Here is a 57,380-nt window from a genome sequence, read left to right as displayed (position 1 = left end):
CGACATGCTGGAGGCCGCGCACATGGGGCTGCACGTGGCGCAGATGACGGGCCAGGACGCGATGCGGCAGTGCTTCGACGCCGTGACCGGCAACCCCGCCCGCCTGCTGGGACTGGAGGGCTATGGGCTCGCTCCGGGCTGCCACGCGGATTTCGTGCTGCTGCATGCGCGCACGCCGGCGGAGGCCATCCGCCTGCGCGCCACGCGGCTGGGCGTCTGGCGGCGCGGACGCCGGCTGGCGGGCAGCCCCGTGCCCACGGCCACGCTGTCGCTGCCGGGCCGGCCTGCACAGGTGGACTTCCTGCACGGCCGCTGACCGGAGGCTCACCCGGCCCCCAGGGGGCCGGCTATCCGGCTATCCCCGCCATCCGGCCTGCCGCAGGCAGTCCGTGTAGTGCGCCAGCACGGCCCCGTCAACGAACGGATGGCCGGCCCTCAGCGCCTCTGCCGGATAGGGACCGAAGCGGCGGGCCTGCTCCAGGGTGCGGCGCCCGTCGGCCCCATGGCCGGCCGCGGCCTGGCATGCCGCCAGCAGGTAGTGGTTCAGCAGCCAGTCCGGCCGCTGCGCGAGCGCCTGCAGGGCGAAGGCCTCGGCCCCGCGGTAATCGCCCTCCACGAACCGGGCCAGCGCCCGCGTGCGCATCCACAGACTCATCTGCGGGTCCAGCGGGCTGGCCTCGCAGGCCTGCCGGGCACGGTCGTCCGCCTCGCGGGCGCGCCCGCTGAAGGCCAGCAGGCGCCCGAGTTCGCCGGTGGCGGCCGCGAACTGCGGGCAGATGGACAGGGCCAGTTCCTGCTCCGACATCGCCTGCGCGAAATGGCCGGAGAACGACAGTGCGGTACCGAGCGTGAAGTGGGCGAAGGCATCGGTATCGTCGCTGCCCACCGCGCGCAGCGCCAGGCGGCGGGCCTCGGAGGCGTCCACGCGCACGCATTCCGAGCGTCCCGCCCACACGCGGGCCATGTGCACGAAGGCCAGCAGGGCCAGGCTGGGGGCATCGTCGGGCCGCGCCTGCAACGCCCGGCGGGCGTAGTGCTCGGCCTGCCGCAGATGGTCGCGGCCGGAGCGCCAGAAATGCCATCGCGCCCGCATGAGCAGCGGCCAGTGCTCGCCATCCTGCGGTGGCCTGGCACTGTGCAGGCATTCCTCCCGCCTCAGGTGCACGGGCTCCACCGCGCTCGCGATGGCCGCGGAAATCCCGCTCTGCGCCGCAGCCAGGTCATCGGCCGGGCGCTCGTAGCTCTCGGTCCAGATGGTCTCGTTGCGGGTTGCATCGATCAGGTCGGCCGTCACGCGCACCCGCCCTGCATGGAAGCGGGCCTGGCCGGCCACGAGGTAGCGCACGCCCAGTTCGCGGGCGATCACCGCGTTGGGCGGCAGGGGGTGGCCATAGCGCTGTGTCGCATTGCGGGCGATCACGCTCGTCCAGCGCGACCGGGACATCCGCTGGATGACGTCCTCCGCCAGGCCGTCGGCGAAGTGGCGCTGGGCGGCATCGGGACCCGCACCGAAAGGCAGCACCGCTATCGACCGGCCCGTGGACGCATCGGGCAACGGCGCCTGGGGAACCTGGGGGGCCTCCTGCCCCGGCTCCGGAGGCCGGGCCACGCGCGCCACGAACCGGTAGCCCTGGCCGGGGATGGTGACGATGCGGTCCGCGCCCACGAGCTTGCGCAGGGCGGACACGTGGACCTGCAGGTTGTTCTCCTCCACGACCATGCCGGGCCACACCTGCCGGAACAGCTCGGACTTGGTCACGAGCATGCCGGCGCGGTGCACCAGCGTGCACAGCACGTCGAAGGCACGGGTGCCCAGGGCGACCGGGCACCCGTGCGAGAGCAATTGACGCTCCCGCACCTTCAGCACGAAATGGTCAAACGCGAATTCTGGGGCCATCGTTTTCTTTCTTGGACAGGCTCTGCGGTTTCCTCCCCCGCGTCCTGCACTCTACCCCCGGCCCTCGCAGCGGACCGCATTGATGTAATTGGATGCAATCGAAGCGCGTCACCGATCCCCGACGTTTCTGCGATGACCCATAAATAAAAAATTATCCACCCATAAAAACTAGAAATAACCAAGAAACGATCGATTCGGACGATTGGCTGCATTCCAGTGAATTAAGGATTCTTCAGAAGAATAAAGACGCAGTTAAAGGCTGAAGACGCCGCCGGCTCACAGAATCCGCCTGCCTTTCAACCAGTTGTCGATACCGGCCCCACGGTATCGCGACCGAAGCGAAGGCACCCCCCTACGGCCGGAAGCAGACAAGTTGCATGGCCCCGGCCGACTTCAACAGCAACGCATCGAGAGAGGAAAAACCATGTCCGACTGCAATTGCAATTCCCAGAAGAGCAACGGCGCGCAAGATGAAGACCACGTGCCCAACTACGCACTGACCGGCTTCGCTGCCGCACCGCAAAGCCTGGCTTCTGCAGCGCCCAGCGTGAACCTCGAAGGCGTACACGCACTGAAGCTCTCCGTGTGCGTGGGCGGCAGCTACAACCAGTCCACCAACCAGATCTGCTTCTCCATCCCGATCTACGGCAACCTCTGCTTCACGTCGCCGATCCACATTCCCATCAGCGCGCAGATCAAGGTGTGCGCGCAAACCTGCGGCAGCTTCATCCCCACGGGCCTGAAGGCTACGGTGTACCTGAACGGCAGCAGCCAGCCCGCCTTCACCGTGAAGGTGTTCGGCGTCTGCTGAACCCGCGCACCGAACCACCCGCGAGAGGAAACACCACCATGGCATCCTGCCCACCCTTCAGCGTCGATTTCACCGGCAGCGCCCAGGAGCTGTTCGTCAAGATCGCCACCATGATCCATGACCACGGCGGCACGATCACCGGTGGCCCCAGCGGTGGCGCCTTCACCGTGGGCACCCCGCTCGGCACCGTGGCAGGCACCTTCATGGTGAGCGGCCAGACCTGCACGATCACGATCACGCAGCGGCCCTTCCTGCTGCCATGCAGCGTGATCCAGAACTTCATCAAGAGCCACCTGCCCGCGGTCGCGCAAGCGCAGTTCGGCGACCTCTGATGCCATCGCGGCCCGTGGGCCGATGACAAGCCGCCCTGGCACCGCCGGGGCGGCTTTTTCATTTTCATCCCGCGCGCGCGAGCATTGCGAGCACGAGGCAGCCGGCCAGGACGAGGACGGCGCCCGACACCCGCTCCAGCCAGGGCAGCGCCCGCGCGAAGCGGCGCAGCACGGCCCGGTTGCCGATCGCGACGGCGACCGCCAAGTCCCACAGCAGCACGGCGCAGAACATCCACGCGCCGTAGAACACCTTCCATCCCGGCGTGGCCTGCGGTCCGGCCAGCATGGCCGCGAGGCTTGCATAGAACAGCGCGTTCTTCGGATTGAGCGCGGCCGAGACAAACCCCATGCCTGCAGCCCGCCACCAGGCCCCGTGCCCCCGCGCGACGGCCCCAGCCGCCCCGGCAGCGGAGACGTCCAGCCGGCTGCGGCCCGCATGGCGCATGAACAGAACGCCCAGGTAGAGCAGATAGGCAGCCCCGGCCAGCTGGATGCCGGTGAACCACGGGCTGCCGGCGCGCAGAACGGAGAGCCCTGCGAAAGCGGCCACGATGAACACGCCGTTGGCGAGCGCGATGCCCACGCAGGCCCCGCCGGCCATCCGCCATCCGGCCGACAGCGAGGTCCGGGCGATCAGGAAAAAATCCGGCCCCGGCGACAGCAGGGCGAGGAAATGCGCGGCGGCGATCAGGAGGAACTGTTCCATTCGGGTGGCAGGCAGGCTGAGGAAGGCCGCCACTGTGCCGGCCGCCGGCCACGCCGTATTGAATGAAATTGCGCGCACGGGCCCGCGGCTGGAGGCTTCCTAGGCGCGGAACCGCCCCGGCGTCACGCCCGCGTGCGCCTTGAACATCCGCTGGAAGTGGGCCTGGTCGGCGAAACCCAGTCCATGGGCCACGTCCGCGAGGCTGTCCCCGCTCTGCAGGCGCACCCGGGCGCAATTGATCCGCAGGTTCATCTGCCAGGCATGGGGCGTCATGCCGGTGGCGGCCTTGAACGCCCGGATCAGCTGGTAGCGGCCCATGCCGGCCAGCCGGGCCAGTTCATCGAGCGGCGCGCTGTCGGCGGGCGCGTCGCGCAGGCGCTCCATCGCCGGGCGCAGCCGCTCCTGCAGGCCGGGGCCGGCAGCGGGCGCCGGGATGCGCAGGCCGTGCATTGCGTCGCTGTCGCCGACGAATTCGATCAGCGCGGCCTCCTTGTCCTGCGGCGCGGCCTGGGAAAACAGCAGTGCGTTCAGGCGTGCGAAGCGCGCATGGCAGGCCGGATCGTCCACGATGCGCACCGGGCCGCCGCCTTCCGGCACGGCTGCGGCGACTTCGCTGCGCACCCCCTGGATCCATGCCGCATCGACGTGCAGCATCTGGTAGCTCCACGCGGAGCCCGGCTCCGGGTTGCAGGCATGCACGCGCCCGGCCGGCACGAACACCAGCATGCCCGCACGCAACGGGACGGGGCCGCCGTCCGCACCCGTGAAGGTGCTGCGGCCACCGTCCACCGCGCCGATCGAGAACGTGGGGTGCAGGTGGGGCCGGTAGCAGGCGCGGCTGCGGCAGGCACGGCGGCTCTCGGCGAAGGGCATCGCCGGGTCGCGCCAGAAGGCCTCTGCCGGCCCGGCGTCCGGTGCCGGCCCCGCGTTCACGCCGCGCCGTCCGCCACGTGGCACTCGCGGCGCAGCAGCGCGCGCGCCTCTTCCTGGCGCTCGTCCCGGTGGTTGAGCAGCGTGGTGGCCGACTCGTCCACGAAGGACTTCCAGAGCGCCAGGTAGCTTGCCTGGCGCATGCTGGCCGCATGCGCGCGGATGAATTCCTCGGCAAGCTCCGGCTGCCAGCCGTGTTTGCGCACGCGGCGCACCAGGCTCGCGGCGGCCTTCTCGGTCAGCACGGTCTTGCGCGGCACGCCGGCCGCCAGGCACAGCAAGAGCGTGAGCAGCGAATGCTCGTCCTCATGGCCCTGCGTGAGCCGCTCCCAGGTCCGGCTGGCCGGCGCGGGCGCTGCGTCTGCGTCGTCCCCGGCTTCCAGCAGGGCGTCCAGCCCCTGGTGGTAGTCGTCCACCTCGGCGAGCGGATCGTCCTCCAGGAAGTAGCGCGCGCGGAAGCTGCCCATGGGCCGCAGCAACGCGCGGGGCACCGTGGCCGCGTCGAGGATGCGCGCGGCATCCGCCAGCACGGCCGTGACGTGCGCGTCCGCGACGGCCGCCACCCCGTCCGGCATGCCGGCGGGCAGCGGCAGGCGCGACGGTGCGGGAATGCCCTTGCGCCGCATCGCGGACAGGCGCTTCTCGAACGACACGGCATGCGGCCAGGCCTCGGCCGCCGGATGCATCCAGTGCCACAGCAGGCCCATGCGCACCACGGCCTCGGCCTCGGCGCCGCCCGCCTCCAGCGCGCCTTCGTCCAGGTCCAGGCGCTCCGCGAACCAGCGGGCGGCCTCGATCGCGGCGGCGATGCCGGTGCGGCGCTCCAGTTCGGCGCGGTAGTCGGCATGGCTGCGCAGCGACCAGACCGACAGCTGCTGCACGTCCGGCTCGCCGGTGGTCGAAAGGAACCCGAAATTGCTGCTCTGCGGCAGCGCGATCAGGCGGCGCAGCCGGTCCGATCCCGCCTTGGAGCGCGACAGGAAGCTGTGCTCGCGCAGGCTCTGCGCGGCGCGGCCGAGGTCGCCGCCGCTGTCCTCGATCAGGTCGAGGCTGACGAGGTTCACCATGCGCTCGCGCGCGCGTTCCAGGTCGGGCCGCAGGAACTCCGTGCCGAAGTAGCGGGCGATCTGCACCATGCCCTTGGGTGCGTCGGCCGCGATGGCCTCCACCCGCTCGGCCGGCACGATGCCGTGGCGGATGCCATGCACCAGGGCCTTCTCGAAGAACGGGCGGCTGTCGTGCAGCGACAGCGCCGTCGCGCCCCCTGCGGCCGGGCTGGAATCGGAAACGCTCATCGCGGCGGCCTCCGGCTCAGATCGCCGACTCTTCGTCGGATGCCCGCGCGGCCGGCGTGGCCTTGCCGCGGTCGGTCTCGCTGGTCTCGAACTTGCCGTCGTCGTCCTCGTCCGAGCCGGTCTCGTCGTCGCCCAGCCCTTCGTCGTAGGCCTGGGCCTTGGCGCGCAGCACCAGCAGGGTCTCGATGAACAGGTCCGGGCACTGGTAGCGCAGCAGCCAGGCCAGTTGCATCCAGTCGCGGTCGGCCACCTCGTCCTGGTCCACCTTGGGCGGGGCGTAGGCCACGTTGAAGAGCTGGTCTTCGGTCAGCGCCGGGCCGTAGTCTTCGGTGGCGTCGAACAGCCCCGAGCGGGCGAAGGCCTCCAGGCGGCTCCATTTCTCCGCGAAATAGTGGGCCAGGGCCTCGCTGCCGCCTTCCAGGTCGCCGATGGCGGTGAGGAACTCCACCGGATCCACGTCGCCGCGGAACACGACGGCGTTCACCATGCTGCGCAGGTAGGTGTGCGTGGCGTCCTTGTACTGCTTCTCCAGCACCAGCGCGCGCGCGAACTGCTGGGGCGTCACCAGCATGTTGACCACCGAGGCACGGGATTCGTCGTATTCGCGCATGACGGCCAGCACGTCCTTGGGCGCGAGCTCGTCCAGCACCTCGACCAGGGCGCGGTCGCCCTCGTCGTCGGCGAGTTGGGACAGGGCGGACTCGGCGCCCACGATGTCGCCAGCGGCGATCAGGGCCTGGGTCTGGGTGATGAGGGCGAGATGTCGTGACATGGGCGGTTACTCCTTGCGGTCGAATCCGAGGTCGGCCATCCAGTCGGCGGCGGCCTCCTCGCGGTCGGCATGGCTGCGGGGCTGGCCCGCTTCGTCGGCGCTCCAGCGGGCCTCGTCGTCATCGCTCTGATCCGCCTCCTCCGCGCCCTCTTCCCGGTCGTCCTCCCCGGCCTCGGCGCTGCCGGCGCCCTGGCCGGCGAAGCGCGCGTGCTGGCGCTGGTATTCGAGCAGCGCAGCCAGCGACAGGAAGCGCGCGCCCGACGGTTCGGCCAGCACCACGTCCGCCAGCGGCTGGGCCCAGGGCTCGAGCGCCACCGCCCCGGCCAGTTCCGGCCACTCCGGCAGGTCGCTCACCCCGCCCCGCGCCAGCAGCGGATCGAGCGTGGCCGGCCGGTGGAAGCGGAAGCCCTGGTGGAAGGCCACAGCCACCATCTCGGGGCTGAAATCGATCATCCTGGCCAGGAAGGCGATCTCGCCGCGCTTCTGGGCGAGGCGCTTGCGCAGCACGTCCTTGCCTTCGGAATCCTGGGCGAGGTCATCGAGCTCGGCCTGGTAGGCCGAACGCAGGTCATGGAAGAAAGGAGAGGGTTTCACGAGGAAAGCACGTTCTTGAAATAGGACTGCCAGATCTCCCGCGCCGTCTGGAGCGGATCGTCGAGCAGGTTGCGGCGGCGGTTGTCGTCGTAGGCCTGGCGCGCGGCATCGTCCGACAGCACCTCGTAGGCCTTCTGGGCCGCGCGGAAGCGCTCGGCCGCATCCGGCGAGGGATTGCGGTCGGGGTGATAGAAGGCCGCCTTCTGGCGGAACGCCTTCTTGATGTCGGCCAGGCTCGCGGTCGCGCTCAGACCGAGGGCGGCGTAGTGGTCAGTCATGCTCGGGGGGTGGATCGGTGGGGCCGGCAGGCGCGGGCGCGGGCGCGGCGCCGCGGGTCTCCGGGGAGGCGCGGTTATACACCAAGAGCGGCGCCAGTGCCCGGGCACCGCGGGCAGCCCCTTCCGGGCGAGCGGGCGGGCCGGACAGCGGGCTTGCACTCCCCGGTCTGGCCTGCGCCGCCCGCCAGGGGCACCGCTCCGCCGTGCAACACCCCTGCGCAGCCACTGTTCCATAACAGAACACATGGAGCACCCAGCGGGCGCAACCGGTGCATGGAACACGGGGCGCATGCGCTGGCATGCGGATTGCGCAATGTCCTGCACCGGAGAGCGCACGGTGCGCCGCCCGGACATTCCACCACCACAGGAGACAAGCACCATGGACATGGCAGAAATCGCCAACCTCGGCATCGCCAACCCCTACAAGAAGCAGTACGGCAACTACATCGGCGGCCAGTGGGTTCCCCCGGTGGACGGCCAGTACTTCGAGAACAGCTCGCCCATCAACGGCCAGGTGTTCACCTCGGTGCCGCGTTCCAACGACAAGGACGTGAACGCCGCGCTGGACGCCGCGCACAAGGCCAAGGCGGCCTGGGGCAAGACCTCCACCACCGACCGCGCCAACATCCTGCTGAAGATCGCCGACCGCATGGAAGCCAACCTGCTGACCATCGCGGTGGCCGAAACCATCGACAACGGCAAGCCGCTGCGCGAGACCATGGCGGCCGACATCCCCCTGGCCATCGACCACTTCCGCTACTTCGCGGGCGCCGTGCGGGCGCAGGAAGGCGGCATCAGCGAGATCGACCATGACACCATGGCCTACCACTTCCACGAGCCGCTTGGTGTAGTGGGCCAGATCATTCCCTGGAACTTCCCCATCCTGATGGCCGTCTGGAAGCTGGCGCCCGCCCTGGCCGCCGGCAACTGCGTGGTGCTCAAGCCCGCGGAGCAGACGCCGGCCTCCATCCTGGTCCTGCTCGAGATGATCGGCGACCTGCTGCCCCCGGGCGTGGTCAACGTGGTCAACGGCTTCGGCCTGGAAGCCGGCAAGCCGCTGGCCTCCAGCAACCGCATCGCGAAGATCGCCTTCACGGGCGAGACCACTACCGGCCGGCTCATCATGCAGTACGCCAGCCAGAACATCATCCCGGTCACGCTGGAGCTGGGCGGCAAGAGCCCCAACATCTTCTTCGAGGACGTGCTGGCCGCCGACGACGCCTTCTTCGACAAGGCGCTGGAAGGCTTCGCCATGTTCGCGCTGAACCAGGGCGAGGTCTGCACCTGCCCCAGCCGCGTGCTGATCCAGGAATCGATCTACGACCGCTTCATGGAACGTGCCCTGAAGCGCGTGGCCGCCATCACGCAGGGCCATCCGCTCGACAAGGGCACCATGATCGGCGCGCAGGCCTCGCAGGAGCAGCTGGAGAAGATCCTCTCGTACCTGGACCTGGGCAAGAAGGAAGGCGCCGAATGCCTGATCGGCGGCGAGCGCAACATGCTCGGAGGCGACCTGGCCGGCGGCTACTACGTCAAGCCCACGGTGTTCAAGGGCCACAACAAGATGCGCATCTTCCAGGAGGAAATCTTCGGCCCGGTGGTGTCCGTCACCACCTTCAAGACCGAGGAGGAAGCGCTGGAGATCGCCAACGACACGCTCTACGGCCTGGGCGCCGGCGTGTGGAGCCGCGACGGTGCGCGCGCCTTCCGCATGGGCCGCGGCATCCAGGCCGGCCGCGTGTGGACCAACTGCTACCACGCCTACCCCGCGCATGCGGCCTTCGGCGGCTACAAGCAGTCCGGCATCGGCCGCGAGAACCACAAGATGATGCTCGACCACTACCAGCAGACCAAGAACCTGCTCGTGAGCTACAGCCCGAACAAGCTGGGCTTCTTCTGACGGCTTGACCTGCATCAGCAGCGACCGAGGGAGGGCGGCATATGGTGGAAGCCAGCCCTCCCCGTTCAACCCTTCGAGTAAAAGAAAGGATTCCCGTTCCATGCTTCCCAAGACCATGAAAGCCGCCGTCGTGCGCGAATTCGGCAAGCCCCTCACCATCGAGGAAGCCCCGGTCCCGACGCCCGCCGATGACCAGATCCTCGTGAAGATCGAGGCCTCCGGCGTCTGCCACACCGACCTGCACGCCGCCGAGGGCGACTGGCCCGTCAAGCCGAACCCGCCCTTCATCCCCGGCCACGAGGGCGTGGGCTTCGTCGCCGCCATCGGCAGGAACGTGAAGCATGTGAAGGAAGGCGACCGCGTGGGCGTGCCGTGGCTGCACTCGGCCTGCGGCTGCTGCACCCACTGCCTGGGCGGCTGGGAAACGCTGTGCGAATCGCAGAGCAACACCGGCTATTCGGTCAACGGCGGCTTCGCCGACTACGCGCTGGCCGACCCGAATTTCGTGGGCCACCTGCCCAGGGACGTCGGCTTCGTGGACATCGCTCCCGTGCTGTGCGCGGGCGTGACGGTGTACAAGGGCTTGAAGGTGACGGACACCAAGCCGGGCGACTGGGTGGTCATCTCCGGAATCGGCGGCCTGGGCCACATGGCCGTGCAGTACGCCCGCGCCATGGGCCTGAACGTGGCGGCCGTGGACGTGGAGGACGACAAGCTGGAACTGGCGAAGAAGCTCGGTGCCAGCGTGACGGTGAACGCGAAGACCGCCGACCCGGCCGCCTACCTGCAAAAGGAGATCGGCGGCGCCCACGGCGCGCTGGTCACGGCCGTCTCGCCCAAGGCCTTCGAGCAGGCGCTGGGCATGGTGCGCCGCGGCGGCACGGTGTCGCTCAACGGCCTGCCGCCCGGCAACTTCCCGCTGCCCATCTTCGACATGGTGCTGCGCGGCGTGACCGTGCGCGGCTCCATCGTCGGCACGCGCCTGGACCTGCAGGAATCGCTGGACTTCGCGGCCCGCGGCCAGGTCAAGGCCACCGTGGCGACCGAGAAGCTGGAGAACATCAACGACGTGTTCGCGCGCATGCACAAGGGCCAGATCCAGGGCCGCATCGTGCTGGACATGGCAGCGCACTGACGACCGGAGGGCAGGCGCCGCCGCTGCGCTTCGGGCACACTGCACGAAGCGCAGACCCCATGACAGGAGACACCGCATGACGACGACCGCGCCCCCCGCTTCCGCAACCCGCGTTTCGGCCACGCCCGAGGCCGTCGCCCTCATCGAGCGGCTGCAGACGCAGCACGGCCCGCTCATGTTCCACCAGTCCGGGGGCTGCTGCGACGGCAGCGCGCCCATGTGCTTCGCCCGCGGCGAATTCATGCTCGGCGATTCCGACGTCCTGCTCGGCGAGATCGCGGGCACGCCCTTCTACATGAGCGAATCCCAGTTCGCCTACTGGGAGCACACCCACCTCATCATCGACGCCGTGCCCGGCAACGGCGGCATGTTCTCGCTGGAGCGGCCCACGGGGCTGCGGTTCCTTACCCGCTCGCGGCTCTACGGCGACGCCGAATGGGCGGCCATCGAGGCCCTGGGGCCGCCGCCGCGCGGGGCGGGTTGACGGACCCCATGCGGTATCTCCTCGGACTGGCGGGCCTGGCCGTCGGGATCGTGGCATGGGGCATCGTCCTGAACCTTTCGGCGAGTGGGCTACCCTACGTCGATGAAGGCAATGCACTGCTGGCCTGGCTCATCTACAGTCCCGCCCTGCTCTGCCTCGTGCCATTCGCCTGCATGAAGCTCCAGCACGACGGGGTGGCCGCGATCTGGCTGTTCGCCATCGCGCCCATCGCGGGGCTGCTCAATGCCGCCGTCGCCGTTTTTGCGAGCACGGGCGATCCCGGATCGCTGATCGTCGTGGGGGTGCTGTCCGTCCTCTGGGCCTGCCCCGTTGGACGCGTGGCATGGTGTGCGCTCGCGAAAAAGAGAGTATCTGGGCGCCAGGCCAGGCGGTTGCCCGACTGACACCGGAACCCGGCCGTCAATGGTGAGGGGCCGTCCCGTCCATCGCCTTCAGCCGCCGGTACACCGTATTGCGCGACACCCCCAGGGCCCGCGCCACGGCGGACACGTTGCCGCCATGCACCGACAGCGCATGGCGCAGTGCCTCTTCCACGGTTTCATCCCATGAACGCACCGCGGCCGGTGCGGGCTGGTGTGCAGCGCTGCGGCCCGGCGGGCATGGCTCGCCTTCCCACGCCGACGCCCCGGACACTGCATCGCCCAGGTCTCCTGCAGGCACCGGGGCCGCGGAGGCGGCAGCAGGAAGAACTTCATCGAACAGGTCCTCCGGCAGGTGCCCGATGTCGATCTCGTCCGCATCGCCGGCCATCAGCGCCGCCGTGCGCAGCGCATTCGAGAGCTGGCGGAGGTTGCCGGGCCAGCGGTGCCGCAGGAAGAGCTCCATGGCCCGGGACGAGATCCGCAGGGGCGCCGTCCTGCGCGGTCGCTGCCACCCCGGCGTGGAGCCTTCGGCAGCCCGCTCGCGGTCCTGCGCCTGCAGGAGGCGCTGCACGATGACGCGCAGGTCCGAACGCTCGCGCAGCGCCGGCAGGCGCACCACCAGCCCGTTGAGCCGGTAGTAGAGATCGTCGCGGAACACCCCCCGGGCCATCATGTCGCGCAGGTTGCGGTGGGTGGCGCACAGCACATGCACGTCCACCGGGATCTGCCGCGCCGAGCCGAGCGGCGCCACGGTGCGTTCCTGCAGCACGCGCAGCAGCCGGGCCTGCATGGCCAGCGGCATGTCGCCGATCTCGTCCAGGAACAGCGTGCCGCCGTGGGCCTGGGCGATCTTGCCCACGCTGCCCTTGCGCCGCGCGCCGGTGAAAGCACCCTCCTCGTAGCCGAACAGTTCGGCCTCGATCAGCGTTTCCGGGATCGATGCGCAGTTCACCGCCACGAAGGGCCCGCGTGCGCGCGGGCCGTCCTGGTGGATGGCGCGGGCCAGCAGCTCCTTGCCCGTGCCGGTCTCGCCGAGGATGAGCATGGGCACGTCGCTGCCCAGCACGCGCGAGACGCGGTCGATCACCTGCGCCAGTTGCGCATCGCCCGTATCCAGGTAGCGCAGGCCGGACAGCCGCGGACCGCCGGCCGGCACCGGGGCGGCGGGCCGCGTCCGGGTGGCCGTGGCGGAAGCCGGCGCCACGGGCGCGGGCACCGGTGCATCCTCGTCGCGCCCCTGCACCAGCCAGCCAAGGGCCGCCGCCCCCTTCGGACGGAATTCCACCATCGCATTGACCACCACCCCGCCGGGCAGCGCGAGCTGCAGCGGCCGGGGCATGGCGCCGCGCGCATGGGCCAGCAGCGCGCTCATCGGCATGCCGAAGAGCGACGGGAAGGTCTGCGCCTGCAGCGCGTTCGCCGACATGCCGAGCTGGAACTGCCCGCTGCGGTTGGCCGCGAGGAAGCGGCCCTCCGGCGTGAACGCGGCCAACCCCTCCACCAGTGTGCCCAGGAACTCCGGGCGCGCATGGAAGCGCAGCCGCACCGCGTCCTCGTACACCTTGCCGAAGAGATGGTTCTCGACCATGCGAGCGGACATGCGCACCAGGGCCAGCGTGTGGGCGCTCTGCTGGTGGCGGTCGCCGCTCACGTCGAGCGCGCCGATCACCTGGCCCAGCGGATCGCAGATGGGCGCGCAGGAGCAGGTCAGGAACTGGTTGGCGGCCAGGAAATGCTCATCGCCGTTCACCTGCACCGCATCGCCCAGGGCCAGGGCCGTGCCGATGGCGTTCGTGCCCTTGCTGCGCTCGGACCAGGTGCCTCCGGGCCGCAGCGCGACCCGGTGGGCGCGCCCGAGGAACTCCTCGTCGCCCAGGGCGTGCAGCACCACGCCCTGCGCGTCGGTCAGCAGCACCATGCTCTGCGTGCCCGCGATCTGCGCCGAGAGGGTTTCCATGACGGGGAGCGCATGCGCGCAGAGCGCGTCGTTGCGCGCCACGGCCCAGGCGAGCGCGTCGGGCGCCAGGGGCTGGAGGTCGGCGGACGCGTGCCGTTGCAGGCCGAAGGAGCGGGAGCGCTCGTGCGACTCGGCGATCACGCGGGCCGAAGGCAGCGGCGCGAAAGCGGCGGCCTGCGCCGCCTCCCCGCCATGGAGGGAGCTCTGCATGGGTTTGTCTCCTCAGGGCCCCGGCTCGCGCTGTCGGCGCGGCCCGGGCGTTATCCGGCCACCATAGCACCATCGGCGGGCGCCGTCGCGCAAACCCGCCCGTGCCACCGGGTCATGCGGCCGGCGGCACCCCTGCGGCCGGTGCGAGCGCCTGCGCCAGGGCCTGCAGCGCCCGGCCCACGTCGTCCTCGACCTTGACCGCGATCAACCCGTCGGCGCGCGTCACGCCCCGGTTGACGGCCGCCACCGGCAGCCCGGCGTCCGCGGCCGCCTGCACGAAGCGGAAACCCGAATACACCATCAGGGACGATCCCGCCACGAGCAGTCCGTCGGACCGGGCCAGCGCCGCCCGCGCAGCCTCCACGCGTTCGCGCGGCACGCTTTCGCCGAAGAACACCACGTCCGGCTTCAGCGGGCCGCCGCCGCAATGGGGACAGGCAGGCAATTCGAACGCGGAAAAGTCGCGGCCGTCCAGGTCGGCGTCGCCGTCCGGCGCGGCGGCCGCCTCCAGCGCCGCCCAGGCCGGGTTGCGGGCCTCCAGCCAGGATTGCAGTTCAGCACGCGGCATGCGCGCTTCGCAGGCCATGCAGCGCACGGTGTCGATGCGCCCGTGCAGGTCGATCACCCGCTGCTGCCCCGCCGCCGTGTGCAGGCCGTCCACGTTCTGCGTGAGCAGCATCTCCACGCGGCCCATCGCCTCCAGCGCGGCCAGGGCATGGTGCGCGGCCCCGGGCACGGCGCCGCCCATGACGCGCCAGCCGATCATGCTGCGCGCCCAGTAGCGCCGGCGCACCGCCTCGTCGCCCATGAAGGCCTGGTATGTGACCGGCGGAGAGCGCTTCCAGGCGCCGCCCTCGTCGCGGTAGTCGGGAATGCCGGACGCCGTGCTGCAGCCTGCGCCGGTGAGCACGAAAAGCCGCGGGCAGGCGCGCGCCCAGGCCAGCAGGGCATCCAACCCGCCGGCAGAGGCCGGCAGAGGCACGGGCCCGTCAGAAATCGGGAGCGATGCTTTCCGCATATTCGTACAGCGCTCCCAGGATCGCCTCCCCACGCTCGTCGGCCGTTTCGCCCAGCGTGTCCAGCCGCGCAAAGAGCGCGTCGAACGTCAAACCGCCGCCCTCGCCTTCCATGAGGCGCGCCACGCGCAGGGCCTCCCAGCGCTCGCGGTCCGCCTCGTCCAGCGTCTCGGGGAAATTGCGTGCGCGGAAGCGCCAGGCCAGCTCTTCCAGGCGCTCGTCATCGAAGCCTGGCCGGGCGAGCGCCAGTTCCTGCGGCGGCAGCGCACGCAGCCGCTGCAGCCGCCGCCGGTCCTCGTTGCCGACGAAGCCGCCGTACAGGTCCTGGTCCACGTCGGCCGGCCCTTCCTTGGGCCGCGCGAACACCTCCGACCAGATCGCGCTCATGTCCGGCAGCGCCCGCGCGATCTCGGCATGGGCGGCGGCACGCTCCATGTCGATGCCCCAGCGCTGCGCCATGGCCGGTGTGAGGGTGTTGACGTTGCCCACCACCATGGGGGACTTGTTCAGGTGTACGCTCTTGACCGGCAGCCGCACCACGCCCTCGGGCAAGTCTGCGGTGCGCGTGAAGAGCCGCTCGCGGATGCGCGCGGCGTCCAGGCCGGCCAGTTCGGACGGGTCGTGCGCCAGGTCCCACGCGATCAGCTCGTTGCGGTTGGTCGGATGGCTGGCCAGTGGCCACAGGATACCCAGGCAGCCCCGGTCCGCCGGGAACATGCCCGACACGTGCAGGAAGGGGCGCGCGGTATCGGCCGTGGCCGGCAGGCGCAGTTCCGCGGCCACGCGGTCCTTGCGGCGCAGGCCGAGCGCGAAATCGAACAGCCGCGGCTGGCGCTCGCGGATCAGCCGCGCCAGCGCGATCGTGGCACGCACGTCCGACAGCGCATCGTGCGCGGCCTCGTGCAGCAGGCCGTTGGCGCGCGACAGGTGCTCGAGCTTCAGGCTGGGAGAGCCGTCATCCTTGCGCGGCCACTCGATGCCGTCGGGGCGCAGCGCGTAGGTCAGCCGCACCACGTCCAGCAGGTCCCAGCGGCCGCATTCGTTCTGCCATTCCCGCGCATAGGGGTCGATCAGGTTGCGCCAGAACATGAAGCGCGTGATCTCGTCGTCGAAGCGGATCGTGTTGTAGCCCACGCCGATGGTGCCGGGCCGGGCCAGCTCCGCCTCGATGCGCGCGGCGAATTCGTGCTCCGGCAGGCCGCGCTCCAGGCACAGCTGCGGCGTGATGCCGGTGAGCAGGCACGACTCCGGATCGGGCAGGTAGTCCGGCGCCGGGCGGCAGTAGATCATCACCGGCTCGCCGATCTCGTTCAGGTCCGCGTCCGTGCGGATGCCCGCGAACTGCGCGGGGCGGTCGCGCCGCGGGTCCGCGCCGAAGGTCTCGTAGTCGTGCCAGAAAAACGTGTGCATGGATCGGTGAAGCGCAGCGGCGCGTAAAACTCCAGCCCGCAAGTATGCCGGCACCGCTGCGGCGCGTGGACAATGGGGCATGCAACGAAGAAACACGACGCCCGCCTCCGCCCTCCGTCCGTCCTTCCGCGTCCACGCCGCGCCCGCCAGGCCGTGGTGGCCCGCCGCCGGGGCGGGCCTGCTCTGCGCCCTGCTGGCCGGCTGCGCCGCCGCTCCTTCCGCTCCCCCGGCGCAGGCCGCACCGCCCCCAGCCAACCCGGCACCGCCAGCCGTACCTGCGCCGGGCACGCAGGCCGCCACGCCCGCCCCCGCCCAGCAGCCCGCCGCGCCGCCGGCCGATGCCGCCCCGCTTTCCGCCGAGGCCGAACAGGCCGGCTTCGCGCAGTGGATCGCAGGCTTCCGCCAGGAAGCACTGCAGGCCGGCATCCGGCCGGAGACGGTCGCCGCCGCACTGGACGGCGCACAGTGGCTGCCCCAGGTGATCGAGCTCGATCGCTCCCAGCCCGAGTTCACGCGCACGCCCTGGGCCTACCTGGACAGCGCCGTGTCGCCCACGCGCATCCAGCGTGGCCGCGATGTGCTGGCCGAGCAGCGTGCCGCCCTGGACTCCGCCGCAGCGCGCTACGGCGTGCCTGCCGAGGTCATCACCGCCATCTGGGGCATGGAGAGCAACTACGGCTCGAACTTCGGCAGCTTCCGCACCGTGGATGCGCTCGCCACGCTGGCCTACGAGGGCCGCCGCCGCGACTGGGCGCGCGGCGAGCTGCTGGCCGCTCTGCGCATCATCGACCAGGGCGACATCGCCGCCGACCGCATGATCTGCTCCTGGGCCGGCGCCATGGGCCACACCCAGTTCCTGCCGTCCGTGTTCCTGGGCTATGCAGTGGATGCCGACGGCGACGGCCACCGGGACATCTGGGGCAGCGTCCCGGACGTCGCTGCGTCCACCGCCAACTTCCTGTCGCGCATGGGCTGGCAGCCCGGCCAGCCCTGGGGCGTGGAAGTGCGCCTGCCGCCGGGCTTCGACTACGAGCGCGCGGAACTCGCCGTGCGCCACCCGTCCACCCAGTGGGCGGCCGAGGGCGTGCAGGCCATCGATGGCCAGCCCCTGCCCGCGCTGGACGGTGCCTCCATCCTCGTGCCTGCAGGCGCCCGCGGGCCGGCCTTCATGGTGGGGCCGAATTTCCGGGTGATCCTGCGTTACAACAACTCCACCAACTACGCCCTGGGCGTGGGCCTGCTCGCGCGCCAGATCGCCGGTGGCCCCGGCGTCACGGCCCCGTGGCCCCGCGACCTGCAGCCGCTGACGCGCACCCAGACCCGCGACCTGCAGAACGCCCTCAACGCCCGCGGCTTCGCGGCCGGCACCGCCGACGGCGTGATGGGTCCCGCCACGCGCGCTGGCCTGCGCCGCTTCCAGCTGAGCATCGGGCAGGTGGCCGATGGATACCCGACGCTGGAGCTGCTGCAGCAACTGCAGGCGCCCTGATGCCGGCACGGCCCGCGATCGATCGGTGCCCCGACCGCGGCGCCGTCGCCACCGGGTGATTTGCGCAAACCCGGCTAAGCACCGCGGACCGCCGGCCGGCAGAATGCGCCCATGAAGACAAGCCGGGCGGAGGCCCGATACAGGGCGCGGGTCGCGCGCGTGGTGGCGCACATCGTGGCGCACCCGCTGTCAACGCACCGTCTCGAGGACCTGGCCGCCCTGGCCCATTTCTCGCCCTGGCACTTCCACCGCCTCTATGCGGGGGTCACGGGCGAAAGCGTGGCCATGACGGTGCGGCGCGTGCGCCTGGCCCACGCGGCCAGCCTGCTGCAGGAAGGCATGCTGAGCGTGACCGAGATCGCGCTGGCCTCCGGCTACGAGAGCCCCCAGGCGTTCTCGCGGGCCTTCAGCCAGTTCAGCGGGCAGGCGCCCAGCGCCTTCCAGGCCGCCATGCAGCACCTCGCACCGGACGCCCCCGAGGAGCGGCTTGCCGCCAGCCGCCCTGCGACCGCCGTGCGGCTCATCGAGCAGCCCGCGCAACAGGTGCTCGCCCTGCGCCACCGCGGCCCCGCCGCCACGATTCCCCACACGCATCGGCGACTGCGCCGGCTGATCGGCGAACTCCCCGGCACGGTGTGGCTGGGCATGTGCCAGGAGGATGCCGGGGACCCCGGCTCCGGGCTGTGCTATCACGCCGCGGCGGCTCCGGCAGAGGTGCTGGCCCACGCCATGCATCCGGACATCGAACGGATCGACATTCCGGCGGGCCTGTACGCCTGCCACCGCCTGGCCGGGCCCTACACCCGCATCAACGCGGCGTTCGATGCGCTCTACGCCCGCTGGCTGCCGGCCAGCGGCTACGAGCCCGATGACCGGCCCGCGCTGGAGCATTACCTGAACTCGCCGCGCAACGCGGCCTCCGCAGAACTGCGCACCGACCTGCTCGTTCCGGTGCGCCCTACCCCGGCAACCCCATGAAAAGACTGCTCCCCGCGCTGCTGGCCAGCCTCTGCGCCGTGCTCGCTCCCGACGGCCATGCCGCGGGCCTTGCCTTCATCGATGTACCTGCCGATGCGCAGGGCCCCGCACTGCGGGGGGCCGTCTGGTCACCCTGCGCCACGCCGGCCGCACCCATCGCGCTGCCGCCCCTGGTGCTGCAGGGGGTGCGTGATTGCCCCGTGGCGGGCTCGCACCTGCCGCTGGTCGTCATGTCGCACGGCACCGGCGGCTCCGCGCTGGGCCACCACGACACGGCGCAGGCGCTCGCCGACGCAGGATTCGTCGTGGCGGCGGTCCACCATCCCGGCGACAACTTCCAGGACCTGAGCCGGCAGGCAAAGCTTTCGGCCTTCACCACCCGGCCGCAAGACATGCGCCGCCTCGTGGACTACATGCTGGGCCGCTGGCCGGGCCGCGCGGCGCTGGCACCGCAGTGGGTGGGCATCTTCGGCTTCTCGCGCGGCGGCTACACGGCGCTGGCCGTGGCCGGCGCCCAGCCGGACTGGGCGCTGCGGCGCGACCTGTGCCCGGCAGGCTCGCCCTTGCCGCTGTGCCGCGAGATCGCCAGCGGCGCCGTGCCGCCCGCCACCCCGCCCGACCCGAGGATACGGGCCGCCGTGGTCGTGGATCCACTGAGCGTGTTCAACGCGCGGGGGCTGCGGAACGTGCGCATCTCCCTGCAGCTCTGGGCCTCCGAACTAGGAGGCGACGGTGTCACGCCGGAGAGCGTGAGGGCCGTCCGCGACGGCCTGCCCACGGCGCCCGAATGGCACGTGGCCCGCGGTGCGGCGCACTTCGCCTTCCTTGCACCCTGCTCCGACGGCATGGCACGCCAGGCGCCAGAGATCTGCCGGGATGGCCCCGGCTTCGACCGCACCGCGTTCCACGACAGCTTCAACGCGGCCGTCGTCGCCTTCTTCCGGCGGGAGTCCATGGCGGCCCCCGCGGCGGCGCCACCGCTCTGACGGACCGCCAGGCCACCCGCCAAGGAAAAAGCCCGCGAGCCCCTGTCGGGACTGCGGGCTCGGCGCGGTGCCGCGGGGCACCGGCGCATGGCGGGCGGGGGACCGTCAGTCTGCGGTCGCCTCTTCGGGTTCCGCGGGCTCGGACTTGGCCGAGCGGTCCTTCTTCGGCAGCGGCTGGATGTCCAGCAGCACATCGGGCGTTTCCACACCCTTCTCGTCGGTCTTGACCTCGATGTCCACCGTCAGGCGGCCACCTTCGGTCAGGCGTCCGAACAGCAGTTCGTCGGCCAGCGCGCGGCGGATGGTGTCCTGGATCAAGCGCTGCATCGGGCGCGCGCCCATCAGCGGATCGAAGCCCTTCTTCGCCAGGTGCTTGCGCAGCGCGTCGGTGAAGGTGACTTCCACCTTCTTCTCGGCGAGCTGGGTCTCCAGCTGCAGCAGGAACTTGTCCACCACGCGCAGGATGATCTGCTCGTCCAGCGCCTTGAAGTTGACGATCGCGTCCAGGCGGTTGCGGAACTCGGGCGTGAACAGGCGCTTGATGTCGGCCATCTCGTCGCCGGCCTGCCGCGGGTTGGTGAACCCGATGGTGGCCTTGTTCATGGTCTCGGCACCCGCGTTCGTCGTCATGATGATGATGACGTTGCGGAAGTCGGCCTTGCGTCCGTTGTTGTCCGTCAGCGTGCCGTGGTCCATCACCTGCAGCAGCACGTTGAAGATGTCCGGGTGCGCCTTCTCGATCTCGTCGAGCAGCAGCACCGCGTGCGGCTTCTTCGTGATGGCCTCGGTCAGCAGGCCGCCCTGGTCGAAGCCCACGTAGCCCGGGGGCGCGCCGATCAGGCGGCTCACGGCGTGGCGCTCCATGTACTCCGACATGTCGAAGCGGATCAGCTCGATGCCCAGGATGTAGGCCAGCTGCTTGGCCGCTTCGGTCTTGCCGACGCCGGTCGGGCCGCTGAAGAGGAACGAGCCGATCGGCTTGTCGCCCTTGCCCAGGCCCGAGCGCGCCATCTTGACCGCGGAGGCGAGCACTTCCAGCGCCTTGTCCTGGCCGAACACCACGCTCTTCAAGTCACGCTCGATGGTCTGCAGCTTGCTGCGGTCGTCGTTGGAGACGTTCGCGGGCGGGATGCGCGCGATCTTCGCCACGATCTCCTCGATCTCGGCCTTGCCGATGGTCTTCTTGCGCTTGCTGGCCACCAGGATGCGCTGGGCCGCGCCGGCCTCGTCGATCACGTCGATGGCCTTGTCGGGCAGGTGCCGGTCGTTGATGTACTTGGCCGACAGCTCCGCCGCCGCCTGCAGGGCCGCGGTGGCGTATTTCACGCTGTGGTGTTCCTCGAAGCGGCTCTTGAGGCCCTTGAGGATGTCCACCGTCTCGGCCACGGTCGGCTCGACCACGTCGACCTTCTGGAAGCGCCGCGACAGGGCCGCGTCCTTCTCGAAGATGCCGCGGTACTCGGTGAAGGTGGTCGCGCCGATGCACTTGAGCTGGCCGCTGGAGAGCGCCGGCTTGAGCAGGTTGGACGCGTCCAGCGTGCCGCCCGAGGCAGCGCCCGCACCGATCAGCGTGTGGATCTCGTCGATGAACAGGATCGCGTTCGGCTTGTCCTTGAGCGACTTGAGCACGCCCTTCAGGCGCTGCTCGAAATCGCCGCGGTACTTGGTGCCGGCCAGCAGCGCGCCCATGTCCAGCGAATAGACCGAGGCCTCGGCCAGGATCTCGGGCACGTCGTTCTGGGTGATGCGCCAGGCCAGGCCCTCGGCGATCGCCGTCTTGCCCACGCCGGCCTCGCCCACCAGCAGCGGGTTGTTCTTGCGGCGGCGGCAGAGGATCTGGATCGTGCGCTCCACCTCGTAGTGGCGGCCGATCAGCGGATCGATCTTGCCCTCCTTGGCGGCGACGTTCAGGTTCTGCGTGTACTGCTCCAGCGGCGAGGCCTTCTCGCTGCGTTCGCCGCCAGCCCCCTCTTCGGCTTCCGAGGGGTTCTCGGCCTTCGCGGGCTCCGGCGGCTCGCCCTTCTTGATGCCGTGGGCGATGAAGTTGACCACGTCCAGGCGGGTCACGCCCTGCTGGTGCAGGTAATAGACGGCGTGCGAATCCTTCTCGCCGAAGATCGCGACCAACACGTTCGCGCCGGTCACTTCCTTCTTGCCGTTGCCGGTGGACTGCACGTGCATGATGGCGCGCTGGATCACCCGCTGGAATCCCAGCGTGGGCTGCGTGTCCACCTCGTCGGTGCCTGCCACCTGAGGCGTGTTGTCCTTGATGAAATTGGCCAGCGACGAGCGAAGGTCCTCGACGTTGGCCGAGCATGCGCGCAGCACCTCGGCTGCGCTCGGGTTATCAAGCAGTGCAAGCAACAGATGCTCCACGGTGATGAACTCGTGGCGCTGCTGGCGGGCCTCGACAAAGGCCATGTGCAAGCTGACTTCCAGTTCCTGGGCAATCATGTGAACTCCTTTGTGCTTGCGGGGAAGGGATAACGGTAGATCGGGACCCGGGACCGGTTATTCAACCGGCTCGCTCAGGCATTGCAGCGGGTGGCCCGCCTTGTGCGCGGCTTCGCGCACCTGTTCGACCTTGGTGGCGGCGACGTCGCGCGAATACACACCACATACGCCTTTGCCGTCCAGGTGGATCTTGAGCATGATCTGCGTGGCCGCTTCGCGGTCCTTGCCGAAGAACTCCTGCAGCACGACGATCACGAACTCCATGGGCGTGTAGTCGTCGTTCAGCATCACCACCTGGTACATCTGGGGCGGCTGGGTCCTTTGCGTGCGCCTCTCGAGCACGACCGAGCCGCCATCGTCCCGCGACGGCACTCCCGTGGGAGGCGTCGGGGTCATGGAAGGTGGTTTAGTTGCCATGCGGACCATTCTAGAGCGTCCGGGACAGTTTGCCCCAGAGCGAAAAAGCCCATTGCGGGGGTGCAAATTCCGGTCTTGCGACACGGTTTCGCATGCCGCGCGGCATGGGCGGGAATCCGCCGGAGGGAGACGCGCCGTTCCATTTGCCGGCGCCCGCCGGGATTTCAAGCCCGCACCGTGGAACGTGCCCGCCAGCCATCTCAGCCGGCGTCGTACACGACGTTCACCGCCCCGCTGCCGGCCTCCGCGCTCCATGCAGCCAGGGCCGCGTCCGAGGGGAAGAACCGGCTGCCCTCCCCGAGCTGCAGTTCGGCCACCGCCTCCTGCCCCTCGGAGCGGCAGCGCACGCCCATGCGCACCCGCAGGCCATGCACCAGCACCTCGCCCTCGGGCGTCTCCTGACGCTTCGGGGGGAACTCGCGCACCAGGCGCTGCACGTCCGGCGCGCAGTCGCCCACCGCCACCTGCAGGTAGCGGCCGAACTTGGCCCGCGCGCTGGCAAGGTCCCAGCCCTGCATCACCTTGACGCGCAGGCCGCCGCTGAAATGGTCGAGCTGCAGGCGCCCCAGCAACACCACGAATTCGTCCTCCTTGAGCAGGTCGCGGTGGGCATTGATCACGTTCTCGTCGGCCGAGGCCTCGATCATGGCGGACTTGTCATCCAGCTTGAACAGCGCCAGGCGGCCCCGCTGCCCGTTGATCACCCGGAAGTCGCTCACGATGCCCGCCATGATCTGCGGCTCCCGGCTGTCTGCCAATTCCTCGATAGGAGTGCGGATGAAGCGGCGGACCTCTTTTTCCACCTCGTCGAACAGGTGGCCCGACAGGTAGAAGCCGACGGCGGTCTTTTCCTGGGTGAGCCGCTCCTTCACGCCCCAGGGCAGCATCTCCACGAGGGCCGGATCCTGGGTGCTGGAGCCGTGCGAGTCGTCGCCCATCATGTCGAACAGGCCGCCCTGGTTGGCGTTGGCGATCAGGGAATTGGCGAAGTCGAAGGCCCGGTCGATCGACGCCACGAGCGACGCGCGGTTCATCTCGATGGCGTCGAACGCGCCTGCCTTGATCAGCGCCTCCAGCGTGCGCTTGTTCAGGCGGGTGCGGTCCACCCGCGCGCAGAAGTCGAACAGGCTGGCGAAAGGTCCCTTCGTTTCGCCGCGCGGGCCCACGCCGCGGCCCTCGCGCGCGGCGATGATCGCCTCGATCGCCTGCTGGCCGGTGCCCTTGACGGCGCCCAGCCCGTAGCGGATCACCTTGTCCGTCACCGGCTCGAAGCGGTACATGCCGCGGTTCACGTCCGGCGGCTCGAAGGTCAGCCCCATCTTCATGGCGTCTTCGTACAGCACCTTCAGCTTGTCGGTGTCGTCCATTTCCACCGTCATGTTGGCGCAGAAGAACTCGGCCGTGTAGTGCACCTTGAGCCAGCCGGTGTGGTAGGCCAGCAGGGAGTAGGCGGCGGCGTGCGACTTGTTGAAGCCGTAGCCCGCGAACTTCTCCATCAGGTCGAACACCTCGTCGGCCTTGTCCTGGCCGATGCCCTTCTCGGCCGCGCCCTTGCGGAAGATCTCGCGGTGCTCGGCCATCTCCTCGGCCTTCTTCTTGCCCATGGCCCGGCGCAGCATGTCGGCGCCGCCCAGGCTGTAGCCGCCCAGCACCTGGGCGGTCTGCATCACCTGCTCCTGGTACACCATGATCCCGTAGGTCTCGGCCAGCACGGGCTCGACCAGCGGGTGGGGATATTCCACCGGCTCCTTGCCGTGCTTGCGGTTCACGAAGGTGGGGATCAGGTCCATCGGGCCCGGGCGGTAGAGCGCGTTCAGGGCGATCAGGTCTTCCAGCCGGCTCGGGCGCGCCTCCTTCAGCATGCCCTGCATGCCGCGGGATTCGAACTGGAACACGGCTTCGGTCTTGCCTTCGGAGAACAGCCGGTAGGTCGGCGCATCGTCGAGCGGGATGTTCTCGAACGCGAAGTTCTCCTGCCCCTTGTGGCGCTTCATGATGAACTCGCGTGCGATCTCCAGGATCGTCAGCGTGGCCAGGCCCAGGAAGTCGAACTTCACGAGGCCGATGGCCTCCACGTCGTCCTTGTCGTACTGGCTCACGGCCGACTCGCTGCCGGGCTGCTGGTAGAGCGGGCAGAAATCGGTGAGCTTGCCCGGCGCGATCAGCACGCCCCCGGCGTGCATGCCGATGTTGCGGGTCATGCCCTCGAGCTTCTGTGCCATCTCGATGACGGTCTTGACGTCCTCTTCCTTGCGCACGCGCTCGTAGAGCATGGGCTCCAGCTCCAGCGCGTAGTTGTTCTTGTCGCCTTCCTTCTTCACCTCGGGCGGATAGGCCAGCGTGTAGGACATGCCGGGCTTGCCGGGCACCAGCTTGGAGATGCCGTCGCAGAAGGTGTAGCTCATGTCCATGACACGGCCCACGTCGCGGATGGCGGCCTTGGCCGCCATGGTGCCGAAGGTGGCGATCTGGCTCACGGCGTTCTTGCCGTACTTGTCCTTCACGTAATCGATCACCCGGTCGCGGTTGGACTGGCAGAAATCGATGTCGAAGTCGGGCATGGACACCCGCTCCGGGTTCAGGAAGCGCTCGAACAGCAGGTTGTACTGCAGCGGATCCAGGTCGGTGATCTTGAGCGCATAGGCCACGAGCGAGCCGGCGCCGGAGCCCCGGCCCGGGCCCACCGGGCAGCCGTTTTCCTTGGCCCACTGGATGAAGTCACCCACGATGAGGAAGTAGCCCGGGAACCCCATCTTCAGGATGGTGTTCAGCTCGAACTCCAGCCGCTCCACGTAGCGCGGGCGCTGCTTCTCGCGCTCGGCCTCGTTGCGGAAGAGGTGCGCGAGGCGCTCCTCCAGCCCTTCGAACGAGGCGTAGCGGAAATACTCGTCGATCGGCATGCCGTTGGGCGTGGGGAAGTCCGGCAGGCGCGGCTTGCCGAGCACCAGCGTCAGGCTGCAGCGCCTGGCGATCTCCAGCGTGTTGGCGATGGCCGTCGGCACGTCGGCGAAGAGGGCCTCCATCTGGGCGCTCGACTTGAAGTACTGCTCGCGGGTGAAGCGGCGCACCCGGCGCGGGTTGGCGAGGATCTCGCCCTCGGCGATGCAGACCCGGGCCTCGTGGGCCTCGTAGTCGTCGGCCGTCAGGAACTGCGTGGGGTGGGTGGCCACCACGGGCAGCTGCAGGCGCGCGGCCAGCTGCACGGCGGCCACCACCTGGGCCTCGTCCTCCGGGCGGCCGGCGCGCTGCAGTTCCAGGTAGAAGCGGTGCGGGAACAGCCCGGCCAGGCGCAGTGCGGCACGGGAGGCGCCTTCGTCGTCGCCGCGGGTGAACGCCTGGCCCACCGGGCCGGTGTGGGCGCCGGAGAGGGCGATCAGGTCGCCGCCCAGCTCTTCCAGCCATTCCCAGGTGCACAGCGGCACGTTCTTCACGACGTTGCGCGTCCAGGCGCGGGCGAGCAGTTCGCAGAGGTTCAGGTAGCCCTGCCGGCCCTGGGCCAGCAGGAGGATGCGGCCGGGCGGGTTGCCGGCGGTCTCGGGCTCGATGCTGACTTCCGCGCCCAGCACGGGCTTGACGCCCTTGCCGCGGGCTTCCTTGTAGAACTTGATGGCGCCGAAAAGATTGTGGAGATCGGTGATCGCGAGGGCGGGCTGGCCGTCTTTCGAGGCCGCCTTGGCCACTTCGTCGATGCGGGCGGTGCCGTCGACGACGGAAAACTCGGTGTGCAGGCGCAAATGGACAAACATGGGGGCTATTGTAGGAATCCGCCCCATCCCGGGCCGGCGGCGGGGTGCTGCCCGGCCGGTACAATGGCCCGTTGTCCGCAGCCCGCCGCACCGCGCCGGGCGTGCGCCGGACTCCCTTCACCGATTGTCAGAAAGCCGCTGCCATGCCGCGTTTTTCCCTGCCGCTCTTGACCGCCCTGCTTGCCGCAGGCGTGCTCGCGGGCTGCTCCAGCACCACCGAAGACAAGACCGCGGGCTGGAGCCCCAACCGCATCTATTCCGAGGCGCGGGACGAGCTCAACAGCAACTCCTACGACAAGGCCGTCCCGCTGTTCGAGAAGCTCGAGGGCCGCGCCGCCGGCACCCCGCTCGCGCAGCAGGCCCAGCTGGAAAAAGCCTACGCCCAGTACAAGGGCGGCGAGAAAGCCCAGGCGATCGCCACGCTCGACCGCTTCATGAAGCTGCACCCCGCGAGCCCGGCCTACGACTACGCGCTCTACCTGAAGGGGCTGGTCAACTTCAACGACAACCTCGGGCTGTTCTCCTGGCTGTCGCGCCAGGATCTCTCCGAGCGCGACCAGAAGGCCGCCAAGGATTCGTTCGAATCCTTCCGCGAGCTCGTCACCCGCTTCCCCGATTCGCGCTACGCGCGCGACGCGCAGCAGCGCATGACGTACATCGTCAACTCGCTGGCGCAGTACGAGGTCCACGTGGCCCGCTACTACTACCAGCGCGGCGCCTACGTGGCCGCCATCAACCGCGCGCAGATCGCCCTGGCCGACTACAAGGACGTGCCCGCGCTCGAGGAAGCGCTCTACATCCTCATCAAGTCCTACGACGCGCTCGGCATGACCCAGCTGCGCGACGATGCCCAGCGCGTGATGGCAGCCTCCTACCCGCAGAGCGAATACATGCGCAACGGCTTCAAGGCGAAGGAAGAGCCGTGGTGGAAGGTCTGGTGACGGCCGCCAGGCCGCGCAGCGCCTCGTCCCACTCCGCCTCGTCCTGAATCCGGCGCATGGGCGGCAGCGCGGCCAGCAGCCGCTTGCCGTAGCCCATGGTCACCAGCCGGGCATCGGCGACCGCCAGCAGGCCCCGGTCCTGCTCGTTGCGGATCAGCCGCCCGGCACCCTGCTTGAGCGCGATGGCCGCGTCCGGCAGCGCGAAATGCCGGAAGGCACTCTTTCCTTCCTGCTCCAGGCGCTGCGATCGCGCCTCGACCACCGGGTCGCCGGGCGGCGGGAACGGCAGCTTGTCGATCACCACCAGCTGCAGCGCATCGCCGGGCACGTCGAAGCCTTCCCAGAACGAGGCGGACGCCACCAGCACGCAGCCCGGGCGGTCCCCGCCGGCATCGGCCTCGCGGAAGCGCTCCATCAGCCGGCGCTTGGGCCAGTCGCCCTGCACCAGCACCTCGATGCCGGAACCGTCGGGAAAGCGCTCCCGCAGCGCGTCGCCGATCGTGCGCAGAGCCTTCAATGTAGTCGTCAGCACCAGCGTGCGCCCGCCCAGCACGCGTGCAGCATCGCCCGCCCAGCGCGCCACCGCGGCCCCGTGGCCCGGATCGGACGGGGAAGGCAGCTGGCGCGGCACGTAGACCGCCGCCTGGGCGGCGTAGTCGAAGGGGCTGGGCACCTGCAGCACGCGCGCGCCCTCCAGCCCGCAGGCCGCCGTGAACCATTTCAGCGAGGCATCGTCGCCCAGCGTGGCCGAGGTGAACACCCAGGCACGCGGGCGCCCTCCCCCCTCGCCGGAGCCCGCACCGGGGAGCGCCGCAGCGCCTGGGGCCGGCAGCGCGGAGCCGTGGACGGGCGCTGCTGCCCACGGATCGGGGTCGCCACCTTCGTCGCTCCAGGGCAGGTCGTGCGACAAACCAGGGGCGGGCCCGTCGCCGTCGCCGTCGCCGGCATCGGCGGCCGCGGCGGACGGCCCTGCGGCCTCCTCGTGCGGAAACCACAGCCTGCGCAGCGGCTGCGCGATGTCCAGGGGCACCAGACAGGCGCGCACCTGGTGCTGCCCGGCCTCCACCCAGCGCACCGCATCCGGCGGGGCCGGGTCCAGGAACAGGGCGAGCCGCTCCATCAGTTCCACGCAGCGCTCATGCAGCCGCACGAAGTCGGGTGCGATCTCGCTGACCGTGTCGAGCGCCGCCAGCGCCTCGCGCGCCGCGGCCGACAACCGGCCGAGGGCATCGTCCCAGGCCGCACGCTCCACGCCGTCGGGTACCGGCCCCGACCAGCGCAAGCGCGTTCCCGGTGCGCGCGCTCCCGCGGCCATGCGCCAGTCGCGCGCGGCCCGCTCCAGCGCGGCGGCGGCACCCTGCCAGTCCGCCAGGCCCCGTGCGAACTGCAGCCCAGCGGCCAGCACGTCGCGCGCAAGATCCAGCCAGTGCGAGGAACCCATCTGCGTGCCCATGAACTGCACGCCCGTCTCGTTGAGCTGGTGGGCCTCGTCGAACACCACCACGCGCACGCTGGGCAGCAGTTCCGCCACGCCCGAGCCGCGGATGGCGTGGTCCGCGAAGAAGAGATGGTGGTTGATGACCACCACGTCGGCCGCCATCGCCTCGCGCCGGGCCTGGTACACATGGCATTCGCGAAAGCGCGGGCAGGACGAGCCCAGGCAGTTGTCTCGGGTGGAGGTGAACAGCGGCGTCGCGGCCGACCGTTCGTCCCAGCCCGGCAGTTCCGCGAGATCACCGGTGGCGGTGGCGTGCGCCCACACCTCCGCGCGCGCGAGCACGCGGGCCACGGCCGTGTCGGCCGCCGAAGGATGCTGGCGCGCGATGCCCAGCCGGTGCAGGCACAGATAGCTGCCGCGCCCCTTGAGCAGGGCCGTGCGCGCGGTCAATGCCAGCGCCTGCAGCAGCCGGGGCAGATCGCGGCTGTGGAGCTGGTCCTGCAGCGCCTTGGTGGCGGTGGAAATCAGCACGCGCTCCCCGCTGAGCAGCGCCGGCACCAGGTAGGCGAAGGTCTTCCCGACGCCCGTGCCGGCTTCCACGACCAGCGCCCCGCCCCGGTCGATGGTTTCCGCGACGGCCGCGGCCATGGCCGCCTGCCCCGCCCGCGGCTGGAAGCGCGCCTGCGCGATCGCCAGCGGCCCGTCTTCCGCGAAAGCGGCCGACACCGCCTGCAGGAGCGTGCCGGGGTGTTCAGCCCCGGCGCTCAACCGCGGCCCCGCGCGACGCCGCAGGCGCGAGACAGTTCACAGAAAACACGGTCCATCCCTCGATAATAGGGCTCCCGGCCGCATGCGGCCCGCTCCCGGCCCGCTTCCCTGCCCACCGCCGCCTTTTTCCCGCCCCTTCCGATACCGCCATGACCAAACCGTTTCGTCTCACTGCGTCGACCGGTATCCACAAGGGCGACCGCGACTACCAGCAGGACCAGGTGGCGCTGATCGCGCACCCCCGGCACAACGGCTGCGTGCTCGGCGTGGTGGCCGACGGCATGGGAGGCCGCAGCGGGGGGCGCAAGGCCTCCGACCAGGTCATGATGACCGCGCGCCAGCTCTTCGAGCGCTATGCGCCCGACGGCGACGATCCGGTTGCCATGCTCCGGCACATGGTGGAAGAGGCGCACATCGTGATCCGCCTCACGGCCATTTCCGCGGAGCAGGAGCCCCACAGTACCGTGGCGGCCTTCCTCATCCATCCCCGCGGCGACTGCTACTGGGCGCATGCGGGCGACTCGCGCATCTATCACTTCCGGGGCTCGCAGCTCATCCACCGCACCAGCGACCACTCCTACGTCCAGGCGCTGGTGGACCGCGGCGAGATCACCGAGGCCGAGGCCAACACCCATCCGCACTCCAACATCCTGGTGGGGTGCCTGGGCACCGAGAGCGACCCGCCCGTGGCCATCCACACCATCGCGCAGCTGGTGCCCGGCGACACGCTGATGGCCTGCAGCGACGGGGTGTGGCACTACTTCTCGCCCGCGGAACTCGGATCCGTCGTGGACTCGCTCACCCCGCGGGAAGCGACAGAATTCCTCATCGAGAAGGCGCGCAGCCGCGCACGCGGAGGCGGCGACAACCTGTCGCTCGCCATCGTGAAGATCGAGGCGCTCGTGGAAGCCGCCGCACCGGGAGGCGTCCGGCCCCCGCCCGCCCGGCGCTGAGCTGGGCCGGGCGCATGCCGGCGGGCAGCCGGGAGTGCCGCCCGTCCCCCGCCCTCCCCCAGGTCAGCGGGCCGGCGCGGAACCGGTTGGCGCAGGCTGGGGAGCGGGATCGGCCGGCTCCGGCAAGGGGGCCGCCGGTTTGCGGCCCGAGGCCGCCGCTTCGGCATTGGCGCGCTCGCGCTTTTCCCGGCGCTCGCGTGCGGCCTGCTGCTTGGCCTCGTAGCGCGCCCGCGCCTCGGCCGAGCGAGCCGGCTGCGAGGCGGCGCGCTCGGCCTCGGTATTGCGGTGGGACTCCTCGCGTGCGCGCTGCTGCGCCGCGCGGGTGCGCGCTTCCTCCTCGCGCCGTGCGCGCTCATCGGCCTGGGCCTGGGAGCGTGACTCGGCGCGCATGGGCGCGGGGCGCTCCCCGCTTTCGATCTTCTGCCGCTGCTCGGCCTGCTTCTGCTCGATGGACTGCACGCGCAGCGCGGCCTTCTCGCGCCGCTCCGCGTTGTTCAGTTCCACCTCCCGCTTGCGCAGCACCGCCTCCGCATCACGTACCTGGGAGCGCACCGTCTCCAGGCAGGACTCCACGGAAAAACGCTGGTAGCAGACCGCCTCTTCCTTCTTCTTGCGCGCCTCGAGCGCGGCACGCTCCTGCTGGATGCGCTTGCGCTCCGCGGTCCTGGCCGTTTGCGCCGCCTCGAACGCGGACCGGGCCTGTTCGGACTCGTCCTGGGCGGCAGCGGCCACCGCGGGACCGGCCGCGGCCAGCAAAGCCCAGGCCACTGCCAGGGCGAGGGGGCGGAGGAATGAAGACGGGGAAGAGTTCGGCATGCGGGAATCCTTTGCGGGCGACTTCAGGTCAGCCCCGTGTCCACCACCCGGCGCTCGAGGGCCAGGAATTCCTTGGACTGCATTTCATTGAGCCGGGACACGGTGCGGGGAAACTCGTGCGCGAGCGGTCCCTCGGTGTAGAGCTGCTCGGGCGGCACGGCGGCCGACAGGATGAGCTTGACGCGCCGGTCGTAGAGCACGTCCACCAGCCAGGTGAAGCGCCGGGCCGGGGAGGCCATCGCCACGGGCATGTAGGGCACGTTGGACAGCAGCACGGTATGGAACTGCGACGCGATTTCCAGGTAGTCGTTCTGCGAGCGCGGGCCGCCGCACAGCACGTCGAAATCGAACCACACCACGCCGCCGGCCTTGCGGCGCGCGCGGATCTCGCGCGCCTCGATGTGCAGCACCGGGTCCTCGTCGCGGCTTTCGGCGAGCTGGTCGAAGGCGGCCTCCATCTCGGCCTCGGCCTGCGGGCCCAGCGGGCAGTGGTAGAGCCGGACCTGCTCCAGCGTGCGGCGCCGGTAGTCGGTGCCGTTGTCCACGTTCACCACCTCCAGCTTCTCGTTGAGCAGGTCGATAGCCGGCAGGATGCGGTCGCGGTGCAGGCCGCCCGGGTACAGGTCGTCGGGCTTGAAGTTCGAGGTGGTGACGAAGCCCACGCCGTTGTCGAACAGCGCCGCCAGCAGGCGGTGCAGGATCATGGCGTCCGTGATGTCGGCCACGTGGAATTCGTCGAAGCAGATGAGCTTGTAGCGCTTGGCGATGCGCTCGCCCAGCACGTCCAGCGGGTTCACGGTTCCCTGCAGGCCCGCCAGTTCGCGGTGCACCTCACGCATGAATTCGTGGAAATGCAGCCGCACCTTGCGGCGGATCGGCACGGCGTTGAAGAAGCAGTCCATCAGGAAGCTCTTGCCACGGCCCACGCCCCCGTACATGTACACGCCGCGCGGCACCTCGGGGCGGTGGATGAGCTTCTTGAGCGCGTTGGAGCGCTTTTCCTTGTAGGCGGCCCAGTCGTCCGCGCAGCGCTGCAGCGCCTCGACGGCGCGCAGCTGGGCCGGGTCGCTGCGGAACCCCTTGGCGGCCAGCTCGGCCTCATACGCCTGCTTCACGTTCACGGACGTCTCTCCCACGCAATCATCGACCCACGCATCCACACGAAAAAACGGCGGCTGCCGGCGCACGGATGCGTGCGCCGGCAGCCCGGGGGAGCGCAGCGCGCTCCCGATCGGCGCGCGATCAGAAGTTGAGCGTGCGCTTGTCCACGGCCAGGGCCGCTTCCTTGGTCGCCTCGGACAGCGAGGGATGGGCGTGGCAGATGCGCGCGATGTCCTCGGCGCTGGCCTTGAACTCCATGGCCACCACGGCCTCGGAGATCAGCTCGCTGGCCATCGGGCCCACGATGTGCACGCCCAGGATCTCGTCCGTGGCCGCATCGGCCAGGAACTTGACCATGCCGGTCGTGTCGCCCAGCGCACGGGCGCGGCCGTTCGCCAGGAACGGGAAGGTGCCGGCCTTGTACTGCACGCCGTCGGCCTTGAGCTGCTGCTCGGTGCGGCCCACCCAGGCGATCTCGGGGCTGGTGTAGATGACCCAGGGGATGGTGTTGAAGTTCACGTGGCCATGCTGGCCCGCGATGCGCTCGGCCACCGCCACGCCCTCTTCCTCGGCCTTGTGCGCCAGCATCGGGCCGCGCACCACATCGCCCACCGCCCACACGCCGGGCAGGTTGGTCTTGCAGTCGGCATCGACCACGATGGCGCCGCGCTCGTCGAGCTTCAGGCCCACGGCTTCGGGGTTGAGGCCGAAGGTGTTGGGCACGCGGCCGATGGAGACGATGAGCTTGTCCACCGCCAGTTCGCGGGCCTCGCCCTTGGCATCGCTGTAGGCCACGGTCACGCCGTCGCCGCCCGTCTTCACTTCGCCGATCTTCACGCCCAGCTCGACCTTCAGGCCCTGCTTGTCGAAGGCCTTCTTGGCTTCCTTGGCGATCTGCTCATCGACCGCGCCCAGGAACGTGGGCAGGCCTTCGAGCACCGTCACGTCGGCACCCACGCGGCGCCACACGGAGCCCATCTCCAGGCCGATCACGCCGGCGCCGATCAGCCCCAGCTTCTTCGGCGTGGCACCGATGCGCAGCGCGCCGTCGTTGGAGAGCACCTTCTCTTCGTCGAAGGGCACGCCGGGCAGCGCGCGGGGGTTGGAACCCGTGGCCACGATGATCTGCTTGCCCACCAGGGTTTCCTGCGCGGCGCCGGCCACCTGGATCTCGTAGCCACCCTCCGCGGCCTTCACGAAGGAGCCGCGGCCATGGAAGAAGCTGACCTTGTTCTTCTTGAACAGGTACAGGATGCCGTCGTTGTTCTGCTTCACGACGGCGTCCTTGCGGCCGATCATCTTCGCCACGTCGATCGTCACGTCGGTGGCGGTGATGCCGTGCTCGGCGAAATGCTTGGTGGCATGCTCGAAATGCTCCGAGGACTGCAGCAGCGCCTTGGAGGGGATGCAGCCCACGTTCGTGCAGGTGCCGCCCGGTGCGGGGCCGCCCTTCTCGTTCTTCCACTCGTCGATGCAGGCCACGTTGAAGCCCAGCTGGGCCGCGCGGATGGCGGCGATGTAGCCGCCGGGGCCGCCGCCGATGACGATGACGTCGAATTGTTTGCTCATGTCGTTCTCACTGTGTCAGTTGGAGACAGACCCACTGCCGGCTGGCTGATGGGCCAGCCACACATGTGGGTCAGTCAAGGTGTTTGGATGGCTGTGGCGTCAACTGCCGCCACCAGCCCTTGGAGCGCGCGCGGCCCGGGCCAGCGACCGCCGCGCAAGGGCCGCCCCGCAGCGCCGGCGGTGTCCCCCTTCCCGGATTGCGCAGCAGTCCGAGAGAAGGGGGAAGGCGCACAGCGCCTCAGGGGGTTGGTCCATCAAATATCGAAGAGCAGGCGGGCCGGATCTTCCAGCGCATCCTTCATCGCCACCAGGCCCAGCACGGCTTCACGGCCGTCGATGATGCGGTGGTCGTACGACATCGCCAGGTAGTTCATCGGGCGCACCACGATCTGGCCGTTTTCCACCACGGCGCGGTCCTTGGTGGCATGCACGCCCAGAATGGCCGACTGGGGCGGGTTGATGATGGGGGTGGACAGCATCGAGCCGAAGGTGCCGCCATTGGAGATCGAGAACGTGCCGCCGGTCATCTCCTCGATGCCGAGCTTGCCTTCCTGGGCCTTCTTGCCGAACTCGGCGATCTTCTTCTCGATGTCGGCGAAGCTCATCTGGTCGGCGTTGCGCAGGATCGGCACCACCAGGCCACGGGGCGAGCCGACGGCGATGCCGATGTCGAAGTAGCCGTGGTAGACGATGTCGTTGCCGTCCACCGAGGCGTTCAGCACCGGGAACTTCTTGAGCGCGTGCACGGCGGCCTTCACGAAGAAGCTCATGAAGCCCAGCTTGGTGCCGTGCTCCTTGGTGAAGCTGTCCTGGAACTTCTTGCGCAGTTCCATCACCGGGGCCATGTTCACCTCGTTGAAGGTGGTCAGGATGGCGTTGGTGGACTGCGACTGCAGCAGGCGCTCGGCGATGCGGGCGCGCAGGCGGCTCATGGGTACGCGCTGCTCGGGGCGGTCGCCCAGGTTCGGCGCGGCAGGCGATGCCACCTGGGGCAGCGCCTTGGTGGGCACGCCCGTGGGGATGGCGCTCGGGGCAGCAGCGGGCTTGGCGGCAGCGCCACCGGCCAGGGCGGCCAGCACGTCGCCCTTGGTCACGCGGCCGTCCTTGCCGGTGCCGGACACGGCCGAGACGGACAGGTTGTTGTCAGCCAGCAGCTTGGCGGCGGCGGGCATGGCCACGTCGCCCTTCGAGCCGCCTGCGGGGGCAGCGTCGGCCGCGGCAGCGGCCACGGCGGGCGCCTGGGCGGCAGCGGTCGGAGCCGACTGCGCGGGCGCAGCGGCGGCACCGGCCTTGCCTTCGGTGTCGATCTTCGCGATGACCTGGTCGGCCACGACGGTCGCGCCGTCGCCCTGGACAATCTCGGCCAGCACGCCGGCGGCCGGCGCGGGCACTTCGAGGACCACCTTGTCGGTCTCGATCTCGATCAGGATTTCATCGATGGCGACGGCCTCGCCGGCCTTCTTCTTCCAGGTGAGCATCGTGGCTTCGGCCACGGATTCGGACAGTTGGGGGACTTTGACTTCTACGATAGCCATGACGATTCTTTCGATTCTTTCAGAACGTGTTGTGTCGCTGTGGGATGCGGTTCGCGGGGTCGGGGTTCACGCGCTCACTTGGCGAGGACGAAGCCCTTGAGCTTGCCGAACGCGCCATCGACCAGCGCCTTCTGCTGCTCCTGGTGCAGGTGCGAGTAGCCCACGGCCGGCGATGCGGACGCCGCGCGGCCGGAGTAGCCCAGCTTCTGCCCGTCGAGCATGTTCTCGTGGATGTAGTGCTGCACGAAGAACCAGGCGCCCTGGTTCTGCGGCTCGTCCTGGCACCACACGATCTCGGTGGCATGCGGGTACTTCTTGATCTCGGTGGCGAAGGCCTTGTGCGGGAACGGATAGAGCTGTTCCACGCGCAGGATCGCGACGTCGTCGGCACCCTTTTCCTCGCGCTTCTTCACGAGGTCGTAGTACACCTTGCCCGAGCAGGCGATCACGCGCTTGACCTTGTCGGCCTTCTTGTCGATGGCATCGTTCTGCTCCGGGATCACGGTCTGGAAGCTGCCCTTCGTGAACTCGGACAGCGGCGAGGTCGCGTCCTTGTTCCGCAGCAGCGACTTCGGCGTCATGATGACCAGCGGCTTGCGCAGGTGGCGCACCATCTGGCGGCGCAGCACGTGGAAGATCTGGCTGGCCGTGGTGGGCTGCACGATCTGCATGTTGGCGTCCGCGGCCAGCTGCATGAAGCGCTCCAGGCGGGCGGAGCTGTGCTCGGGGCCCTGGCCTTCGTAGCCGTGCGGCAGCATCAGCGTGATGCCGTTCACGCGGCCCCACTTCACTTCGCCGGAAGCGATGAACTGGTCGATCACCACCTGAGCGCCGTTGGCGAAGTCGCCGAACTGCGCTTCCCAGATCACCAGGGTGTTCGGGTCGTTGGAGGCATAGCCGTACTCGAAGCCCAGCACCGCCTCTTCGGACAGGATGGAGTCGATCACGACGAACGGGGCCTGGTTCTCGCTGGCGTTCTGCAGCGGCACGTAGGTACCCTCGTTCCACTTCTCGCGGTTCTGGTCGTGGATCACGGCATGGCGGTGCGTGAACGTGCCGCGGCCGCAATCCTCGCCCGACAGGCGGACCGGGAAGCCGCTGGCCACGAGCGACGCGAAGGCCATGTGCTCGCCCATGCCCCAGTCCACGTTGACTTCCCCGCGGCCCATGGCAGCGCGGTCGTCATAGACCTTCTTGACCAGCGGATGCGGCGTGACGCCTTCCGGGATGGTCGTGATGCGCTCGGCCAGGCGCTTCCACTCGGTGAGAGGGATCGCGGTGTCGCCGGCATCCGTCCACTTCTTGCCCAGGAACGGGCTCCAGTCCACGGCGTACTTGCTCTTGAAGTTGGTCAGCACCGGATCGACCGTGTGCTTGCCGGCGTCCATGGCGGCGCGGTAGGCCTTGGACATGTCGTCGCCCAGCGTCTCGCCCAGGCCCTGCGTGGCCAGCTTGTCGGCGTAGAGGCGGCGCGTGCCGGGGTGCTGGCCGATTTTCTTGTACATCAGCGGCTGCGTGAGCGCCGGCGTGTCCTGCTCGTTGTGGCCCAGCTTGCGGTAGCAGATGATGTCCACCACCACGTCCTTCTTGAACTCCATGCGGAACTCGAGGGCCAGCTGCGTGGCGAGCACCACGGCTTCCGGATCGTCGCCGTTCACGTGCAGGACGGGCGATTCGATCATCTTGACCACATCCGTGCAGTACAGCGTGGAGCGGCTGTCGCGCGGGTCGGAGGTGGTGAAGCCGATCTGGTTGTTGATCACGATGTGCACCGTGCCGCCCGTGGAGTAGCCACGGGTCTGGGCCAGCGCCAGCGTTTCCTGGATGACGCCCTGGCCTGCGAAGGCCGCGTCGCCGTGCACCAGCACGGGCAGCACCTGCTGGCCGTGCGGGTCGCCGCGGCGGTCCATGCGGGCGCGCACCGAGCCTTCCACCACGGGGTTCACGATTTCCAGGTGGGAGGGGTTGAAGGCCAGCGACAGGTGGACCGGGCCGCCCGCGGTGGACACGTCGGAGCTGAAGCCCTGGTGGTACTTCACGTCGCCGGACGGCAGGTCTTCCGGGGCGGTGTGGTCGAACTCGGCGAACAGGTCCTTGGGCATCTTGCCCAGGGTGTTCACGAGCACGTTCAGGCGGCCGCGGTGGGCCATGCCGATCACGATTTCCTGCACGCCGCGCGAGCCGGCCGACTGGATCAGCTCGTCCATGGCGGCGATGAAGCTCTCGCCGCCTTCGAGCGAGAAGCGCTTCTGGCCGACGTACTTCGTGTGCAGGAAGCGCTCCAGGCCCTCGGCCGCGGTCAGGCGGTCGAGGATGTGCTTCTTCTTCTCGGCGTTGAAGCTGGGCTTGCTGCGGATGGTCTCGAGCTTTTCCTGCCACCAGCGCTTCTGGTTCTGGTCGGAGGCGTACATGTACTCGACGCCGATCGTGCCGCAGTACGTTTCGCGCAGCGCATTGATCAGCTCGCGCAGCGGCATCGATTCCTTGCCGAAGAAGGTGTTGCTGGTATTGAACACGGTCTCCTGGTCGGCATCGGTGAAGCCGTAGAAGGAGGGTTCCAGCTCGGGAATGGAGGGGCGCTCGGTGCGCTTCAGGGGATCGAGGTCGGCCCAGCGCTGGCCGACGTTGCGGTAGGCGGAGATGAGCTGCTGGACGGCGGTGCGCTTGCGGCCGAGTTCGGAATCGGCGCCGGTGGCCACCACGACCTGGGTGCCGCCCTGCTTGGCGCGCTCGGCGAAGGCGCTGATGACGGGCTGGTGGGGGACGTCCTTGGCGTTGGAGCCATCCACGGCGGGCACGTGCTGCAGCGCGTCGAAGTACTCGCGCCACGTGTCGGGCACGCTGCCCGGGTTGACGAGATAGCTCTCGTACATCTCTTCGACATAGGGCGCATTGCCGCCGAAGAGGTAGGTATTGCCCTGGTAGGCTTGATAGACGGACGTCGTCTCGCTCATTTCCGCTGACCTCCGCTTCCCTGGGGGAAGCATTAGCTGGTTGGTAAAACCTTCCGCGACACGGCTGAACCGGTTGGCGGATGCGACTGTGGCTCGGGGAAGGGCCTTGAATCTTGCGCCCACGATTGTGCCACCGATCGCAGGACAGCGCCTACACGGCCCTGTCCCACAGGGCGCGGCCGCCGCCGTCGCGTACATTTGCGCCAACTTCGCCACCGCCCTGCCATGAAGACCACCCTGCTGCAGAACCGAACTTTCATCGCCCTGCTGATCGCCGTCAGCCTGGCCTTCCTGGCCATCCTCTGGCCTTTCCACGGTGCGGTTTTCTGGGGAATCATCCTCGCGATCCTCTTCGCGCCCCTGCACCGCCGCCTGCTGCGGCTCATGCCCCGCCGGGCCAACCTCGCAGCGCTGTGCACCCTGTCGCTGTGCCTGCTGGTCGTCATCCTCCCGATGACGCTGATCACCCTCTCGCTGGTCCAGGAAGCCAGCCTGATCTATGAACGCATCCGCTCCGGGCAGCTGGATTTCACCGCCTATTTCCACCAGGTCATGCAGGCCATGCCGTCCTGGGCGATGCAGATCCTCGACCGGCTCAACCTGACCACCGCCTCCGAGCTGCAGGCGCGGCTGTCGTCCGTCACCGTGCAGGCCACGCAGTTCGTGGGCAGCAAGGCGATCGATTTCGGCCAGAACACGCTGCAGTTCGTGGTGAGCTTCGGCATCATGCTGTACCTGCTGTTCTTCCTGCTGCGCGACGGCCCGGCCCTGGCGGCTCGCATCCGGGAAGCCACGCCCCTGGACGAAGGCCACAAGCGCCAGCTCGCCACCAAGTTCACCACCGTGATCCGCGCCACCGTGAAGGGCAACATCGCGGTGGCCGCGGCGCAGGGTGCCCTGGGCGGCCTCGCCTTCTGGTTCCTGGGCATCCAGGCCCCCGTGCTCTGGGGCGTGCTCATGGCCTTCCTGTCGCTGCTGCCCGCCGTGGGCGCCGGGCTCATCTGGGCACCGGTGGCGATCTACCTGCTGGCCACCGGCGCCGTCTGGCAGGGCGCGGGCCTGGCGGCCTTCGGCATCGGGGTCATCGGCCTGGTGGACAACGTGCTGCGCCCGGTGCTCGTGGGCAAGGACACCAAGATGCCCGACTACATCGTGCTGATCTCCACGCTGGGCGGCATGTCCCTCTTCGGACTCACGGGCTTCGTGATCGGGCCGGTCATCGCGGCGCTGTTCATCGCCACCTGGGACCTGTTTGCGCCGCACACCCACGGGCGGTGACAATACGGGGGAGCCCGCAGCGCCGCGGGCCGCCCTCCCTGCCGTTTCCGCGCGGACCCGTGCCGCCCGCTGCACATGTCCCTGCGCCTGACTCCGCACTACCGAATGCTCCTGCTGTCCGTCGCGCTGTCGGTCGGCATCGGGGCGCTCTTCGCGCGGGCCATCCTGACCATCCGCGACGATGAATGGAACTACGCGCGCGACGCCAACGCGGCGCTCGCGCGCACGCTCGAGCAGAGCATCGGCCGCACGCTCGACAGTTTCGACCATTCGCTGTCCGGCGTGGTGGAAACCCTGGCCAGGCCGGACCTCGCCGGCCTGCCGCCGGACGTGCAGCACGCCATGCTGTTCGACCACTCGCTGCGCACCCGGGGCCTGGGTTCCGTGGCAGTGATAGACCCCGGGGGCAACGTGGTGGTGTCGGCCGGCGCCACGCCCGCGAAGAAGATGCCCAACCTGGCCGACCGGGACTATTTCCAGTTCCACATGCGGGAAAAGGACCGCGGCGTATACATCGGCCGGCCGATCCAGGGGCGGGTGACGGGCGAGTACAGCCTGGCGATGAGCCGCGCCTACTTCAACCGGGACGGCAGCTTCGGCGGCGTGGTCGTCGGCACGATCCGGCTGAGCTACTTCAACGAGCTTTTCGCATCGCTCGGCCTGGGCCCCCAGAGCCTGGCCGAGATCATCCGCACGGACGGCACCGAGATCTCGCGCTTTCCCGGGAACGCTCCAGGCATCGGACAGCCGGTGGCGACCCATCACCTCGAGCACCTCGCGCAGGGTCGCGAAGGGCACTTCACCGAACCGCAGGATGAGGCGCAGGACGGCATCTCCAGGCTCTACGCCTTCCGCCGGGTGGGTGACTATCCGCTCGTGGTGTCCGTGGCGCAGTCGGTGGAGAGCATCCTCTCGAAGTGGCAGCGCAACGCGGTGATCCTGGGGACCTTCGCCGCCCTGCTCATGGCCGCATGCATCGGCCTCGCCCTGCTGTTCGCACGCGAACTGGCACGCCGGCAGAACGTGGCGGCGCAGCTGCAGCGCGCGCAGCACGACATGCGCACCATCCTCGACAACCTGCCTTCGCTGGTTGCCTACTGGGACCGCGACCTGCGCAACCGCTTCGCCAACCAGGCCTACCTCGACTGGCTCGGCATGACCCAGGAAGAAATCCAGGGCCGGCCCATCGAGGACCTGCTGACCGCCGAGGCCTGCGAGGCAGCGCGGCCTTACCTGCAGCGTGCGCTGCAGGGCCGCAGGCAGGTATACGAGCGGTCGGTGCCGATATCGTCGGGCGAAGTGCGGCACATGATGGTGTCCTGCATTCCGGACATGGACGGAGCGCAGGCCCAGGGCATCTTCGTGCAGATCGACGACCTCACGGAACGCAAGCGCATGGAAGACCTGCTCTTCGAGGAGAAGGAACTGGTCCGCCTCACGCTGCAGTCCATCGGCGACGCCGTACTCTGCACGGATGCCTCGGGCCACGTGACCTACATCAATCCCGTGGCCGAGAAGATGACGGGCTGGCAGGCCTTCCACGCCGCCGGCCGGGACATCGACGAGGTCGCACCCCTCTACACTGCCAACGGCGTGCACGCGGAGCACCCGGCCCGCAGCGCGCTGTCCGGCGCGCAGGCCCTGCCGCCGGGGCGCGGCCTCGTGCTGTTCTGCCGCGACGGCCGCCGCATGGACGTGGAAAACAGCGTCAGCCCCATCACCGACCGGCACGGGCAGATCACCGGCGCGGTGATGGTGCTGCGGGACGTGACCGAGGCCATGGCGCTGGCGCGCCGCATGGCCCACCTGGCCCAGAACGACATGCTGACCGACCTGCCCAACCGCGTGCTGCTGCAGGACCGCGCCCAGCAGGCCATCGCCCAGGCGCGCCGCGACGGGCACGGCCTGGCCCTGATGTACATCGACCTCGACGGTTTCAAGCAGGTGAACGACACCCTGGGCCACGACGCCGGAGATCTGTTGCTGGTCCAGGTTGCGCGGCGCTTCACCAGCTGCGTGCGCCGCTCGGATACCGTGTGCCGCCAGGGCGGCGACGAGTTCATCGTGCTACTGCCCATCGTGGAGCATCCCGGGCAGGCATGCCACGTCGCCCGCAAGATCGTGGCCGCGTGCGATGCCCCCTTCGACCTGGGAGCAGAGTCGCGGCAGATCGGCCTCAGCGGCGGCATCGCCCTGTTTCCCCAGCACGGCTCCACGTTCGAGGAACTGGCCCGCAGTGCCGACGTGGCGCTCTACACCGCCAAGCGGGCCGGCAAGCAGCATTTCCGCATGTACGCGGGGCCCGAACAGGAACCCGAAGCGGTGCCGCCCGCAGCGCCCCCGTCCGTGCCGGCAACGCCCTCGGGCAGCGCATAGCCGCTCCGTTGAACGCCAGGCCACCCCGGCTCCAGCGCCAGGGGGCGTGCCACCGCGGCGCAGCAGCTCAGGCCGTGCCGCCCTCCCCTGCTGCCGCAACCAGCCGCTGCGTGTAGGGGTGCCGCGGCGCGTCGAGCACCTGGGCCATCCGGCCGGACTCGACCACATCGCCATCCTTCATGACGAGCACGTCATGCGCCATCGCGCGGATCACGGCCACGTCGTGGGTGATCAGCAGGTAGCTCAATCCGCGCTCCTTCTGCAGGCGCTGCAGCAGCACCAGCACCTGCTGCTGGATGGTCACGTCCAGCGCGCTCGTGGGCTCGTCGAGCACCAGCAGGCGCGGCTGCAGGATCAGCGCCCGCGCGATCGCGATCCGCTGGCGCTGGCCACCGGAAAATTCATGTGGATATCGCCCCAGCAGCCCCGGGAACTGCGCATGCGTCAGCCCCACGTCCGCCAGCGCCGCTTCCACGCGGGCGCGCCGCCCTGCCCCGCTTTCCTGCGGAGCATGCACCTGCAGGCCTTCCCCGACGATCTCTTCCACCGTGAGCCGGGGCGACAGCGACGAGAACGGATCCTGGAACACGACCTGCACGCTGCGGCGCAGCGCCTGGTTGGCCGCGCTGTTGCGCTGCACCGGCAGTTCCCACGCCCGGCCGGCGATCCGCAGTTCGCCGCGGAACGGCAGCAGGCCGAGCAGTGCCTGCGCGAGGGTGGACTTGCCGGACCCCGACTCGCCGACCACGCCCAGCGTGCGGCCGGGAAGGACCACCAGGTCGGCACCTTTCACCGCCACGAATTCGCCGCGCCGGAACCAGCCCCGCAGGCCGGGCAGCGGCGTGGCGTAGGCCACGCGCAGGCCCCTGGCGCTCGCGGCCGGCGGCTCCGCCAGCGCAGCGCCTGCGTCCGGCCCGGAGGCCGCGTCCGTCCCCACATCCTCGATGACATCGCGCCGCGGCACGCTGCCCAGCAGGCGCCGGGTGTAAGCATGGGCAGGCGCGGAAAACACCTCCGCCACGCTCCCCTGCTCCACGAGCACGCCGCGCTCCATCACCGCCACCCGGTCCGCGAAGCGCCGCACCAGGTTCAGATCGTGCGTGATGAGCAGCACCGCCATGCCGGTCTGGCGCTGCAGGTCCGAGAGCAGTTCCAGGATCTGGCCGCGCAGCGTCACGTCGAGCGCGGTGGTGGGCTCGTCCGCCAGCAGCAGGCGCGGCCGGCTGGCCAGTGCCATGGCGATCATCGCGCGCTGGCGCTGCCCCCCGGAGAGCTGGTGCGGGTAGGCGCCCGCGCGCCGCGCCGGCTCCGGCACGCCCGTCGCGGCCAGCAGTTCCACCGCCTGGACGGCGCTTTGCGCCCGCGACAGCCCCTGCTTGAGCTGCAGCACCTCGGCGATCTGCCGGCCCACGGGCATCAGCGGGTTCAATGCCGTCATCGGCTCCTGGAAGACCATCGCGATGTCGCCGCCGCGCAGGCCGCGCATCTCGCGCTCCGGCAACTCCAGCAGATCCCGAGCGGGCGCGCCGCCGCGCCCCTGCAGCAGGGCGCGGCCCGACACCTCCGCGTCCGCGGCCAGGCGCAGCAGGGACAGCGCCGTGATGGTCTTGCCCGAACCCGATTCGCCCACCAGCGCCAGCTTCTCGCCCGCGCCGATGTCGAAGTCCACGCCATGCACGACTGCCTTGCCGCCGAAGGCCACGCGCAGGTCCTCCACGCGCAGCAGCGGCGCATCGGAGGATGGAAGGGTAGTTGCAGTGCTCATGACTGGGTAGCTTTCTGCGCCCCAGCGTATCCCGTGGCGTGCAAACAGGGCGCGGCATCGGCCAGCAACCGCCGCGCAAGGGCCGCCCCGCCGCGCTGGCGGTGTCTCCCCTCCCGGCGCAGCCGAGAGAGGGCGGAAGGCGCGCAGCGACTCAGGGGGGTGCTCATTGCTTCCTCGGATCGAGCGCGTCGCGCAGCGCATCGCCCATGAAGGTCAGCAGCAGCAGGGTGCTCACCAGCACGGCGAACGTGAAGATGGAAATCCACCAGGCATCAATGTTGTTCTTGCCCTGGTTCAGCAGCTCGCCGAGCGACGGAGTGCCGGGCGGCACGCCCAGGCCGAGGAAGTCCAGCGACGTGAGCGAGAGGATGGCCGCGCTCATCCGGAACGGCAGGAAGGTGACGACCGGCGTCATGCTGTTGGGCAGGATGTGCCGCCAGATGATCTGCCGGTCGGGCACGCCCAGGGCGCGCGCGGCCTTCACGTAGTCCAGTTGCCGGTTGCGCAGGAACTCCGCGCGCACGTAGTCCGACAGCCCCATCCAGCCGAACAGGCTGAGCAGGATCAGCAGCAGAGCCAGGCTCGGGGAAAACAGCGCGCTGAAGATGATCAGCAGGTACAGCTCGGGCATCGAACCCCAGATCTCGATGAAGCGCTGGAAGGCCAGGTCCGTACGTCCTCCGAAGAACCCCTGGATCGCGCCCGTCACCAGCCCGAGCACCACGCCGGTGATGGTGAGCGCCAGCCCGAACAGCACGCTCACGCGGAAACCATAGAGCAGCTGCGCGAGCATGTCGCGGCCCCGGTCGTCCGTGCCCAGCCAGTTGTCGGCGGTGGGCGCGGAGGGGTTGGGCGACTTCGCGAAATAGTTCAGCGTGTTGGGCCCGTACCGGTTGATCGTGTAGAGCGCCCAGTTGCCGCCCGCGCTCAGGCGCTCCTGGATGAAGGGATCCAGGTAGTCAGTCGGCGTGTCGAAATCCCCGCCGAAGGTCGTCTCGGGGTAGGTCTTGAACAGCGGGAAATACGTCTGGCCTTCGTAGTGCACGATGAGCGGCTTGTCGTTGCTCACCAGTTCTGCCGCCAGGCTGATGGCCACCAGCACGCAGAAGACCACGAGGCTCCAGAACCCCAGCCGGTTGCGCTTGAAGCGCAACCACGCGCGGCGGGAAGGTGAAAGCGACACCGGCGCGGGTGGCGGTGTCGCCACGGACGGCATGGCGGCCGGAGCGGAAAGGTCGGGGGATGGAATACTCATGCGCTCAGTCGAACTTCACGCGGGGATCGACCCACACATAGCAAAGATCGCTGACGAGCTTGGTGACCAGCCCGATCAGCGTGAACAGGTAGAGCGTGCCCAGCACCACGGGGTAGTCGCGGCGGATCACGCTCTCGTAGCTGAGCAGCCCCAGGCCGTCGAGCGAGAACAGCGTCTCGATCAGCAGCGAGCCCGTGAAGAACGCGCCGATGAACGCGGCAGGAAAGCCCGTGATGATGGGAATCAGCGCGTTGCGGAACACGTGCTTCCAGAGCACCTGCCTTTCCGACAGGCCCTTGGCGCGCGCCGTGAGCACGTACTGCTTGCGGATCTCCTCGAGGAAGGCGTTCTTGGTCAGCATCGCCGTCACCGCGAAGCTGCCCGCCACCATCGCCGTCACCGGCAGCGTGATGTGCCAGAGGTAGTCCACGATGCGCGCGCCCCAATCCATCTGCTCCCAGTTGGACGACACCAGCCCGCGCAGCGGGAACCACTGCAACTGGCCGCCGAAGACCACCAGCAGGGCCACACCCAGCACGAAGCCCGGGATCGCATAGCCCACCAGGACGAGCAGCGTGGTCACGAGGTCGAAGCGCGAACCCGCACGCACCGCCTTGGCCACGCCCAGTGGCACCGCCACCAGGTAGCTGATGAAGAAGGTCCACAGCCCGAGGCTGATGGAGACCGGCAGCTTTTCCTTCACCAGCGCCCACACCTCCTTGTTCTGGAAAAAGCTCCGTCCCAGGTCGAAGCGGGCGAACTGCCCCAGCATCTGGAAGAACCGCTCGTGCGCCGGCTTGTCGAAGCCATACAGCGCCTTGATCTGCTCCAGCCGCTTCGGGTCCACGCCCTGGTCGCCGCGGTAGCGCATGCCGCCCGACTCCAGCCCGCCGGCCGCCCCGCCCTTGCCCGCCGCGGTGCGGGCCTCCGCCAGGTACTGCTCCACCGGCCCCCCGGGCACGAACTGGATGACGACGAAGGTGAGCAGCAGCACGCCCAGCAGCGTGGGCAGCATCAACAGGAGACGTTTGGCGATGTAGGCGAGCATGGGGCGGGATCGGTCCTTTGCGCTGCCGGCCCGCTCAGGGCTCCAGGCTCCACCAGGAAAACATCGCCCACTCCTCGGCCTTCGCATAAGGCGGCATGGGCGCGTGGTAGGCCAGGCGCTGCTGGTTGTACACGATGCGGTGCGCCGACAGCAGCCACTGCGGGATGAGGTAGTGGCTGTGCATGATCACGCGGTCCAGCGCGCGGCAGGCGGGCAGCAGTTCGGCCTTGGATTTCGCCCGCGTCAGCGCGGTCGCCAGCGCATCGACCGCCGGGCTCTTCACGCCCGCATGGTTGCTGCTGCCCTCCACGTCGGCGCGCTGGCTGCCGAACAGCTCCAGCATGTCCTGCCCCGGGTTGTAGGTGCCGGGGTAAGCCAGGGTGATCATGTCGAAATCGAACTTGTCCAGCCGCTGCAGGTACAGCGCGAAGTCCACCGAGGTGAAGCGCAGGGTGATGCCCAGCTTCTCGAGGTTGCGCATCCAGGGGGTCACCGTGCGCGCGCCGACCTCCTTGCTGTCGAGGTAGTCGATCACCATGGGCTCGCCCTTCGCGTTGCGCAGCGCGCCGTCGCGGTAGGTCCATCCGGCGTCGGCCAGCAACTGGCGGGCGCGGCGCAGGTTGTCGCGCAGAGAATGCCCCTCCCCTTCGGTGGACGGCGGCGTGTACATCGGTCCAAACACGCTGTCCGGCACCTTGCCGCGCCACGGCTCCAGCAGGGCCAGTTCCTCCGGTCCCGGCGTGCCGGTGGCCTGGCAGTCGGTGTTGCCGAACAGGTCCACCACCCGCGGGTAGCCGCCGTAGAACATCTGCCGGTTCATCCAGTCGTAGTCGAGCGCCAGCCCCAGCGCCTCGCGCACCCGCGGGTCCTTGAGCATCGGCCGCCGCGTGTTGAGCACGTAGCTCTGGAATCCCGCCGGCAACCGGTGCTTGAGCTCCGTCTTCACCAGCACGCCCTGCCGGAACAGCTTGCCGTCGATGCGGCGCGCCCAGTCACCGGCCGAATACACGGTCATGAAGTCGAACTCGCCGGCCTTCACGGCCTCCAGCCGGGCGGTATTGTCCTTGTAGATCTTGACCGTGATGCGGTCGAAGTTGAAGGCGCCCCGGTTCACGTTCAGGTCGCGGCCCCAGTACTGCGGATCGCGCACGTAGGTGATGTCGCGGCCGAACGCCACCGGGCCGATGCGGTATGGACCGCTGCCGATGGGAATGTCGGTCACGATCTCGTCGAACCGCTTCACCTTGCCGTCCGCCTGGCGCCCCCAGGCGCGGCTGAAGATCGGCAGGCCGCCCACGGTGAGCGGCAACTCGCGGTTGGGGTGCTTGAAGCGGAAGCGCACCGTGCGCCGGTCAATCACGTCGGCCCCCGCCACCTCCTGCAGCAGCGTCGCGTAGCTCGGCGACGCATGGGGCCCGACCAGGGTCTCGTAGGTGTACTTCACGTCGGCGGCCTCGACCGGGCTGCCGTCGTGGAATCGCGCCTCGGCCCGCAGGCGGAACGTGGCGCTGAGCCGGTCCTCGGACACCTGCACGTCCTCGGCCAGCAGCCCGTAGCCCGAGGCCGTCTCGTCCATGGAACCCGTGAGGAGGCTCTCGAACAGCAGGTCCGACAGGTAGGCCGGCGGCGAGCCTTTCATCGTGAACGGGTTGTACTTGTCGAAGGTGGAATAGCGCAGGTTGCTCACCATGCGCAACTCGCCGCCCTTCGGTGCTTCGGGATTGACGTAGTCGAAATGGGCGAAACCCACCGGGTACTTGAGGTCGTCCCACAGCGCATACCCATGCGCGGCCCAGGCCGGTGCCGCGCACAGCCAGCTTCCCCAGAGCAGACAGATCTTCCAGAACCGCATGCGACAATTCTGCACTACGGTGGCGGGCCGTCCACGCCTGCCGGGGATTTTCCCGGCCGGGTGCCCGGCCGCCGCATCTTTCCGCCACGGGCCGCGCCGCGCCCCTCCGGCATTCCACCCCTACCGCATTCACTGGAGAACAACAATGGGTTTCCTGACCGGCAAGAAGCTGCTCATCACCGGCGTGCTGTCCAACCGTTCCATCGCCTACGGCATCGCCAAGGCCTGCCACGCACAGGGCGCCGAGCTGGCCTTCAGCTACGTGGGCGAACGCTTCAAGGACCGCATCACCGACTTCGCGGCCGAGTTCGACTCCAGGCTGGTCTTCGACTGCGACGTGGCGAGCGACGAGCAGATCGAGCGCATGTTCGCCGACCTGTCCGCCACCTGGCCGAAGTTCGACGGCTTCGTGCACAGCATCGGCTTCGCGCCGCGTGAAGCCATCGCTGGCGACTTCCTCGAAGGCCTCTCGCGCGAATCCTTCCGCATCGCGCACGACATCAGCGCCTACAGCTTCCCCGCCATGGCCAAGGCCGCCCTGCCCTACCTGAACGACAGGGCCGCCGTGCTCACCCTGAGCTACCTGGGCGCCCTGCGCGCGGTGCCCAACTACAACACCATGGGCCTGGCCAAGGCCAGCCTGGAAGCCAGCGTGCGCTACCTGGCCGAATCGCTGGGCCCCAAGGGCATGCGCGCCAACGGCATCAGCGCCGGCCCCATCAAGACCCTGGCCGCCAGCGGCATCAAGGACTTCGGCAAGCTGCTGGGCACCGTGGCCGACGCCTCGCCCCTGCGCCGCAACGTGACCATCGAGGACGTGGGCAATGCCGCGGCCTTCCTGCTGTCCGACCTCGCCAGCGGCGTGACGGCGGAAATCATGTACGTGGACGGCGGCTTCAGCCAGACCGGCGGCATCAGCCGCGACAGCGCCAACCTGGCCTGACCGCCGGGCCGCATCGGCACGCCGGCAAGGGCCGGGCCGATGTCCCCGCGAGAAAAGCCGCAAGGTTCCCCGTAGGGGGCCCTTGCGGCTTTTTGCGCATCCAGGCCTCCTGCGGATCTGCTGTCACTGGGGCAGCAGCACCTTGTCCACGACGTGGATCACCCCGTTGGATTGGTAGACATCGGGGATGGTGACGGTGGACGTGCCGCCCTTTTCATCCGTCAGCGCGATCGACGAACCGCTGGCCCTGGCCGTCAGCGTGCCGCCGGCCACGGTCTTCAGGCTGGCCGAGCCCTTGCCATCCGCGATCATCTTCGACAGCGCGGCCGCATCGATCTTGCCCGGCACGACGTGGTAGGTCAGCACCTTGGTCAGCGTGGCCTTGTTTTCCGGCTTCAGCAGCGTATCGACCGTGCCGGCCGGCAGCGCGGCGAAGGCCGCGTTGGTGGGCGCGAACACCGTGAACGGCCCCGGGCCCTTGAGCGTATCCACCAGGCCCGCGGCCTTCACGGCAGCGACCAGCGTGGTGTGATCTTTCGAATTCACCGCGTTGTCGATGATGTCCTTGGTGGGGAACATCGGCGCGCCACCGACGGTCACCTGAGCGAGGGCAGGCATGGCGGCTGCAGACAGGGCGAGGGTGAGGCTGGCGGCGGCGAGGCGGGCATTCAGGCGGAAGGTCATGGAAGTCTCCGTTGGATCATGGGGGTGGACCGCCGCCCGACGATTCGTGCGGCTGCACACTCATACGGGCCACGGGGCCGCCTGGATTCAGCGCCACGGCCGCTCCACGCAAAAAAACCCGGAGGCGCTTGCGCGCCACCGGGTTTCCAGGGCCGATGCGGCCTGCCTCGCGGCGGTCAGACCTTCCGGCCGAACGGTCCGTCGCTGCCCACCTGCACGATGTCCTCGGCCTGGGGCGCATCCTTGCGGCCGCCGCGGCGGCCCGGCTTGGGCTGCTCCACCCGCGTCACGCAGTCGGCGTAGTAGCGCACGTGGCCGTTGTCGTCCTCGATTTCCACCAGGCCGTGGATGTCGGTCTCGAAGCCCGGGCAGAGCTTGGCGAACTCGCGCGCGAACTTGAGGTAGTCCACGATCTTCTTGTTGAAGACCTCGCCCGGGATCAGCAGCGGGATGCCCGGCGGGTACGGCGTGATCAGGCTGGTGGTGATGCGGCCTTCCAGGTGGTCGATCTCCACGCGCTCGGTCTTGCGGTGCGCGATGTGCGCATAGGCGTCGCTGGGCTTCATCGCCGGCGTCAGGTCCGACAGGTACATCTCGGTCGTCAGCCGCGCGATGTCGTACTTGGCATAGAGCGCGTGCACGTGCTGGCACAGGTCCTTCAGGCCCATGCGCTCGTAGCGCTTGTGCTGCTGGCAGAACTCCGGAAGGATGCGCCACATCGGCTGGTTCTTCTCGTAGTCGTCCTTGAACTGCTGCAGCGCGGCCAGCAGCGTGTTCCAGCGGCCCTTGGTGATGCCGATGGTGAACATGATGAAGAAGCTGTAGAGCCCCGTCTTCTCCACCACCACGCCGTGCTCGGCCAGGTACTTGGTCACGATGGACGCGGGAATGCCGGTCTTGTCGAACTTGCCGTCCAGGTTCAGCCCGGGCGTGACGATGGTGGACTTGATCGGGTCCAGCATGTTGAAGCCATCGGCCAACTGGCCGAAGCCATGCCACTTGCTGCCGTTCTTCTTGCCCTTGCCGTCGCTGCGGATGATCCAGTCCTCGGCGCGGCCCACGCCCTCGTCGGCCATCTTCTCGGGGCCCCAGACCTTGAACCACCAGTCGTCCTTGCCGAACTCCTCTTCCACCTTGCGCATGGCGCGGCGGAAGTCCAGGGCTTCGAGCAGGCTTTCTTCCACGAGGGCCGTGCCGCCGGGCGGCTCCATCATGGCCGCGGCCACGTCGCAGCTGGCGATGATGCTGTACTGCGGGCTGGTCGAGGTATGCATCAGGTACGCCTCGTTGAAGAGCGGGCGGTCCAGCTTCACCGTCTGCGAATCCTGCACCAGCACGTGGCTCGCCTGGCTGATGCCGGCCAGCAGCTTGTGGATGGACTGCGTCGCATACACCACGGAATGCTTCGGGCGCGCACGCTTCTTGCCCATGGCGTGGTAGCTGCCGTAGAACGGGTGGAATGCCGCATGCGGCAGCCAGGCCTCGTCGAAGTGCAGGTTGTCCACGTAGCCGTCCATCATCGATTTGATGGTCTCGGTGTTGTAGAGCACGCCGTCGTAGGTCGATTGCGTGATCGTCATCACGCGCGGCTTCACCGTCGTGGCGTCCACGCCCTTGAGCAGCGGGTTGGCGCGGATCTTCGCCTGGATCGCGTCCCTCTCGAACTCGGCCTGCGGGATCGGGCCGATGATGCCGAAGTGGTTGCGCGTGGGCTTCAGGAACACGGGGATCGCCCCGGTCATGATGATCGAGTGCAGGATGGACTTGTGGCAGTTGCGATCCACCACCACCACGTCGCCCGGCGCCACCGTGTGGTGCCACACCATCTTGTTCGAGGTGCTCGTGCCGTTGGTCACGAAGAAGCAGTGGTCGGCGTTGAAGATGCGCGCCGCGTTGCGCTCGGATTCGCCGATGGCCCCGTTGTGGTCCAGCAGCTGGCCCAGTTCCTCCACGGCGTTGCACACGTCCGCACGCAGCATGTTCTCGCCGAAGAACTGGTGGAACATCTGGCCCACGGGACTCTTGAGGAAGGCCACGCCGCCGGAATGGCCCGGGCAGTGCCAGGAGTACGAGCCGTCTTCCGCATAGTCCAGCAGTGCCTTGAAGAACGGCGGCTGCACGCTCTCCAGGTAGCTCTTGGCCTCGCGGATGATGTGCTTGGCCACGAACTCCGGCGTGTCCTCGAACATGTGGATGAAGCCGTGCAGCTCGCGCAGGATATCGTTGGGCAGGTGGCGCGCGGTCTTGGTCTCGCCGTGCACGTAGATCGGCACGTCGGCGTTCTTGCGGCGCACCTGGGTGATGAAGTTGCGCAGGCTCAGCACGATCGGGTCCAGCCCCGAGCCCAGCGTGAACTCCTCGTCGTCGATCGACAGGATGAAGGCGCTCGCCCGGCTCTGCTGCTGCGCGAACTGCGACAGGTCACCGTAGCTCGTCACGCCGAGCACCTCGAACCCCTCGGCCTCGATCGCCTGCGCTAGGGCCCGGATACCCAGGCCCGAAGTGTTCTCGGAACGGTAGTCCTCGTCGATGATGACGATGGGAAAGCGGAATTTCATGCACAGCCTCCGAGCAAGCGGGCCCAAAAAACGAAATAGGCGCGAAGTGTAAGGAATAACGATGTCATCCCTTTGAAGACATCGGCATTTGACCCAGAATGGACGGGAAAGCACCGGCTCCGCCGGGCACGGACACGCGAGGAGGACACCCGTGATGCAGCATTCCACCCTATGGTGGCTGATGGCCGGCGCCATGGTCGCCGCCGAACTCGTGACGGGCACCTTCTACCTGCTCATGCTGGCCGTCGGCCTCGTGGCCGGCGCACTGGCGGCCCACGCCGGCCTGCCGATCACCACGCAGCTCGTGGCAGCCGCCTGCGTGGGCGCGGGCGGCGTCATCGCCTGCCACCAGTTGCGCCGCCGCCGCATGGCCGCCGTGCAGCCCGCCGCGAGCAACCGCGACGTGAACCTCGACGTCGGCGAAACCGTGCAGGTGCCTGCATGGAACCCTGACGGCACGGCCCAGGTGCGCTACCGCGGCGCGCAGTGGACGGTGGTGCTGCGCAGCGGCCCGGCGGGCGCGGCCACCGCCCTGCCCGGCACCTACCGCGTGGCGGAGGTGGTCGGGAACCGGCTGGTGGTGGACGCGGCCGCCTGAGCGGCGCGCGCCACGCCCTCCGGCCCGGCCACGCGGCCGCATTGCCGCCCTGCGCTTTTTTCCTTCCGCCTGCGCCCCGGCGCAGGGTTCCTTCAATCCCCTTCCCCGCCCGGCTCCAGGGCAGCAAAGGACTCCATGGAAATCGCCCTCATCCTCTTCGTCATCGCCGGCATCTTCGTCGCACGCTCCATCAAGGTCGTGCCCCAGCAGAACGCCTGGGTCAAGGAGCGGCTGGGCAAGTACGCCGGCACGCTCACGCCCGGGCTCAACTTCCTGGTGCCCTTCGTCGATCGCGTCGCCTACAAGCACAGCCTCAAGGAAATCCCGCTGGATGTCCCCAGCCAGGTCTGCATCACGCGCGACAACACCCAGCTGCAGGTGGACGGCATCCTCTACTTCCAGGTCACCGACCCCATGCGCGCGAGCTACGGATCGAGCAACTACATCATGGCCGTCACGCAGCTCGCACAGACGTCCCTGCGCAGCGTGATCGGCAAGCTGGAGCTCGACAAGACCTTCGAGGAACGCGACATGATCAACGCCCAGGTGGTCGCCGCCATCGACGAGGCAGCCCTCAACTGGGGCGTGAAGGTGCTGCGCTACGAGATCAAGGACCTGACGCCACCCAACGAAATCCTGCGCGCCATGCAGCAGCAGATCACCGCAGAGCGCGAGAAGCGCGCACTCATCGCCGCATCCGAAGGCCGCCGCCAGGAGCAGATCAACATCGCCACCGGCGAGCGCGAGGCCTTCATCGCCCGCTCCGAAGGCGAGAAGCAGGCGCAGATCAACAACGCCCAGGGCGAGGCCGCCTCCATCACCGCCGTGGCCGAGGCCACCGCCCAGGCCATCGAGCGCGTGGCCGCCGCCATCCGCCAGCCCGGCGGCGAACAGGCCGTGCAGCTCAAGGTGGCGGAGCGCGCCGTGGACGCCTACAGCCGCGTGGCCGCGGACGCCACCACCACCCTGGTCGTGCCCAGCAACATGACCGAGGTCTCCACCCTCATCACCTCCGCGATGAAGATGGTGCAGGGCGCGCAACGGCCCTGAGCGCGGACCGTGGGGCAGGCGGTGCCCCGGCTGCCCGAAAAAATTCCTGCACCAGTTCGCGGGAAGCTACCGGAATCACTGCTATACTTGCGGGCTTCCGGAGAGGTGGATGAGCGGTTTAAGTCGCACGCCTGGAAAGCGTGTGTGGGCTAATCCCCACCGCGGGTTCGAATCCCGCCCTCTCCGCCATACAAAGCTCGTAAGTGCTTGGTTGCTAAGGGAATTTAAAATTTTTAGCAGTTAGCACTTAACAAAGCAAATATCAAAAGCCGCAGCGAGCAATCGTTGCGGCTTTTGTCTTTTCAGGTCTGCTCCAAGCTCCATCACGCTGAGCCATCGCAGTCTGTGCAGGGCTGCAAAGTTTTTCAGTGCTCGATCTGCGAATTAGCCCCGTGGTACGGTTAAAAATCCGTTGCTCCAAGTCATTGCGTAGCGAACGGTATCCACTCGCACAGCAGCGCCCTCGTCGACAGGGTTGATTTGTCCGCCCCTCGCTGATTGCCAAGTCTCTGACCGCCTCCGGTCGTGGAAGCCTGCACTGCTGTGCGCTTCTCATTTCTACACAGGAGCACGCCACATGGCAATTCGACGCACGAAAACCAAGCAGGAGAAGGGGCACACGGTATTCATCCCCTGCGCAAAGTCCTCGCGTTGTCCGGTCAAGGCGCTGGAGAAGTGGCTGGCGCTCAGTGGGATCGAGCGGGGGCCGGTGTTCCGGCCGATCAACTGTCATGACCAGATTACCAGCGGCAGGGAACTGACGCCGCAGTCGGTGGCCCTGGTGCTCAAGGGTGTTACGAGCCATGTTAAGAGCGCGGAGGCCGCGAAGTCAGTGGCGGGGCATAGCTTGCGTTCGGGCTACTGCACGGAGGCGGCCAGCTCATCTTGGACTACCATTGGCCCCTCAGTTTGTAGAAACAATCAGGGGGAGACTATATGGCTCAGGGTCGCAGGATCACCCTTGCGGCGCTCAACATTGCGCTGCATGCACCACATCCCACGGATCGGTACATCGAATTGATCCAGAAGGCGTTCCGTCGCCGCTCCATCATTCGACTGGGATCATTGCATGGCGCAATGCTTGGGACATTGAGCAAGCCTCGTGGACAAGGCCGAGATATCTATCTGTCGGGCGACATATATCGCTTCGTGAAGTTGAATGCCGCCGAGCCCTGGTTCAACTCGGAAACGAAGGAGCCTGCGACCGAAGATGAAATCGAGGCCATCAGAATTCCTGGGCATCTCCTGCCGCACTTGCAGAGCATCCCCTTTGTCTTCAACGCGCGTCGGCACCAACTCTGGTACGTTGCCAAGGATCAAAAGAACTCGTTCGCCCCCCCCATTGCGGCGAAATTCCTCGAATCGATCTTGCAAAGCACGGCATTGGAATTCGACTTCCCCGAGATTTCCGTAACGGCCGTGCCGGAGTCGTCATCGGTTGACGACATATTGGGGCTCCCCGGTTTGGAGTACCTGAGGATTGAGCTTGTTCGTCCCAACCCAGATGATGGCGAAAGCGCAGAGGCTCGATGGTTGCGCAAGCTAGAGGAGCAGAGGACCACTAAGGCAAGGCTTGAGCTGTTCCACGCCAAGAACGCCGTGGTTGAGCCGGACGAGGAGACTAGGGAGATGGCCGAGGTCGCGGCAACCAACGGATCGGTATATGGCCGAGGGCGAACTTCCGACGGGTTGCCAGTAGAAGATTCGACGAAGGCACGTCCCATGCTGCGCCATGAATACGTCAACACGGAGGTTGAAACCGTGGCTGACGTTCTTCAGCGCTCCGCTGCATAGCTCAGCTGAGGCGTCGCATGACTTCACAATCAGACACCATCATGAGGCGCTACTGGAGCGCCTATGGTGGTTGGCGCGCTGTGTGGCGCTCACGTTACCTGCATGCCGCGTTGGCAATCACACCTTTTTGCTGGGGCTCATGGAGTGAGCCACTTTGGTGGGATACCGTCATCAGTGTGCTGCCGAATCTGCTTGGTTTCACACTCGGGGGCTTTGCAATCTTCGTAGGGTTCGGCGATGAACGGTTCAAGGCTTCGCTGGCCGCGCCGGAGGATAACCCTAAGCAGCCTACCGTCTATCGAGAACTGTGCGCGACTTTCGTGCACTTCATTTTTGTGCAAGTGATAGCGTTGCTCCTAGCCCTAATTTCAAGGGGCATGTGGTTCAAAGCCCCTCTGCCAGAGCAACTCCTCTCCGTTCTCCCCGTGATAAATGCTATCTGGGGCGCTGCATGCTATGCGGTGTTCCTGTATGCCATAACATCCGTTATGGCAATTGGTTTGCATGTGTTCCGTATTGCGACCATGTACGAGATGCATCAGCGGCTAACCACGCCCTGGGATCAAAACAAGCAAGGTGACCAACAAGGGCAATGACTGCCCCCATTTAAATCGTTGATGACAGGGCTCGCATAAGCCAGCCCTGCACATTTGCAGTAGCAGTGGAGGACGGATGGATCGTGATTTGAAAGAGCGTTTTGAGCGCCTATTTAATCAGCTTCAGGACAAAGAGTGGACGGACAGGTTCAGTAACCGCCGGGTGCGTGATGAAGTGAGTTGGTGGCTGCGTCAATTAGAACGATGGCTGGATAACGGCACCCATTGGCCGCTATCAGAGGATATCGGGTGTAGCCCCTGGCACAACCTTCACCGTCTCGAAGCGAAAGTCGATGAGCTGTTGCGTAGACCCGTTCGCTGCAATATGCCAAGTGAGGTCGGTCAGCAACTTCCGAATTTCATGACGAGCTTGACAGCAATCAACGATGGCAATCTAGCCGTTGCCAGGACCAAGTTCAGGGCACACCAGTCGGCGTGGCTTGTGGATGCCGAGCGGTGCGTGATTGCTGACCCGTACATCTTTCATCCTGGCAGTGAGGTGGCGGCGGACTATGCGGCAGGAATTGCTGAGATTGTTGGCGGGGCCGCACGTCGTGTCGATTTCTACTTTTCTGCGCTGCCTGATCGCTACAGAGCACCCGTCGCGGCTCTTGTTCATGCCGCCCTGCAGGCAAACTATCAAGGCTCATCGGGAACTCGGCAGTTCACGTTCTACGACTGCCGTGACATGCACGACCGTGTTTGGCTCCGCCACACTTCTATCGCGAACGACCCCCCGTACGTTGGATGGAAAGCGCGGGTGGTTGGCGCTTCGGTGAATGGCGTGCGCAAACGGCCAACCTACGTCGTAGACATGGACGACAACGATGCCAACGATTACGCCAAATACTTGAAGAACATCCGGGATTCGTTGAGCGCGAGTGGGATCACGCTGGTGCCACCGCCTTGAGACGATTGCCTTCACTAGGCGCCTCGAGTCGGCAGCCGCTGTCCGGCGTACGGTGACTGTGGCGTCGGTGTAAGAACGTGTTCAAAGTCTCCTGATCAGGAGAACCAGGAACGCTAGGTGGACGAACTGCAAGCTGGTGTTGAGCCATCGCTCGCAGTTCTTCCACAGCCTCCTGTTCTTCTCCAACCAGGCAAAACTGCGCTCTACGATCCAGCGCCTGGGCATGACCTTGAACGTGCGCAGCTCGTTTCGCTTGGCGATCTGCACCGTCACATGCCCACCCAGGATCTCCTGTACACCTTGCGCGAACGGCTTGCCCACGTAGCCGCTGTCGCACAGCAGGCTTCGCACTTGACCCAACGCGGGCTTGCAGCGCTGCAGCGCCTGCAAGGCGCCCTTGCGGTCCGTCACATCGGCC

At 68.4% G+C, this 57,380-nt stretch carries 46 protein-coding genes and 1 tRNA gene (1 of these 47 running past the window's edge); 21 read left to right on the top strand and 26 right to left on the bottom strand.

What is annotated here, in order from left to right; all coding sequences use genetic code 11:
• Nucleotides 1-316, top strand: the 3' end of a protein-coding gene (locus tag T336_RS0117840) for an amidohydrolase family protein (RefSeq protein WP_026433575.1). It extends 962 nt beyond the left edge of the window; 316 of the gene's 1,278 nt are visible here — the last part of the coding sequence; its start codon lies off the left edge, out of view; the stop codon is at nt 314-316.
• Nucleotides 317-355: 39 nt separating this feature from the next.
• Here T336_RS0117840 and T336_RS0117835 read toward each other — a convergent pair whose 3' ends face one another.
• Nucleotides 356-1,897: a winged helix-turn-helix domain-containing tetratricopeptide repeat protein gene (locus T336_RS0117835; RefSeq protein ID WP_026433574.1), complete on the bottom strand. Its 1,542-nt coding sequence runs from the start codon at nt 1,895-1,897 to the stop codon at nt 356-358.
• A 424-nt stretch (nt 1,898-2,321) separates the two neighbouring features.
• Between T336_RS0117835 and T336_RS0117830 the strand changes: the two genes are divergently transcribed.
• Both T336_RS0117830 and T336_RS0117825 read left to right on the top strand, forming a co-directional pair.
• Nucleotides 2,322-2,708 (top strand): hypothetical protein, encoded by a 387-nt coding sequence (locus tag T336_RS0117830; protein WP_019700322.1) that lies wholly within the window; start codon nt 2,322-2,324, stop codon nt 2,706-2,708.
• Nucleotides 2,709-2,746: 38 nt separating this feature from the next.
• Nucleotides 2,747-3,040, top strand: coding sequence for a hypothetical protein (locus T336_RS0117825; protein WP_019700321.1), 294 nt, complete (start codon nt 2,747-2,749; stop codon nt 3,038-3,040).
• A gap of 64 nt (nt 3,041-3,104) precedes the next feature.
• On the opposite strand, the gene T336_RS0117820 is transcribed toward T336_RS0117825, so the two are convergent.
• The 6 genes from T336_RS0117820 to T336_RS0117795 form a co-directional block, all read right to left on the bottom strand.
• Nucleotides 3,105-3,746 carry a LysE family translocator gene (locus tag T336_RS0117820; RefSeq protein ID WP_026433573.1) on the bottom strand — a complete coding sequence of 214 codons (642 nt, stop codon included), beginning with the start codon at nt 3,744-3,746 and terminating at the stop codon, nt 3,105-3,107.
• 99 nt (nt 3,747-3,845) lie between these two features.
• Nucleotides 3,846-4,679: an AraC family transcriptional regulator gene (locus T336_RS0117815; RefSeq protein WP_026433572.1), complete on the bottom strand. Its 834-nt coding sequence runs from the start codon at nt 4,677-4,679 to the stop codon at nt 3,846-3,848.
• Nucleotides 4,676-5,971, bottom strand: coding sequence for a hypothetical protein (locus T336_RS0117810; protein ID WP_026433571.1), 1,296 nt, complete (start codon nt 5,969-5,971; stop codon nt 4,676-4,678). The genes T336_RS0117815 and T336_RS0117810 overlap by 4 nt, the downstream gene beginning before the upstream one ends.
• A 16-nt stretch (nt 5,972-5,987) precedes the next feature.
• Nucleotides 5,988-6,743: a hypothetical protein gene (locus tag T336_RS0117805; protein WP_026433570.1), complete on the bottom strand. Its 756-nt coding sequence runs from the start codon at nt 6,741-6,743 to the stop codon at nt 5,988-5,990.
• A gap of 6 nt (nt 6,744-6,749) precedes the next feature.
• A complete protein-coding gene (locus tag T336_RS0117800; protein WP_026433569.1) occupies nt 6,750-7,337 on the bottom strand; it encodes a hypothetical protein in 588 nt (195 codons plus the stop codon).
• Nucleotides 7,334-7,615: a DnaJ domain-containing protein gene (locus T336_RS0117795; RefSeq protein WP_011796297.1), complete on the bottom strand. Its 282-nt coding sequence runs from the start codon at nt 7,613-7,615 to the stop codon at nt 7,334-7,336. The genes T336_RS0117800 and T336_RS0117795 overlap by 4 nt, the downstream gene beginning before the upstream one ends.
• 379 nt (nt 7,616-7,994) lie before the next feature.
• Between T336_RS0117795 and adh the strand changes: the two genes are divergently transcribed.
• From adh to T336_RS0117775, 4 genes are all read left to right on the top strand, one after another.
• The gene (gene adh / locus T336_RS0117790; protein ID WP_026433568.1) at nt 7,995-9,515 is read left to right on the top strand and encodes an aldehyde dehydrogenase; all 1,521 of its coding nucleotides are present in this window, start codon (nt 7,995-7,997) and stop codon (nt 9,513-9,515) included.
• 100 nt (nt 9,516-9,615) lie between these two features.
• Nucleotides 9,616-10,650, top strand: coding sequence for an alcohol dehydrogenase AdhP (gene adhP / locus T336_RS0117785; RefSeq protein WP_026433567.1), 1,035 nt, complete (start codon nt 9,616-9,618; stop codon nt 10,648-10,650).
• A 76-nt stretch (nt 10,651-10,726) separates the two neighbouring features.
• Nucleotides 10,727-11,134 carry a DUF779 domain-containing protein gene (locus T336_RS0117780; RefSeq protein ID WP_026433566.1) on the top strand — a complete coding sequence of 136 codons (408 nt, stop codon included), beginning with the start codon at nt 10,727-10,729 and terminating at the stop codon, nt 11,132-11,134.
• An 8-nt stretch (nt 11,135-11,142) separates the two neighbouring features.
• Nucleotides 11,143-11,538: a hypothetical protein gene (locus T336_RS0117775; protein ID WP_026433565.1), complete on the top strand. Its 396-nt coding sequence runs from the start codon at nt 11,143-11,145 to the stop codon at nt 11,536-11,538.
• A 16-nt stretch (nt 11,539-11,554) separates the two neighbouring features.
• Here T336_RS0117775 and T336_RS0117770 read toward each other — a convergent pair whose 3' ends face one another.
• The 3 genes from T336_RS0117770 to sbcB form a co-directional block, all read right to left on the bottom strand.
• The gene (locus T336_RS0117770) at nt 11,555-13,684 is read right to left on the bottom strand and encodes a sigma-54-dependent Fis family transcriptional regulator (protein ID WP_026433564.1); all 2,130 of its coding nucleotides are present in this window, start codon (nt 13,682-13,684) and stop codon (nt 11,555-11,557) included.
• A 112-nt stretch (nt 13,685-13,796) separates the two neighbouring features.
• On the bottom strand, nt 13,797-14,702 hold the full coding sequence (locus T336_RS0117765; RefSeq protein WP_035226444.1) for an NAD-dependent protein deacetylase: 906 nt from the start codon (nt 14,700-14,702) through the stop codon (nt 13,797-13,799).
• Complete coding sequence (sbcB, locus tag T336_RS0117760; protein ID WP_026433562.1) at nt 14,674-16,110, bottom strand: exodeoxyribonuclease I; 1,437 nt, start codon at nt 16,108-16,110, stop codon at nt 14,674-14,676. Before sbcB ends, T336_RS0117765 begins: the two co-directional genes overlap by 29 nt.
• A gap of 79 nt (nt 16,111-16,189) precedes the next feature.
• On the opposite strand from sbcB, the gene T336_RS0117755 reads away from it, so the two are divergent.
• From T336_RS0117755 to T336_RS0117745, 3 genes are all read left to right on the top strand, one after another.
• Nucleotides 16,190-17,599 (top strand): lytic murein transglycosylase, encoded by a 1,410-nt coding sequence (locus T336_RS0117755; RefSeq protein ID WP_026433561.1) that lies wholly within the window; start codon nt 16,190-16,192, stop codon nt 17,597-17,599.
• A gap of 111 nt (nt 17,600-17,710) precedes the next feature.
• Nucleotides 17,711-18,577 carry an AraC family transcriptional regulator gene (locus tag T336_RS0117750; protein ID WP_026433560.1) on the top strand — a complete coding sequence of 289 codons (867 nt, stop codon included), beginning with the start codon at nt 17,711-17,713 and terminating at the stop codon, nt 18,575-18,577.
• A complete protein-coding gene (locus T336_RS0117745) occupies nt 18,574-19,563 on the top strand; it encodes an alpha/beta hydrolase family protein (protein ID WP_026433559.1) in 990 nt (329 codons plus the stop codon). Before T336_RS0117750 ends, T336_RS0117745 begins: the two co-directional genes overlap by 4 nt.
• A gap of 105 nt (nt 19,564-19,668) precedes the next feature.
• Here T336_RS0117745 and clpA read toward each other — a convergent pair whose 3' ends face one another.
• From clpA to dnaE, 3 genes are all read right to left on the bottom strand, one after another.
• Nucleotides 19,669-22,017, bottom strand: coding sequence for an ATP-dependent Clp protease ATP-binding subunit ClpA (gene clpA, locus T336_RS0117740; protein WP_013594441.1), 2,349 nt, complete (start codon nt 22,015-22,017; stop codon nt 19,669-19,671).
• A gap of 57 nt (nt 22,018-22,074) precedes the next feature.
• A complete protein-coding gene (gene clpS, locus T336_RS0117735) occupies nt 22,075-22,434 on the bottom strand; it encodes an ATP-dependent Clp protease adapter ClpS (RefSeq protein ID WP_404821595.1) in 360 nt (119 codons plus the stop codon).
• A 200-nt stretch (nt 22,435-22,634) separates the two neighbouring features.
• Nucleotides 22,635-26,180 carry a DNA polymerase III subunit alpha gene (gene dnaE, locus T336_RS0117730; protein WP_026433557.1) on the bottom strand — a complete coding sequence of 1,182 codons (3,546 nt, stop codon included), beginning with the start codon at nt 26,178-26,180 and terminating at the stop codon, nt 22,635-22,637.
• 143 nt (nt 26,181-26,323) lie between these two features.
• On the opposite strand from dnaE, the gene T336_RS0117725 reads away from it, so the two are divergent.
• Nucleotides 26,324-27,121 carry an outer membrane protein assembly factor BamD gene (locus tag T336_RS0117725; protein WP_019700348.1) on the top strand — a complete coding sequence of 266 codons (798 nt, stop codon included), beginning with the start codon at nt 26,324-26,326 and terminating at the stop codon, nt 27,119-27,121.
• Here the strand turns inward: T336_RS0117725 and T336_RS0117720 are convergent.
• Nucleotides 27,084-29,327, bottom strand: coding sequence for an ATP-dependent DNA helicase (locus tag T336_RS0117720; protein WP_051647301.1), 2,244 nt, complete (start codon nt 29,325-29,327; stop codon nt 27,084-27,086). The genes T336_RS0117725 and T336_RS0117720 overlap by 38 nt on opposite strands.
• Nucleotides 29,328-29,476: 149 nt before the next feature.
• On the opposite strand from T336_RS0117720, the gene T336_RS0117715 reads away from it, so the two are divergent.
• Entirely contained in the window at nt 29,477-30,280 is an 804-nt protein-coding gene (locus tag T336_RS0117715; RefSeq protein WP_019703159.1) for a PP2C family protein-serine/threonine phosphatase, read from the top strand.
• 63 nt (nt 30,281-30,343) lie between these two features.
• Here the strand turns inward: T336_RS0117715 and T336_RS0117710 are convergent, their stop codons facing one another.
• The 5 genes from T336_RS0117710 to T336_RS0117690 all read right to left on the bottom strand — a co-directional run bounded on the left by T336_RS0117710 (nt 30,344) and on the right by T336_RS0117690 (nt 38,255).
• On the bottom strand, nt 30,344-31,096 hold the full coding sequence (locus tag T336_RS0117710) for a hypothetical protein (RefSeq protein ID WP_026433555.1): 753 nt from the start codon (nt 31,094-31,096) through the stop codon (nt 30,344-30,346).
• A 23-nt stretch (nt 31,097-31,119) separates the two neighbouring features.
• Nucleotides 31,120-32,217 carry a cell division protein ZapE gene (gene zapE / locus T336_RS0117705; protein ID WP_026433554.1) on the bottom strand — a complete coding sequence of 366 codons (1,098 nt, stop codon included), beginning with the start codon at nt 32,215-32,217 and terminating at the stop codon, nt 31,120-31,122.
• 121 nt (nt 32,218-32,338) lie between these two features.
• Nucleotides 32,339-33,766 (bottom strand): dihydrolipoyl dehydrogenase, encoded by a 1,428-nt coding sequence (gene lpdA / locus T336_RS0117700; protein ID WP_026433553.1) that lies wholly within the window; start codon nt 33,764-33,766, stop codon nt 32,339-32,341.
• 254 nt (nt 33,767-34,020) lie between these two features.
• Nucleotides 34,021-35,301: a 2-oxoglutarate dehydrogenase complex dihydrolipoyllysine-residue succinyltransferase gene (gene odhB, locus T336_RS0117695; protein ID WP_026433552.1), complete on the bottom strand. Its 1,281-nt coding sequence runs from the start codon at nt 35,299-35,301 to the stop codon at nt 34,021-34,023.
• A 74-nt stretch (nt 35,302-35,375) separates the two neighbouring features.
• Entirely contained in the window at nt 35,376-38,255 is a 2,880-nt protein-coding gene (locus tag T336_RS0117690) for a 2-oxoglutarate dehydrogenase E1 component (protein WP_026433551.1), read from the bottom strand.
• Nucleotides 38,256-38,480: 225 nt separating this feature from the next.
• Here T336_RS0117690 and T336_RS0117685 point away from each other — a divergent pair, with 225 nt between their 5' ends.
• On the top strand, nt 38,481-39,533 hold the full coding sequence (locus tag T336_RS0117685; protein ID WP_019703153.1) for an AI-2E family transporter: 1,053 nt from the start codon (nt 38,481-38,483) through the stop codon (nt 39,531-39,533).
• Between the two features lie 75 nt (nt 39,534-39,608).
• Entirely contained in the window at nt 39,609-41,909 is a 2,301-nt protein-coding gene (locus T336_RS0117680; RefSeq protein WP_026433550.1) for a diguanylate cyclase domain-containing protein, read from the top strand.
• A 67-nt stretch (nt 41,910-41,976) separates the two neighbouring features.
• Here T336_RS0117680 and T336_RS0117675 read toward each other — a convergent pair whose 3' ends face one another.
• The 4 genes from T336_RS0117675 to T336_RS0117660 all read right to left on the bottom strand — a co-directional run bounded on the left by T336_RS0117675 (nt 41,977) and on the right by T336_RS0117660 (nt 47,829).
• Entirely contained in the window at nt 41,977-43,674 is a 1,698-nt protein-coding gene (locus T336_RS0117675) for an ABC transporter ATP-binding protein (RefSeq protein WP_026433549.1), read from the bottom strand.
• A 163-nt stretch (nt 43,675-43,837) separates the two neighbouring features.
• Nucleotides 43,838-44,929 (bottom strand): ABC transporter permease, encoded by a 1,092-nt coding sequence (locus tag T336_RS0117670; protein ID WP_026433548.1) that lies wholly within the window; start codon nt 44,927-44,929, stop codon nt 43,838-43,840.
• 4 nt (nt 44,930-44,933) lie between these two features.
• On the bottom strand, nt 44,934-45,977 hold the full coding sequence (locus T336_RS0117665) for a microcin C ABC transporter permease YejB (protein WP_013594426.1): 1,044 nt from the start codon (nt 45,975-45,977) through the stop codon (nt 44,934-44,936).
• A gap of 34 nt (nt 45,978-46,011) precedes the next feature.
• Nucleotides 46,012-47,829, bottom strand: coding sequence for an extracellular solute-binding protein (locus T336_RS0117660; protein ID WP_026433547.1), 1,818 nt, complete (start codon nt 47,827-47,829; stop codon nt 46,012-46,014).
• 145 nt (nt 47,830-47,974) lie between these two features.
• Here T336_RS0117660 and fabI point away from each other — a divergent pair, with 145 nt between their 5' ends.
• Nucleotides 47,975-48,772, top strand: coding sequence for an enoyl-ACP reductase FabI (gene fabI / locus T336_RS0117655; RefSeq protein WP_026433546.1), 798 nt, complete (start codon nt 47,975-47,977; stop codon nt 48,770-48,772).
• A gap of 123 nt (nt 48,773-48,895) precedes the next feature.
• Here the strand turns inward: fabI and T336_RS0117650 are convergent, their stop codons facing one another.
• Together T336_RS0117650 and T336_RS0117645 are read right to left on the bottom strand one after the other, a co-directional pair.
• Nucleotides 48,896-49,456 carry a fasciclin domain-containing protein gene (locus T336_RS0117650; RefSeq protein WP_019703147.1) on the bottom strand — a complete coding sequence of 187 codons (561 nt, stop codon included), beginning with the start codon at nt 49,454-49,456 and terminating at the stop codon, nt 48,896-48,898.
• Between the two features lie 176 nt (nt 49,457-49,632).
• Nucleotides 49,633-52,014, bottom strand: a complete 2,382-nt coding sequence (locus T336_RS0117645; RefSeq protein ID WP_019703146.1) for an arginine/lysine/ornithine decarboxylase — start codon at nt 52,012-52,014, stop codon at nt 49,633-49,635.
• A gap of 154 nt (nt 52,015-52,168) precedes the next feature.
• Here T336_RS0117645 and T336_RS0117640 point away from each other — a divergent pair, with 154 nt between their 5' ends.
• The 6 genes from T336_RS0117640 (at nt 52,169) to T336_RS26755 (ending at nt 56,962) form a co-directional block, all read left to right on the top strand.
• Nucleotides 52,169-52,612: an NfeD family protein gene (locus T336_RS0117640; protein ID WP_026433545.1), complete on the top strand. Its 444-nt coding sequence runs from the start codon at nt 52,169-52,171 to the stop codon at nt 52,610-52,612.
• Between the two features lie 135 nt (nt 52,613-52,747).
• Nucleotides 52,748-53,662, top strand: coding sequence for an SPFH domain-containing protein (locus T336_RS0117635; protein WP_013594420.1), 915 nt, complete (start codon nt 52,748-52,750; stop codon nt 53,660-53,662).
• A 99-nt stretch (nt 53,663-53,761) separates the two neighbouring features.
• Nucleotides 53,762-53,851: transfer RNA gene (locus tag T336_RS0117630), tRNA-Ser, on the top strand.
• A gap of 747 nt (nt 53,852-54,598) precedes the next feature.
• On the top strand, nt 54,599-55,456 hold the full coding sequence (locus T336_RS0117625) for a DUF4747 family protein (RefSeq protein ID WP_035208238.1): 858 nt from the start codon (nt 54,599-54,601) through the stop codon (nt 55,454-55,456).
• Between the two features lie 41 nt (nt 55,457-55,497).
• Nucleotides 55,498-56,052, top strand: a complete 555-nt coding sequence (locus tag T336_RS26245; protein WP_244883981.1) for a hypothetical protein — start codon at nt 55,498-55,500, stop codon at nt 56,050-56,052.
• A gap of 76 nt (nt 56,053-56,128) precedes the next feature.
• The gene (locus T336_RS26755; protein ID WP_156957894.1) at nt 56,129-56,962 is read left to right on the top strand and encodes a hypothetical protein; all 834 of its coding nucleotides are present in this window, start codon (nt 56,129-56,131) and stop codon (nt 56,960-56,962) included.
• Nucleotides 56,963-57,043: 81 nt separating this feature from the next.
• Here T336_RS26755 and T336_RS0117615 read toward each other — a convergent pair.
• On the bottom strand, nt 57,044-57,380 hold a 337-nt coding region (locus T336_RS0117615), incomplete at its 5' end, for a transposase (protein WP_026432237.1).

The organism is Paracidovorax oryzae ATCC 19882 (assembly GCF_000687165.1).
GTDB lineage: Bacteria > Pseudomonadota > Gammaproteobacteria > Burkholderiales > Burkholderiaceae_C > Paracidovorax > Paracidovorax oryzae.
The sequence above is the reverse complement of the archived record's forward strand: the minus strand, read 5'-3'. Positions and strand labels throughout refer to the sequence as shown.

Excerpts from the sequence above, each read along its gene's own strand:
- T336_RS0117710 (WP_026433555.1), bottom strand. The coding sequence starts at position 31,096 with ATGCCGAACTCTTCCCCGTCTTCATTCCTCCGCCCCCTCGCCCTGGCA.
- T336_RS0117645 (WP_019703146.1), bottom strand. The coding sequence starts at position 52,014 with ATGAAATTCCGCTTTCCCATCGTCATCATCGACGAGGACTACCGTTCC.
- adhP (WP_026433567.1), top strand. The coding sequence starts at position 9,616 with ATGCTTCCCAAGACCATGAAAGCCGCCGTCGTGCGCGAATTCGGCAAG.
- dnaE (WP_026433557.1), bottom strand. The coding sequence starts at position 26,180 with ATGTTTGTCCATTTGCGCCTGCACACCGAGTTTTCCGTCGTCGACGGC.
- odhB (WP_026433552.1), bottom strand. The coding sequence starts at position 35,301 with ATGGCTATCGTAGAAGTCAAAGTCCCCCAACTGTCCGAATCCGTGGCC.
- T336_RS0117835 (WP_026433574.1), bottom strand. The coding sequence starts at position 1,897 with ATGGCCCCAGAATTCGCGTTTGACCATTTCGTGCTGAAGGTGCGGGAG.
- T336_RS0117690 (WP_026433551.1), bottom strand. The coding sequence starts at position 38,255 with ATGAGCGAGACGACGTCCGTCTATCAAGCCTACCAGGGCAATACCTAC.
- T336_RS0117685 (WP_019703153.1), top strand. The coding sequence starts at position 38,481 with ATGAAGACCACCCTGCTGCAGAACCGAACTTTCATCGCCCTGCTGATC.
- T336_RS0117805 (WP_026433570.1), bottom strand. The coding sequence starts at position 6,743 with ATGTCACGACATCTCGCCCTCATCACCCAGACCCAGGCCCTGATCGCC.
- T336_RS0117780 (WP_026433566.1), top strand. The coding sequence starts at position 10,727 with ATGACGACGACCGCGCCCCCCGCTTCCGCAACCCGCGTTTCGGCCACG.
- T336_RS0117745 (WP_026433559.1), top strand. The coding sequence starts at position 18,574 with ATGAAAAGACTGCTCCCCGCGCTGCTGGCCAGCCTCTGCGCCGTGCTC.
- T336_RS26245 (WP_244883981.1), top strand. The coding sequence starts at position 55,498 with ATGAGGCGCTACTGGAGCGCCTATGGTGGTTGGCGCGCTGTGTGGCGC.
- T336_RS0117665 (WP_013594426.1), bottom strand. The coding sequence starts at position 45,977 with ATGCTCGCCTACATCGCCAAACGTCTCCTGTTGATGCTGCCCACGCTG.
- T336_RS0117765 (WP_035226444.1), bottom strand. The coding sequence starts at position 14,702 with ATGCGGAAAGCATCGCTCCCGATTTCTGACGGGCCCGTGCCTCTGCCG.
- T336_RS0117750 (WP_026433560.1), top strand. The coding sequence starts at position 17,711 with ATGAAGACAAGCCGGGCGGAGGCCCGATACAGGGCGCGGGTCGCGCGC.
- T336_RS0117625 (WP_035208238.1), top strand. The coding sequence starts at position 54,599 with ATGGCTCAGGGTCGCAGGATCACCCTTGCGGCGCTCAACATTGCGCTG.
- T336_RS0117755 (WP_026433561.1), top strand. The coding sequence starts at position 16,190 with ATGCAACGAAGAAACACGACGCCCGCCTCCGCCCTCCGTCCGTCCTTC.
- T336_RS0117680 (WP_026433550.1), top strand. The coding sequence starts at position 39,609 with ATGTCCCTGCGCCTGACTCCGCACTACCGAATGCTCCTGCTGTCCGTC.
- T336_RS0117825 (WP_019700321.1), top strand. The coding sequence starts at position 2,747 with ATGGCATCCTGCCCACCCTTCAGCGTCGATTTCACCGGCAGCGCCCAG.
- T336_RS0117650 (WP_019703147.1), bottom strand. The coding sequence starts at position 49,456 with ATGACCTTCCGCCTGAATGCCCGCCTCGCCGCCGCCAGCCTCACCCTC.
- T336_RS0117640 (WP_026433545.1), top strand. The coding sequence starts at position 52,169 with ATGCAGCATTCCACCCTATGGTGGCTGATGGCCGGCGCCATGGTCGCC.
- T336_RS0117715 (WP_019703159.1), top strand. The coding sequence starts at position 29,477 with ATGACCAAACCGTTTCGTCTCACTGCGTCGACCGGTATCCACAAGGGC.
- adh (WP_026433568.1), top strand. The coding sequence starts at position 7,995 with ATGGACATGGCAGAAATCGCCAACCTCGGCATCGCCAACCCCTACAAG.
- T336_RS0117795 (WP_011796297.1), bottom strand. The coding sequence starts at position 7,615 with ATGACTGACCACTACGCCGCCCTCGGTCTGAGCGCGACCGCGAGCCTG.
- lpdA (WP_026433553.1), bottom strand. The coding sequence starts at position 33,766 with ATGAGCAAACAATTCGACGTCATCGTCATCGGCGGCGGCCCCGGCGGC.
- T336_RS0117725 (WP_019700348.1), top strand. The coding sequence starts at position 26,324 with ATGCCGCGTTTTTCCCTGCCGCTCTTGACCGCCCTGCTTGCCGCAGGC.
- T336_RS0117670 (WP_026433548.1), bottom strand. The coding sequence starts at position 44,929 with ATGAGTATTCCATCCCCCGACCTTTCCGCTCCGGCCGCCATGCCGTCC.
- T336_RS0117635 (WP_013594420.1), top strand. The coding sequence starts at position 52,748 with ATGGAAATCGCCCTCATCCTCTTCGTCATCGCCGGCATCTTCGTCGCA.
- T336_RS0117770 (WP_026433564.1), bottom strand. The coding sequence starts at position 13,684 with ATGCAGAGCTCCCTCCATGGCGGGGAGGCGGCGCAGGCCGCCGCTTTC.
- T336_RS0117820 (WP_026433573.1), bottom strand. The coding sequence starts at position 3,746 with ATGGAACAGTTCCTCCTGATCGCCGCCGCGCATTTCCTCGCCCTGCTG.
- clpS (WP_404821595.1), bottom strand. The coding sequence starts at position 22,434 with ATGGCAACTAAACCACCTTCCATGACCCCGACGCCTCCCACGGGAGTG.
- T336_RS0117810 (WP_026433571.1), bottom strand. The coding sequence starts at position 5,971 with ATGAGCGTTTCCGATTCCAGCCCGGCCGCAGGGGGCGCGACGGCGCTG.
- T336_RS0117775 (WP_026433565.1), top strand. The coding sequence starts at position 11,143 with ATGCGGTATCTCCTCGGACTGGCGGGCCTGGCCGTCGGGATCGTGGCA.
- T336_RS0117830 (WP_019700322.1), top strand. The coding sequence starts at position 2,322 with ATGTCCGACTGCAATTGCAATTCCCAGAAGAGCAACGGCGCGCAAGAT.
- clpA (WP_013594441.1), bottom strand. The coding sequence starts at position 22,017 with ATGATTGCCCAGGAACTGGAAGTCAGCTTGCACATGGCCTTTGTCGAG.
- T336_RS26755 (WP_156957894.1), top strand. The coding sequence starts at position 56,129 with ATGGATCGTGATTTGAAAGAGCGTTTTGAGCGCCTATTTAATCAGCTT.
- T336_RS0117675 (WP_026433549.1), bottom strand. The coding sequence starts at position 43,674 with ATGAGCACTGCAACTACCCTTCCATCCTCCGATGCGCCGCTGCTGCGC.
- sbcB (WP_026433562.1), bottom strand. The coding sequence starts at position 16,110 with ATGCACACGTTTTTCTGGCACGACTACGAGACCTTCGGCGCGGACCCG.
- T336_RS0117660 (WP_026433547.1), bottom strand. The coding sequence starts at position 47,829 with ATGCGGTTCTGGAAGATCTGTCTGCTCTGGGGAAGCTGGCTGTGCGCG.
- fabI (WP_026433546.1), top strand. The coding sequence starts at position 47,975 with ATGGGTTTCCTGACCGGCAAGAAGCTGCTCATCACCGGCGTGCTGTCC.